The sequence below is a fragment of the Pandoraea sp. XJJ-1 genome (assembly GCF_026802345.1).
GTDB classification, from domain to species: domain Bacteria; phylum Pseudomonadota; class Gammaproteobacteria; order Burkholderiales; family Burkholderiaceae; genus Pandoraea; species Pandoraea cepalis.
The window spans coordinates 4,119,213-4,176,883 of the sequence record NZ_CP113827.1 but is presented as its reverse complement, the minus strand read 5'-3'; the positions used below and the strand labels follow the sequence as shown (position 1 = coordinate 4,176,883).

General features: G+C 64.5%; 38 protein-coding genes and 1 riboswitch (1 of these 39 only partly in view). Of the genes, 21 read left to right on the top strand and 17 right to left on the bottom strand.

The features are described from left to right. Positions 1-334: the 5' portion of a tautomerase family protein gene (locus OYT13_RS19205; protein WP_268566829.1), read on the bottom strand. The gene continues 68 nt to the left of window position 1, outside the view; the window shows 334 of its 402 coding nt (coding positions 1-334); its start codon is at positions 332-334; its stop codon lies off the left edge, out of view. Positions 335-463: 129 nt separating this feature from the next. Here OYT13_RS19205 and OYT13_RS19200 point away from each other — a divergent pair, with 129 nt between their 5' ends. After that, positions 464-1,351 carry a LysR family transcriptional regulator gene (locus tag OYT13_RS19200; RefSeq protein ID WP_039830025.1) on the top strand — a complete coding sequence of 296 codons (888 nt, stop codon included), beginning with the start codon at positions 464-466 and terminating at the stop codon, positions 1,349-1,351. On the opposite strand, the gene OYT13_RS19195 is transcribed toward OYT13_RS19200, so the two are convergent. Next, the gene (locus tag OYT13_RS19195) at positions 1,338-2,207 is read right to left on the bottom strand and encodes an MBL fold metallo-hydrolase (protein WP_268566828.1); all 870 of its coding nucleotides are present in this window, start codon (positions 2,205-2,207) and stop codon (positions 1,338-1,340) included. The two genes, OYT13_RS19200 and OYT13_RS19195, sit on opposite strands and share 14 nt — an antisense overlap. Positions 2,208-2,316: 109 nt before the next feature. Between OYT13_RS19195 and OYT13_RS19190 the strand changes: the two genes are divergently transcribed. Genes OYT13_RS19190 through OYT13_RS19180 form a run of 3 tightly spaced genes read left to right on the top strand, consistent with a single transcriptional unit; the run spans position 2,317 to position 3,568 of the window. Continuing rightward, positions 2,317-2,679 carry an ArsR/SmtB family transcription factor gene (locus tag OYT13_RS19190; RefSeq protein WP_268566827.1) on the top strand — a complete coding sequence of 121 codons (363 nt, stop codon included), beginning with the start codon at positions 2,317-2,319 and terminating at the stop codon, positions 2,677-2,679. A 23-nt stretch (positions 2,680-2,702) separates the two neighbouring features. Then, positions 2,703-3,149, top strand: coding sequence for a YeeE/YedE family protein (locus OYT13_RS19185; protein WP_017232818.1), 447 nt, complete (start codon positions 2,703-2,705; stop codon positions 3,147-3,149). Next, positions 3,146-3,568 (top strand): DUF6691 family protein, encoded by a 423-nt coding sequence (locus OYT13_RS19180; RefSeq protein ID WP_017232819.1) that lies wholly within the window; start codon positions 3,146-3,148, stop codon positions 3,566-3,568. The genes OYT13_RS19185 and OYT13_RS19180 overlap by 4 nt, the downstream gene beginning before the upstream one ends. 10 nt (positions 3,569-3,578) lie before the next feature. Here the strand turns inward: OYT13_RS19180 and OYT13_RS19175 are convergent, their stop codons facing one another. After that, positions 3,579-4,913, bottom strand: coding sequence for an MFS transporter (locus OYT13_RS19175; RefSeq protein WP_268567903.1), 1,335 nt, complete (start codon positions 4,911-4,913; stop codon positions 3,579-3,581). Between the two features lie 123 nt (positions 4,914-5,036). Further along, a complete protein-coding gene (locus OYT13_RS19170) occupies positions 5,037-5,645 on the bottom strand; it encodes a GNAT family N-acetyltransferase (protein WP_268566826.1) in 609 nt (202 codons plus the stop codon). A 774-nt stretch (positions 5,646-6,419) separates the two neighbouring features. On the opposite strand from OYT13_RS19170, the gene OYT13_RS19165 reads away from it, so the two are divergent. Then, positions 6,420-6,710 (top strand): H-NS histone family protein, encoded by a 291-nt coding sequence (locus tag OYT13_RS19165; protein WP_017232823.1) that lies wholly within the window; start codon positions 6,420-6,422, stop codon positions 6,708-6,710. Between the two features lie 285 nt (positions 6,711-6,995). Here OYT13_RS19165 and OYT13_RS19160 read toward each other — a convergent pair whose 3' ends face one another. Both OYT13_RS19160 and OYT13_RS19155 read right to left on the bottom strand, forming a co-directional pair. Then, on the bottom strand, positions 6,996-8,270 hold the full coding sequence (locus OYT13_RS19160; RefSeq protein ID WP_017232824.1) for an ATP-binding protein: 1,275 nt from the start codon (positions 8,268-8,270) through the stop codon (positions 6,996-6,998). Positions 8,271-8,391: 121 nt separating this feature from the next. Next, positions 8,392-9,111, bottom strand: a complete 720-nt coding sequence (locus OYT13_RS19155) for a response regulator (RefSeq protein ID WP_017232825.1) — start codon at positions 9,109-9,111, stop codon at positions 8,392-8,394. 529 nt (positions 9,112-9,640) lie between these two features. On the opposite strand from OYT13_RS19155, the gene OYT13_RS19150 reads away from it, so the two are divergent. From OYT13_RS19150 to OYT13_RS19130, 5 genes are all read left to right on the top strand, one after another. Further along, positions 9,641-10,993 carry an MdtA/MuxA family multidrug efflux RND transporter periplasmic adaptor subunit gene (locus tag OYT13_RS19150; protein ID WP_268566825.1) on the top strand — a complete coding sequence of 451 codons (1,353 nt, stop codon included), beginning with the start codon at positions 9,641-9,643 and terminating at the stop codon, positions 10,991-10,993. Between the two features lie 92 nt (positions 10,994-11,085). Beyond that, complete coding sequence (locus tag OYT13_RS19145) at positions 11,086-14,268, top strand: MdtB/MuxB family multidrug efflux RND transporter permease subunit (RefSeq protein WP_261938069.1); 3,183 nt, start codon at positions 11,086-11,088, stop codon at positions 14,266-14,268. Next, positions 14,265-17,405 (top strand): multidrug efflux RND transporter permease subunit, encoded by a 3,141-nt coding sequence (locus OYT13_RS19140; protein WP_268566824.1) that lies wholly within the window; start codon positions 14,265-14,267, stop codon positions 17,403-17,405. The genes OYT13_RS19145 and OYT13_RS19140 overlap by 4 nt, the downstream gene beginning before the upstream one ends. Before the next feature lie 199 nt (positions 17,406-17,604). Next, the gene (locus OYT13_RS19135) at positions 17,605-19,104 is read left to right on the top strand and encodes an efflux transporter outer membrane subunit (RefSeq protein WP_268566823.1); all 1,500 of its coding nucleotides are present in this window, start codon (positions 17,605-17,607) and stop codon (positions 19,102-19,104) included. Positions 19,105-19,646: 542 nt separating this feature from the next. After that, positions 19,647-20,285: a response regulator gene (locus tag OYT13_RS19130; RefSeq protein ID WP_017232830.1), complete on the top strand. Its 639-nt coding sequence runs from the start codon at positions 19,647-19,649 to the stop codon at positions 20,283-20,285. Positions 20,286-20,342: 57 nt separating this feature from the next. Here the strand turns inward: OYT13_RS19130 and OYT13_RS19125 are convergent, their stop codons facing one another. Next, on the bottom strand, positions 20,343-22,565 hold the full coding sequence (locus OYT13_RS19125; RefSeq protein ID WP_017232831.1) for an FUSC family protein: 2,223 nt from the start codon (positions 22,563-22,565) through the stop codon (positions 20,343-20,345). Between the two features lie 256 nt (positions 22,566-22,821). On the opposite strand from OYT13_RS19125, the gene recC reads away from it, so the two are divergent. Genes recC through recD form a run of 3 tightly spaced genes read left to right on the top strand, consistent with a single transcriptional unit; the run spans position 22,822 to position 32,191 of the window. Then, complete coding sequence (recC, locus tag OYT13_RS19120) at positions 22,822-26,238, top strand: exodeoxyribonuclease V subunit gamma (RefSeq protein WP_268566822.1); 3,417 nt, start codon at positions 22,822-22,824, stop codon at positions 26,236-26,238. Beyond that, positions 26,235-30,056 (top strand): exodeoxyribonuclease V subunit beta, encoded by a 3,822-nt coding sequence (gene recB / locus OYT13_RS19115; RefSeq protein ID WP_268566821.1) that lies wholly within the window; start codon positions 26,235-26,237, stop codon positions 30,054-30,056. Before recC ends, recB begins: the two co-directional genes overlap by 4 nt. Beyond that, entirely contained in the window at positions 30,053-32,191 is a 2,139-nt protein-coding gene (gene recD / locus OYT13_RS19110; RefSeq protein WP_261938073.1) for an exodeoxyribonuclease V subunit alpha, read from the top strand. Before recB ends, recD begins: the two co-directional genes overlap by 4 nt. Here recD and OYT13_RS19105 read toward each other — a convergent pair. Further along, the gene (locus OYT13_RS19105) at positions 32,148-33,500 is read right to left on the bottom strand and encodes a hemolysin family protein (protein ID WP_017232835.1); all 1,353 of its coding nucleotides are present in this window, start codon (positions 33,498-33,500) and stop codon (positions 32,148-32,150) included. The two genes, recD and OYT13_RS19105, sit on opposite strands and share 44 nt — an antisense overlap. Positions 33,501-33,969: 469 nt before the next feature. Here OYT13_RS19105 and OYT13_RS19100 point away from each other — a divergent pair, with 469 nt between their 5' ends. Further along, positions 33,970-35,073: a hypothetical protein gene (locus tag OYT13_RS19100; protein ID WP_261938074.1), complete on the top strand. Its 1,104-nt coding sequence runs from the start codon at positions 33,970-33,972 to the stop codon at positions 35,071-35,073. A 139-nt stretch (positions 35,074-35,212) separates the two neighbouring features. On the opposite strand, the gene thiC is transcribed toward OYT13_RS19100, so the two are convergent. Next, a complete protein-coding gene (gene thiC, locus OYT13_RS19095; protein WP_017232837.1) occupies positions 35,213-37,129 on the bottom strand; it encodes a phosphomethylpyrimidine synthase ThiC in 1,917 nt (638 codons plus the stop codon). A 73-nt stretch (positions 37,130-37,202) separates the two neighbouring features. Further along, a riboswitch (TPP riboswitch) is annotated at positions 37,203-37,301 on the bottom strand. Between the two features lie 392 nt (positions 37,302-37,693). On the opposite strand from thiC, the gene OYT13_RS19090 reads away from it, so the two are divergent. Beyond that, positions 37,694-38,149, top strand: coding sequence for a carboxymuconolactone decarboxylase family protein (locus OYT13_RS19090; RefSeq protein ID WP_017232838.1), 456 nt, complete (start codon positions 37,694-37,696; stop codon positions 38,147-38,149). A 37-nt stretch (positions 38,150-38,186) separates the two neighbouring features. Here the strand turns inward: OYT13_RS19090 and OYT13_RS19085 are convergent, their stop codons facing one another. Beyond that, positions 38,187-39,872, bottom strand: a complete 1,686-nt coding sequence (locus OYT13_RS19085; RefSeq protein WP_017232839.1) for a hypothetical protein — start codon at positions 39,870-39,872, stop codon at positions 38,187-38,189. A 233-nt stretch (positions 39,873-40,105) separates the two neighbouring features. Between OYT13_RS19085 and blaOXA the strand changes: the two genes are divergently transcribed. Next, positions 40,106-40,978, top strand: a complete 873-nt coding sequence (gene blaOXA, locus OYT13_RS19080) for a class D beta-lactamase (protein ID WP_017232840.1) — start codon at positions 40,106-40,108, stop codon at positions 40,976-40,978. Positions 40,979-41,051: 73 nt separating this feature from the next. Here the strand turns inward: blaOXA and wrbA are convergent, their stop codons facing one another. From wrbA to OYT13_RS19065, 3 genes are all read right to left on the bottom strand, one after another. Next, complete coding sequence (wrbA, locus tag OYT13_RS19075) at positions 41,052-41,684, bottom strand: NAD(P)H:quinone oxidoreductase (protein WP_017232841.1); 633 nt, start codon at positions 41,682-41,684, stop codon at positions 41,052-41,054. Positions 41,685-41,805: 121 nt separating this feature from the next. Continuing rightward, positions 41,806-42,099, bottom strand: a complete 294-nt coding sequence (locus OYT13_RS19070; RefSeq protein ID WP_017232842.1) for a hypothetical protein — start codon at positions 42,097-42,099, stop codon at positions 41,806-41,808. Positions 42,100-42,338: 239 nt separating this feature from the next. After that, positions 42,339-43,301, bottom strand: coding sequence for a LysR family transcriptional regulator (locus tag OYT13_RS19065; protein ID WP_017232843.1), 963 nt, complete (start codon positions 43,299-43,301; stop codon positions 42,339-42,341). A gap of 213 nt (positions 43,302-43,514) precedes the next feature. On the opposite strand from OYT13_RS19065, the gene OYT13_RS19060 reads away from it, so the two are divergent. Beyond that, positions 43,515-44,582, top strand: coding sequence for a bile acid:sodium symporter family protein (locus OYT13_RS19060; RefSeq protein WP_017232844.1), 1,068 nt, complete (start codon positions 43,515-43,517; stop codon positions 44,580-44,582). Positions 44,583-44,842: 260 nt separating this feature from the next. Next, a complete protein-coding gene (locus tag OYT13_RS19055; protein WP_017232845.1) occupies positions 44,843-46,354 on the top strand; it encodes a DEAD/DEAH box helicase in 1,512 nt (503 codons plus the stop codon). A gap of 112 nt (positions 46,355-46,466) precedes the next feature. Here OYT13_RS19055 and gluQRS read toward each other — a convergent pair whose 3' ends face one another. Next, on the bottom strand, positions 46,467-47,312 hold the full coding sequence (gene gluQRS / locus OYT13_RS19050) for a tRNA glutamyl-Q(34) synthetase GluQRS (protein WP_268567902.1): 846 nt from the start codon (positions 47,310-47,312) through the stop codon (positions 46,467-46,469). A gap of 113 nt (positions 47,313-47,425) precedes the next feature. Beyond that, positions 47,426-48,325 carry a sulfurtransferase gene (locus OYT13_RS19045; protein WP_051060100.1) on the bottom strand — a complete coding sequence of 300 codons (900 nt, stop codon included), beginning with the start codon at positions 48,323-48,325 and terminating at the stop codon, positions 47,426-47,428. Between the two features lie 217 nt (positions 48,326-48,542). On the opposite strand from OYT13_RS19045, the gene dnaE reads away from it, so the two are divergent. Continuing rightward, the gene (gene dnaE, locus OYT13_RS19040) at positions 48,543-52,136 is read left to right on the top strand and encodes a DNA polymerase III subunit alpha (protein WP_026131748.1); all 3,594 of its coding nucleotides are present in this window, start codon (positions 48,543-48,545) and stop codon (positions 52,134-52,136) included. Between the two features lie 74 nt (positions 52,137-52,210). Beyond that, positions 52,211-53,062, top strand: coding sequence for a glycosyltransferase family 2 protein (locus OYT13_RS19035; protein WP_017232849.1), 852 nt, complete (start codon positions 52,211-52,213; stop codon positions 53,060-53,062). 16 nt (positions 53,063-53,078) lie between these two features. On the opposite strand, the gene OYT13_RS19030 is transcribed toward OYT13_RS19035, so the two are convergent. Both OYT13_RS19030 and recQ read right to left on the bottom strand, forming a co-directional pair. Next, entirely contained in the window at positions 53,079-53,879 is an 801-nt protein-coding gene (locus OYT13_RS19030) for a glycosyltransferase family 2 protein (RefSeq protein ID WP_442796422.1), read from the bottom strand. A gap of 47 nt (positions 53,880-53,926) precedes the next feature. Beyond that, on the bottom strand, positions 53,927-55,747 hold the full coding sequence (gene recQ / locus OYT13_RS19025) for a DNA helicase RecQ (RefSeq protein WP_261938076.1): 1,821 nt from the start codon (positions 55,745-55,747) through the stop codon (positions 53,927-53,929). Between the two features lie 161 nt (positions 55,748-55,908). Between recQ and msbA the strand changes: the two genes are divergently transcribed. After that, a complete protein-coding gene (gene msbA / locus OYT13_RS19020; protein ID WP_017232852.1) occupies positions 55,909-57,660 on the top strand; it encodes a lipid A export permease/ATP-binding protein MsbA in 1,752 nt (583 codons plus the stop codon). The last annotated feature ends 11 nt before the right edge of the window (positions 57,661-57,671 follow it).

The window sequence follows — 57,671 nt, the reverse complement described above, 5'->3', positions numbered from 1 at the left end:
GGGCATCGATCACGTGGATGTACGAGCACTCGTGCACGTTGCCGAGCAGGCCCGACAACGTTTCGAACACCTGAGCAATGAATTGCGCCTTTTCGGCCTTTGTATTCGTCTCGTCGGTCACGCTGATGTCCAGATGGAAGGCGTTTTTCCCTTGCTCCGAGAGGGGCGCTCCGCCGATGAACCAGCGCGTGTGCGGAATATAGTCGACGGTCACGGCGACGACCTCCGGCGCCTTGTGCAGCGTGTCGACGGTCAGTTGCGAGACCGCGCGAACGGCGTTGCGGGTGAGGGCGTCGTCGGGCGTGCCCGAGAGTTGCAGAACGATGTGCGGCATGGTGCGGCTCCCAAAGATTAAGCGGTGTTGAGTGATGTGAAGACAACGCCCTAAGTCTAGGGAGAGGATTGACATCGGAAAAGCGGGAATTTACGATTTGATCCATCGTTTTTGTCAATGGATAAATGCATGACGCCCGGTTTCGATTTCGATCAGTTGCGCACCTTCGTGGCGGTGGCCGAGGCGGGCAGTCTGTCGGCCGCCGCGCCGCGCGTGTTCCTGTCGCAGTCGTCAGTGAGCGAGCAGATTCGCAAGCTCGAAGTGCGCATCGGCGTGACGTTGTTCACGCGCGGCAAATTTGGCGTAAGCGCGACGCCGGCGGGCGAGCGGCTGCTCGGACACGCGCGGCAGTTGCTCGCGCAGTCCGAACGGGCGTGGCATGACGTGCGCGGATTCTCCCTCGCCGGCGAATTGCGGCTGGCGATCACAGACTACTTCCGTCCGGCCGAAGTCGCGCGCATGCTGCGGCATCTCGGCATGGCGTATCCGTCGCTGCGCATTCACGTCACGATTCTGAAAAGCGGGGAGATCGAGGCGGGCTATGACACGGGCGACTTCGACATCGGTCTGTCGATGCGCGTGCTCGGCAAGGCGCTCGCTCGCGAGGCGGTGGCCGGCACGCGCACGCTGGGGCGCGAGTCGCTCGAGTGGGTGGCATCGCCGGACCTCGTTCTGGCGGCCGGCGCGCCGCTACCGCTGCTGGTGCTGCCCGATAGCTGTGCGCTGCATCGCTTCACCACGCAATGGCTTGACGACCACCGTGTGCCCTTCACGATTGCGCACGTGGCCTCGGGCGTGGCGGGGCTGCAATTAGCGTTGAGCGCGGGGCTCGGGGTGGCGTGCCTGAATGCGTCGGCGTCGGGGCCGTCGCTTGCGCGTATCGAAACGTTGATGCCCGGGCGGCGCCTGCCCGCACTGCCGGACGCCGAATTTCATTTGCTTCCCGCGCGCCGTGGCGAGCCTGAGTGGGTCACGCACGCGCGCGATGCGTTGGCCGAGCAGCTTACAGCGCGTTGAGGGGGATCTTCAGATAGCGCGTGCCGTTGGCTTCCGGCGCCGGCATGTCGCCTGCACGGATGTTGACCTGTACGGCGGGCAGAATCAGCGTCGGCATCTCGAGCGTCTTGTCGCGGGCCTCACGCATGGCGACGAAGGTGTGCTCTTCGATGCCGTCGTGCACGTGGATGTTGGCGCGCCGTTGCTCGTCCACGGTCGTTTGCCAGTTCGCCGTGCGTCCGGCGGGCGGATAGTCGTGGCACATGAACAGACGCGTCGACGCCGGCAGCGCCAGCAGGCGGCGGATCGAGCGGAAGAGCGTGTGGGCATTGCCGCCGGGGAAGTCGCAGCGTGCCGTGCCGACATCGGGCATGAAGAGGGTGTCGCCGACAAACACGGCGTCGCCCACGCGATAGGCCATGTCCGCCGGCGTATGGCCGGGGACGAACATCGCTTCGGCCTGCAGCGCGCCAATGGCGAACGTCTCGCCGTCTTCGAACAAATGGTCGAATTGCGAGCCGTCGGGCGGCACGTCGGCGCCCAGATGGAACAGCGTCTTGAAGACGTGCTGCACCTCCCGGATGTGCGCGCCGATGGCAATGCGTCCGCCGACGCGTTCCTTGAGCCAGTGCGCTGCGGACAGGTGATCGGCGTGCGCATGCGTCTCAAGAATCCAGTCGACCGTGAGCTTGTGTGCGGCCACGAAGTCGAGCACGCGCTCAGCCGATTCCGTATGCGTTCGGCCGGCCTTGGGGTCGTAGTCGAGCACCGGATCGATGATGGCCGCGCGTGAGCCCGGCGCATCGAACACCACATAGGTCACCGTGGAGGTGGTGGTGTCGAAGAAGGCTTCGATGTTGGCGGGCGTGGCTGGCATGATCGGCTCCTGCATTAATTTATTAATTGATATATTATAGTCTAGTATAATGTTTATGGCGACGTGACCTCTCACCGCGCCGCAATGCTCTGAATGGTTCGATCCTGCCATGCCAAATGTGACTGCGCTATCCCCTGTCGAACGGGCCACGGCCTCCGCGGACACCGCGCCGCTGGATGTCGCACGGTTGCGCGCCGCCGCGTGCGATGCCACCGCGCTGCTGCGTGCGCTGGCCAACGAAGACCGTCTGCTGATCCTGTGCCAGCTCACACAGGGCGAACTGTCTGTGGGGGAACTGGAGGCGCAGCTCGACATTCGGCAACCGACACTCTCCCAGCAGCTCGCCGTGCTGCGTACCGAGTCGCTGGTGACGACCCGGCGTGACGGCAAACGTATCTACTATTCGGTCGCCGATGGCGCAGTGCTTGCCTTACTGGCATGCCTCTACGACCAGTTTTGTCCGAAATTCTGATTAATTGACGGGACGCTCCGCACATGACCCTCGATACCCTTCACTTCACCCCATGGACCGCGTTGGCCGGCGGTTTGCTCATTGGCGTTGCCGCCGTCTGGCTGATGCTGGCGACCGGGCGCATTGCAGGCATCTCCGGCATTGCCGGAGGCCTGTTGCGTCCTCGCGCCGGCGATGTGGGCTGGCGCATCGCCTTCGTCGTCGGGTTGATGGCAGCCCCTTGGGCGTACCGCGCCGTGGCCGTCGTGCCCGCGGCGCAGATCGACGCCAGTGCCGCGATGCTCGTGGCGGCGGGTGTGCTGGTCGGCTTCGGCACGCGACTCGGGTCGGGCTGTACGAGCGGCCACGGCGTGTGCGGCTTGTCGCGGCTGTCGTGGCGCTCGCTCGTCGCCACGCTGTGTTTCATGGCGATGGGTTTCCTGACCGTGTTCGTCGTGCGCCACGTACTCAATCTGGGAGGTGCGGCATGAAGAAGCTGCTTTTTGCGTTCATTGGCGGGCTCGTCTTCGGGCTGGGGCTGATACTTGCCGGGATGGCGAATCCGGCGAAAGTGCTGGGCTTTCTCGATTTGGCCGGCCGGTGGGATCCGTCGCTGGCGTTCGTGATGGGCGGGGCCATCGCGGTGGGGCTGGTCGGGTTCCGGCTGGCACGCTCGCAGGCACTGGCCTGGACGGGCGAGCCGCGTGCCTGGCCGGGGGCGAAAGGTTTGGACAAACGGTTGGTGCTCGGGGCGCTGACGTTCGGTGTCGGCTGGGGAATTGCCGGGATTTGCCCGGGACCTGCGTTGGTGCTGCTCGGCGCTGGTTCGGGCAAGGGACTGCTGTTCGTCGTCGCCATGATCGCCGGCATGGCGCTGCACGCGGTCATGACACGGGCCGACGCGAAGTAACGCGCGCGGCTCAGTGTTTTCTCGCCAACTCCGTGCCCGCGTCGGCAGCCAGTTGGCGGGTGACCGGAATCGATAGCCAGGAGAACAGGCCGATCACGAGGAACGCCGGCAGGAAATCGCGGGTGGTCAGGTGTTCGTGGCCGGCCAGCCGGCTGCTCGCCTGCAGCACCATTCCCGAAATCGTCACGCCCAGCCCCAGCGACAACTGCTGAACCACGCTCGCAAGACTGGTGGCTCGGCTGGCGTCGGCGCTGGCAATGTCGGCGTACACGATCGAATTGAGGCAAGTGAACTGCAGCGACGGGAAGAAGCCGCCGAACGCCACGACGGCAAGCATCACGATCACCGGCGTGTCATGCGAGAAGAATCCGTAAGACGACAGCGCCAGACCGGCCAACGCCGCATTGACGATCAGCACGCGGCGAAAACCGAATCGCGCGAGTACGCGCTGTGCAATCGCCTTCATGAAAATCGCCCCGAATGCCGACGCGCAGGTAATCATGCCGGATTCGAACGGATCCATGTGGAGCCCCTCCTGCAGCGCCAACGGCAGCAGAAACGGCACGGCCCCCAACCCGATGCGAAAGAGCGATCCGCCGACGACACTGGCGTGGAACGTCGGGATGCGCAGCAACCTGAGGTCGAGCAGAGGCGCTTGCACACGATTGGCATGGCGCCAGTAGGCATAGACAAAGAGGGCCCCCACGGCGCACAGGGTGACGACGAGGCTGCCGTCGATGTGGGGTTCGCCGATCATGGCCAGCCCGAGCATGAGCAGGCCGCTGCCGAGCGCGGAGAGGACGAAGCCCAGCGTGTCGAGGCGTCCGGCGTCGCCGCCGCGCTCGTTGTCGATGTATTTGCCCGCGAGGTAGATGCCGAGCAGGCTCACCGGAATGTTGACGAAGAAGATCCAGCGCCAGTGCAGATAGGCCGTGATCGCGCCGCCCAATGGCGGGCCGATGACCGGGCCGAGCAGCGCTGGCATCGTCAGGTAGCCGATGGCCTTGACCAGATCGTGCTTGGGCACCGCACGAAAGATGACGAGACGGCCGACCGGCACCATCATCGCGCCGCCCACGCCCTGCAGAAAGCGCGCGAACACGAACGTCGGCAGCGAAAACGACAGCGCGCAGAGAATCGAGCCGGCCATGAAGATGCCGATCGCCGTGCGGAAGACGTTGCGCGCGCCAAAGCGATCGGAGACCCAGCCGCAGATCGGAATGAAGATGCCGAGCCCGACCACGTAGGCGGTGAGCGCCATCTTCAGCGAAATCGGGTCTTGATGAAGATCTCGCGCCATGGCGGGCAGCGAGGTGGTGATCACCGTGGCGTCGATGTTCTCCATGAACAGGGCGCAAGCGATGATGAGCGGAATGATGACGGCGCGCGACACAATGGGGGAATGGCTGGCGCAAAGATTCGGATTGTCCCACGATTTAAGCGACTGCTTCAATCGCCGAGGCGACGCCTAGCGCTGGTTGGCCGCCAATTCGTCGGCGTTGAGCCGGTACAGCACGTGACGGCGCATTCGGTGGCCGGCCGGAATCAGCGGATGCAGAAAGTCTTCGTCGGGGCAATGGCGCATGCCGATGCGCGCCATGACCGCGCGCGAGCGAACGTTCGCGGGAACGGTGAACGACACCAGTGCTTCGAGGCCGAGCGTGTCGAACGCGAAATGTGCGGCGGCGAAGGCCGCCTCGGTCGCGTACCCTTTCGACCACCAGGCACGCGCCAGCCGCCAGCCGATCTCCACGGCCGGCGCGAAAGGGGCGTCGAAACCCACGCGCATCAGGCCGACGAATCCCGCGAACGGCGTCACGCCAGGGATTTCCAGCACCCAGGGACCATAGCCATGCGTCTCGATATGTTGGGCCAGCCGGTGCGCGACGGCGTCGCTCTGGGGCCGGTCGAGTGTCGTCGGAAAGTGGCGCATGACATCTCGATCGGCATTGAGCGCAGCGAAAAGTGGCAAATCCTCTGGTCGCCACTGACGCAAGACCGTGCGCTCGGTAGTGAGCGCGCGCGCGGGGGTACCGAACGGCGAATGCGAATCCTCAGCCAGCGTCGACGTGCTCATGCGCTCAAAATTCCGTTGAATTCGCCCGAATCCGAATGGCAAATCGCCGATTGTGACAATTCTGGATTGACTTAATTCGATTTGCGCGAACATTGTGTTCGTGCCCGTCAATATTGCCATACCTACCGTGATGCGCAGTAGCGTCAGGCGCGACGGTTCTATTGTACGAAAATGCGATCGACTCGGGAGATGGCATCGACGCACGCGTTTGGTGGCTACGATTCGAAAATCGAGGGTGACACCAATGGCACGTCCGAGACGACGTCCGGCGAATCGCATGGATCCGGGGGCCACTCGGGTTATCCGTGAATTACGGCGCTGGGATGCGAATAATCCGAATGAGTGAAGTCTTTCGAATCGCGGAACGATCGGATAGCGATTGAATGTTTGGGGAGCACCTATTGTCTGAGGCATCGAGCGATGATGCCATCTGCGTCGTCGGCGCCAAACATGGCCCGGCAAAAAAGCCTTACGAAAACTTGCAGGAGAAAGTGTGAACTTATCACGCCGCCTCGCGTCCACATCGCACGATGGCGGGAATGCTTTTGCGATTGCCGGCAATGGGGCACGCTAATGCCTCGATATCGACGAGGCCGATCTGATGATATTCCCGGAATCGCGCTCCGATTCTGTGCTTTGTCGGAAGCATCGATCGGACGATTCAATGCGATTTTGGCGTTTCCAGACTCATTCTCTGGAAATGCGGTTTTCAAATTATTAAAACTCGTGCTATTTTAAGTGGCGATCCATTTTAACAACCCAAGGACAGGCCAGATGGCAAGCTATAAAGAACTCGTCGCGCAGCGCGAAAAGATTGAAAAGCAAATCGAAGAGGCTCGGGCCCGTGAAGTCGCTCAGGTCATCGCTGAAGTCAAACAGAAGATTCAGGAATATGAACTGTCCGCCAAGGATCTGGGGCTTGTCGCAACCGATGGCCGTCGCCGTGCCGCGCGCGCCCAGATTGCGCCGAAGTACATGAATCCGGCCACGGGCGAAACGTGGTCGGGCCGTGGCCGCGCCCCGAAGTGGGTCGGCAAGAACAAAGAGAAATTCCTGATCAAGTAATTCGCTGACCCAATCCGAACCGGTACTGCCGGTCACATGTCACGGTGGTCGGGGAGCCACCATCGCTGCGCCGCGGTCACGTCCGCGGCGGCGAGCGTTGGCCGCCGTGTCCCTGTGCGCACTAGCGCAGCCATCCAGTCGTCGCATTGCCCCCAACCCGGATCGTCTGGCTGTGGCTTGATGTGATGCCGTGCCGTAAAGGACAGAACCCGCCGTTCGTACACCGACGGCGGGTTTTTTATGGTGTGTGCCGTGTATCCGGCACGCGTCGTACGCAGAGTCCGCTTATTCCGAGCCCGGATTTTCCGGCGGAAACATCAGCGTGACCTGTAAGCCGCCGGTAGGCCGATTGCTGAACGATACGCGTCCGCCCAGTTGCTGGGTGAGCTTATCGACAATGGCGAGACCGAGCCCGCAATGCGCATTGCCGCCGCGAGCCGGGTCAAGCCGGACGAACGGCCGCACGATGCGATTGATGTCTTCATTGGCAATGCCCGGGCCGCTGTCTTCGATCACGAGACGCCATCCGCTCGCGTCGTGTGACGTGCGAATCGCGAGCGGCGCCTGTCCGTACGTCACCGCGTTATCGAGCAGGTTGTTTACGATGCGCTCGAGATAGGTCTGCCTGAGCTTGAAGCCCGGACCGGCCTGAAGATCCAGTTCGATGGCATAACCTTGATCGAGGAACGGGGCGACCAGTGCGGGAATGCGGGCTTCCACCGGCGACGTCGCACTTTCCATTTCGATCCCCCGGGCAAACAGCAGGAACTGATCGACGATGCGAGTCATCGATTCGGCGTCGCGTGTAATGCCCTCGCTCATCTGGGCGTCGTCGAGCATTTCGGCACGCAGACGTAACCGTGCAAGCGGCGTTTTCAGATCGTGGGCAATGCCGGCAAGCATGGTGTTGCGCTCCCGGTCGGTTTGCACGATGTCGTGGCTCATGCGATTGAAGCGCTCGGTCAGTTGACGCAACTCCAACGGGCCGCGCTCCTTGACCTGGGTGCGAATGCGATGGGTGGCGAGTTGCTCGGCGGCGGCGGCCATGTCCCGCACCGGCCGCTGCAATTGCCACGCCGCGAACAACGCAAAGATGACGGTAATGCCGAGGACTGCGGCCAGACCCGGCAAAATCATGGCCGTGCCTGGCGGATTACGCACGGACAGCACCGGCGTGGCGATCCAGTAGTCGCGGCCCGGCAGGCGGGCCCAGATGCGAGGCGGTGGCGTGCGCTCCACGCGCAACTGCGTGCCCGCGGGAAGGCGCCGGGCGAGTTCGGTCGTCAGGCGGGCGGTCTTGCTGGCGGCCTCGAAGACGTCGCCATGCGCGAACGAGACCGGCACGACCTGCACGAGATCCGGCAATGTGAGCGTCGAGCTGCCGTCGTGCACTTCGGCCGCCGCCTTGATGATGAAGGCCATTTGCTCAGCGGCATTTTGCACACGCGTCTCATCGTGATCGCTGCGCAGGATCGTGAGATATGAGAAATGGCTGATGACCAGCGCTGCGATGATGAGTAGCGCGAGCCGGCCAAATAAAGTGTCGAAACGGCCTTTCATGCAGGGCTCTGCCTGTGGGCTGGGGTAAGCAGTATCGGCAGCATGCCGGCGTCCTTGTCAGACGGGGAGGTGACGTCGTCGAACAGGGCGACGACGCAGCGTTGTGTCCGGCGCCGGGCCATCAACCGGTGGCCATGTCGGCGCGTTGACCGTCGGGAACGAAGATGTAACCGCGCCCGCGCACGGTCTGGATGAAGCGCGGGCTCTGCGCGTCTTCGTCGAGCAGTCGGCGCAGGCGCCAGATCTGCACGTCGATGCCGCGATCGTTGACATCGCTGTCCGCGCCGTAGAGCAGTTCGATGATGCGCTCGCGCGAGAGCACCTGCATCGCGTGGTTTACCAGCAGGCGCAACAAGCCGTATTCGCCGTCCGAGAGCGTGAGCAACTGCGCATCGCGGGTGAGCGTGCGGCTGCGGAAGTCGAGCACGAACGGGCCGAATGTATAGTTCTCGCGCTGCTCGGGCACCGCGGCATCGGGCTGCTTGCGACGGCGCAACACGGCATTGATCCGGGCGAGCAGCTCGCGCGGACTGAACGGCTTGCCGAGATAGTCGTCGGCACCGATTTCCAGTCCGACGATGCGGTCGATCTCGTCGCTGCGCGCGGTGAGCAGGATCACCGGCACATCGTCGTTGCGCGCGCGCAGGTCCCGCAGGGCGGTGAGGCCATCGACCTTGGGCATCATCAGGTCAAGCACGATCAGCGACGGACGCTCACGCTCCAGGCGTGCGGCCAATCCGTCGCCGTCATGCATCACCGCCACCGAGAAGCCGTGGCGGCTCAGGTATTCGCGCAGCAGATCACGCAGATCGGGATCGTCGTCGACAACAAGAATCTTCATATTCGTTCGGACAGGGAGTGTTGTCATGATAGTGGCCTCCCCGCGCGCCTTGACGCGGGTATTGTTTCCAGACATTACAGCATTGGTCACCCGTAACGTTGCGTAATAATAGAGCCAGCGCCGGTGATACACGAAATTCGTCCCCATCGCATAAGGTTCGATCTAACCGGCAAGCCACCCTGCCGGTGGCCGATTCCGCACACCCAGTCGTACGTCTCGCGTTGCGAGAGCGCTGCGATAAGGCAATGCAGCGCATCGCGACGCGCGGTGCCAACGCTGTCATGCGAACCATCGCGCGCGCGGCCGGTCTTTCCTTTGCCGCGCCAAGCGCGATTCCCCTTGGGGAAAGCGGGTGTAATCAGCCGTCCTATCGGGCTTCGACAACGGTCTGCTATGCTGATTGGCCGGATCTGGCGTGAGGCAAGGCCCCCGGGGTTGACGGACGCTTTGCTGCGCCGCGGCACTCGATCGCAAGACCATCGTCCACACGGGACGAATCCACCTACCACTGCGCTGTAATGAGGAAGTCATGACCGAGCACGGTCCCCACGGTTCCGAACCACCGAACGGTTCTGATCGGCCCGCACCCGCCACTGCCGGCACGCAACGCGACACCGGGCCAGCCCCTGTGGCTTCTGGCACGCGCCGCTGGCTCGTGCCCGCCGTGATCGGACTGATCGTCGTGCTCATCGCCGGAGGTGTTTATTACCGCCTGCATTCCCAAAGTGCGCAAGGTCCTGCTCAAGCGGGCGGGCGTCGCGGCGCAGCGCCGGGCGGCATGGCGGGTGCGGGTGCACCCGCCACGCCGGTGACGGCGGTCGAGGCGAAGACGGGCGACCTGCCGGTCTTCCTCAACGGGCTGGGCACCGTCACGCCCACGCGCAGTGTGACCGTGCATTCGCGTGTCGACGGACAGCTCATGAAGGTGCACTTCAAGGAAGGCGACATCGTCAAGGAAGGCCAGTTGCTCGCCGAAATCGATCCGCGTGCGTTCCAGGTACAGGTCACCCAGATGGAGGGCCAACTCGCCCGCGACCAGGCGTTGCTCAAAAATGCGCAACTCGACCTCGCCCGTTACGAGACACTGCTCAAGCAGGATTCGATCGCCGCGCAGACCGTGGACACTCAGCGTGCGCTCGTCAAGCAGTACGAAGGAACCGTCAAATCCGACGAGGGGCAGCTCGGCAACGCCCGCCTGCAACTGAACTATGCCAGCGTGATCGCGCCGGTGTCGGGGCTCGCGGGGCTGCGCCAGGTCGATCCGGGCAACATCATTCACGCGTCGGACACCAACGGCATCGTCATCATCAACGAGGTGACGCCGATTACCGTCGTCTACACGATTCCCGAGGACAACCTGTCGAAGGTCCTCAAACGCTCGCGAGACGGGGAGACGCTGCCCGTGGAAGCCTTCGACCGCGCCGGCAAGGTGAAGCTGGCCACCGGCAGGCTCGCCTCCATCGACAACCAGATCGACACGACAACCGGCACCGTCAAGCTCAAGGCCGAATTCGCCAATCGCGATGGCTTGTTGTTTCCGAACCAGTTCGTCAACGTGAAGATGCTCGTCGACACGCTCAAGGGCGCCACGCTGATTCCGAGCGCCGCGGTACAGCGCGGCACGCAGGGCAGTTTCGTCTACACGGTGCAGCCGGATCAGACGGTCAAGCTCAAGACCGTGAAGCTCGGACCGACCGACGGCACCAACGTCGCGGTGGAGTCTGGCATCGCGCCCGGCGAGAAGCTCGTGATCGACGGCATGGACAAGCTGCGCGACGGCGCCAAGGTCGAGGTGATCACGGCCGCGAGCCGTGCGGCGGCCGTTGCGCCGCCCGCGCCGGGGGACAAGCGCAACGGCGGTCATCGCCGTCCGGCGCAATAGGGCGGTCTCGCGTGACGTCGCACGACCTCCCGCGTCCACGCCTCGCCCACGTTTGGCCCACGGCCCCCCAGAGACGCCCTTCGACGTAGCCAATGAATCCGTCCCGCCCGTTTATTCTCCGACCGGTCGCCACCTCGTTGCTGATGGTGGCGATCCTGCTTGCCGGTTTCGTCGCGTACCGGCTGTTGCCGCTCTCGGCATTGCCGGAAGTCGACTATCCGACCATTCAGGTGGTCACGCTCTACCCGGGCGCCAGCCCGGATGTGATGACCTCGTCGGTGACGGCCCCGCTGGAGCGTCAGTTCGGCCAGATGCCGGGCCTGAACCAGATGTCGTCGACCAGTTCGGGCGGCGCGTCGGTGATCACGCTGCAGTTCTCGCTCAATCTCGGGCTCGACGTTGCCGAGCAGGAAGTGCAGGCCGCGATCAACAGCGCCAGCAATCTGCTGCCCACCGATCTGCCGATGCCGCCGATCTACAGCAAGGTCAATCCGGCCGATACGCCGATCCTGACGCTGGCGATCATGTCGAAGACCCTGCCGCTGCCCAAGCTCGAAGATCTGGTCGACACACGTGTGGCGCAGAAGATTTCGCAATTGCCCGGCATCGGTCTGGTGAGCCTCTCGGGTGGCCAACGCCCGGCGGTGCGCATTCAGGTCAATCCCCGCGCGATTACGTCGTACGGGCTGAGTATCGAGGACGTTCGCACGTCCATCGCGGCGGCCAACGTCAACCAGGCGAAGGGCAGTTTCGACGGTCCGCTGCGTGCCTCGACCATCGACGCCAACGACCAGCTCGCGTCGGCCGACGAGTACCGCAACCTGGTCATCGCGTACAAGAACGGTGGCCCGATCCGTCTTTCCGATGTCGCCGACGTCATCGATGGCGCCGAGAACACCAAGCTTGCCGCATGGGCGGATACCACGCCGGCCATCGTGCTCAACGTGCAGCGTCAGCCGGGCGCCAATGTGATCGAGACAGTCAACCGGGTCAAGGCGTTGCTGCCGCAGTTGCAGGCCTCGCTGCCCGGCAGCATCGACGTGAAGTTGCTGACCGACCGCACAACGACGATCCGCGCCTCGGTCTCCGACGTGCAGTTCGAACTCCTGCTCGCGGTGGCCCTGGTGGTCATGGTGATTTTCCTGTTCCTGCGCAACGTCTCGGCGACGATCATCCCAAGCGTGGCCGTCCCGCTCTCGCTCGTCGGCACGTTCGGCGTGATGTACCTGGCCGGCTTCTCGATCAACAACCTCACGCTCATGGCGCTTACCATCGCGACCGGCTTCGTGGTCGACGACGCGATCGTGATGATCGAGAACATCGCGCGTTACATGGAGCAGGGGGAAAAGCCGCTGCAGGCGGCGCTCAAGGGCGCGGAACAGATCGGCTTCACCATCATTTCGCTCACGTTCTCGCTGATCGCCGTGCTCATTCCGCTGCTGTTCATGGGCGACGTTGTCGGCCGCCTGTTCCGCGAGTTCGCGATCACGCTGGCGGTGTCGATCCTGATCTCGGCTGTGGTGTCGCTCACCCTCACGCCGATGATGTGCGCGAAGCTGCTGCGTCACGTGCCCGAAGAGAAGCAGGGCAAGTTCTACCGCAAGACCGGCGAGATATTCGACCGCATCATCGCGAAGTACGGCGAGTGGCTCTCATGGGTGCTCGATCGTCAAACGGCCACGCTGCTCGTTGCGCTCGGCACGCTTGTGCTCACGGTGCTGCTGTATCTGTGGGTGCCGAAGGGCTTCTTCCCGGTGCAGGACACGGGGGTGATCCAGGGGATTTCCGAAGCGCCGCAGTCGATCTCGTTCGCGGCAATGGGCGAGCGCCAGCAGGCATTGGTCGCCGCCGTGCTCAAGGACCCGGCCGTCGAATCGGTGTCGTCGTTCATCGGCGTGGATGGGGTGAACACCACGCTCAACAGCGGGCGGCTGCTCATCAATCTGAAGGACAAGGCCGTGCGCGGACTCGACGCCTCGGCGGTGATCCGCCGCATCCAGCCCGAGGTGGCGAACGTGCCCGGCATCGCGCTCTATATGCAGCCGGTGCAGGATCTGACCATCGAAGACCGCATCAGCCGAACGCAATATCAGTTCACGCTGCAGGATCCGAGTCTCGATACGCTCGGCATCTGGGTGCCAAAGCTCGTCGACAAGCTGCAACACGTACCGCAACTGGCCGACGTGACGAGCGACCTGCAAGTCAATGGCTTGCAGGCTTACGTGGACATCGATCGCGACACGGCGAGCCGCCTGGGCGTGACGCCGGCGGCCGTCGACCAGACGCTCTACAGCGCGTTCGGCCAGCGACTGATTTCGACGATCTACACGCAGGCGTCGCAGTACCGCGTGGTGCTCGAAGTGGGTAACGATTTCCAGCGCGGCCCCGACGCGCTGAAGGGCATTTACGTTGCGTCGACCTCGGGGGTGCAAGTGCCGCTGACATCGTTCGCGAAGATCGTGGAGAAGCCCACCCCGCTGGCCATCAACCACCAGGCCCAGTTCCCGGCCGCCACGATCTCGTTCAACCTCGCCAAGGGCGCGTCGCTCGGCGATGCCGTGAAGGCGATTACCGCGGCCGAGGCGTCCATCGGTCTGCCGGTGAGCACGCAGACGACCTTCCAGGGCGCGGCGCAGGCGTTCCAGGCGTCGCTCTCGAACACGCTGTGGCTGATTCTCGCGGCGGTCGTGACGATGTACATCGTGCTGGGGGTGCTCTACGAGAGCTACATCCATCCGATCACGATCCTGTCGACGCTGCCCTCGGCCGGTGTCGGCGCGCTGCTCGCCCTGATGGTCTCGGGCAACGACATCAGCATCATCGCGATCATCGGCATCATCCTGCTGATCGGCATCGTGAAGAAGAACGCCATTATGATGATCGACTTCGCGCTCGAGGCGGAGCGTGAACGCGGCATGGCGCCGCGCGAGGCGATCTATCAGGCCTGTCTGCTGCGTTTTCGGCCAATCCTGATGACGACGATGGCCGCTGTGCTGGGGGCGCTGCCGCTCATGCTTGGCTCGGGCGTGGGGTCCGAGTTGCGCCAGCCGCTCGGGATCACCATGGTGGGCGGGCTGATGGTCAGTCAGGTGCTCACCCTCTTTACCACGCCCGTGATCTATCTGTGGTTCGACCGCTTGGCCGCACGGGCGCGCGCCTGGCGCGATCGGCGTTTCGGTACCTCGGGGCCGCCGGACGATCCGGGGCACGGCGATCATGGCACGCCGGGCGGCGGCAGTGACGGCCCGGCCACCACAGGCGGCCCAGCGCGATGAACCTGTCGGCTGTCTTCATCAAGCGCTCGGTCGCGACCGTTCTGCTCACCATCGGGGTGACGCTGGCGGGCATCGTCGCGTTCGGGTTGCTGCCCGTCTCGCCGCTGCCGCAGGTCGATTTTCCGACGATCTCCGTTACGGCGTCGCTACCCGGCGCGAGTCCCGAGACGATGGCCGCGAGCGTGGCCACGCCGCTGGAGCGCTCGCTCGGCCGGATTGCCGGGGTGACGGAAATGACGTCGAACAGCACGCTGGGCTCGACCCGCATCACGCTGCAGTTCGATCTCTCGCGCGATATCAACGGCGCGGCGCGCGACGTGCAGGCGGCGATCAACGCCGCGCGCAGTCTGCTGCCGTCGGGCCTGCCGAGCAATCCGACCTATCGCAAGGTGAATCCCGCGAGCGCACCGGTGATGATTCTTGCGCTGACGTCGGACAGCATGACGCGCGGGCAGATGTACGACTCCGCGTCGACCATCCTCGCGCAGAAGATCTCTCAGCTCGACGGCGTAGGCGATGTCACCGTGGGCGGCAGTTCGCTGCCGGCGGTGCGGGTCGAACTCAACCCGACGGCACTCAACAAGTACCAGATTCCGCTCGAGACGGTGCGCACGACGATTCAGGCCGCCAACGCAAACCGCCCGAAGGGTGCGCTCGAAGACGGCGATCAGCGCTGGCAGATTCTCGCCAACGATCAGGCGAAGACGGCCAAGGACTATCTGCCGGTCGTCGTCAGCTATCGGGACGGCCGTCCGGTGCGCCTGTCCGATGTCGCCGACGTGGTCGATTCGGTGCAGGACTTGCGCAACGCCGGGTCGGCCAATGGCAAGCCGTCGGTGGTGCTCATCATCACGACGCAGCCCGGCGCGAACATCATCAAGACGGTCGACGGCATCAACAAGATCCTGCCGGTGCTGCGCGCCTCGATCCCGGCAGCCATCAATCTCGACGTGGTGATGGACCGCACGCCGACGATCCGGGCATCCCTCAAGGAAGTCGAGCGCACGCTGCTGATTTCGATTGCGCTCGTCATCATGGTGGTGTTCCTCTTCCTGCGGAACTGGCGGGCGACGCTCATCCCGAGCGTCGCGGTGCCCGTGTCGCTGATTGGCACGTTCGGCGTGATGTACCTGTGCGGCTTCAGTCTCGACAACCTGTCGCTCATGGCGCTCACCATTGCGACGGGCTTCGTGGTCGACGACGCCATCGTGGTGCTCGAGAACATTGCCCGCCATATCGAAGATGGCCTGAGTCCGTTCGCCGCCGCGCTCAAGGGCACACGCGAAGTCGGCTTCACGGTGCTCTCGATGAGCATTTCGCTGGTGGCGGTTTTCATCCCGCTGCTGCTCATGGGCGGCATCGTGGGGCGCCTGTTCCGCGAGTTCGCCGTCACGCTCTCGGCCGCTATCCTGGTCTCGTTGGTCGTCTCGCTCACAGCGACGCCGATGATGTGCGCGCGTCTGCTCAAGGGCAAGTCTGCGCCGGGCGCTTCCGCGCCGCCGCCGCGACCATCCGTCTGGACGCGGATCGGCGGATGGACCGAGCGTATGTTCGACGGCATGCTGCGCGAATATGAGCGCTCGCTCTCGTGGGCGTTGCGCCACGGGCCGCTCATGCTGGGGATTCTGTTTGCCACGATCTGCCTGAACGTCTGGCTGTATACCGTCGTGCCGAAGGGCTTCTTCCCGCAGCAGGACACGGGGCGGATGATCGGCTTCATTCAGGCCGATCAGGCGATCTCGTTCCAGGCGATGGAAAAGAAGCTGGCCGACTTCATCAAGATCGTGCAGGCCGATCCGGACGTGTCGACCGTCACGGGCTTTACCGGCGGATCGAACCGAAACGGGGGCTTGATGTTCGTTACGCTCAAACCGTTGGGCGAGCGCAAAATCTCGGCCGATCAGGTGATTGCGCGATTGCGGGGCAAGCTGGCCAAGGAGCCTGGCGCAATGCTTTATCTGCAGTCCGTGCAGGACATTCGCGTCGGCGGGCGGGCGAGTAACGCGCAGTACCAGTACACGCTGCAGGCAGATGATCTACAGCAGTTGCGCGAGTGGGAGCCGAAGGTGCGCAATGCGCTCTCGCATCTGCCGAATCTCGTCGACGTCAACACGGACCAGCAGGACAAAGGCTTGCAGACGACGCTCGACGTCGATCGCGATCAGGCGTCCCGCCTCGGTCTGACGATGAGTCAGATCGATGGCGTGCTCAATGATGCGTTCGGGCAGCGGCAGGTCTCCACGATCTACAATCCGCTCAATCAGTACAAGGTTGTAATGGAAGTTGCGCCGCAATGGTGGCAAAGCCCCGAGTCGCTCAAGGACATTTATGTGGTGACCTCGGCGGGGGCGCAGGTGCCGCTCTCGGCATTCGCGCGGTATCGGCCGACGAATACGGCGCTGGGGGTCTCGCACCAGGGGCAATTCGCGGCGAGTACGATTTCGTTCAACCTCCCGCCGGGGGTATCGCTGTCGCAGGCGCAAGCCTCGGTCCAGGACGCCGTCGGCCGGCTGGGCATGCCGACGTCGGTGCACGGCAGCTTCCAGGGCACGGCGCAGGCGTTCCAGTCGGCCTTGTCGTCGCAGCCGATACTCATCCTGACCGCGCTGCTCACGGTATATATCGTGCTCGGCGTGCTCTACGAGAGCTACATCCATCCGCTCACCATTCTGTCGACGCTGCCGTCGGCGGGGGTCGGGGCGTTGCTCGCGTTGCTGCTCTTCAATACCGAGTTCAGCATCATCGCGCTGATCGGGGTGATTCTGCTGATCGGTATCGTAAAAAAGAACGCGATCATGATGATCGACTTCGCGCTCGATGCCGAACGGCGCCAGAACATGCCGCCGCGCGAGGCCATCTACCACGCGTGCGTGCTGCGCTTTCGCCCGATCATGATGACGACGATGGCCGCCATGCTCGGTGCGATTCCGCTTGCGTTGGGCACGGGTGATGGGGCGGAGCTGCGTCAGCCGTTGGGGATTTCCATCGTGGGCGGCCTGCTCGTGAGCCAGGTGCTCACGCTTTATACGACGCCGGTGGTGTACCTCTATCTCGATCGCTTGCGGCTGCGCTGGGCGCGATGGCGTGCGCGTGGTCAACGCGGCCAGGGCGACGTCGGGGAGGTGGGGCATGGCTGATGCCGCGCGCTGCCTGCACCGTGCGCGTCCGTGGGCGTCGCGTCCCGGAGCGTCTTTTGAAACTTCTGTTCTGGCCGAAGGGCCGATGCGTGCCATGTCCCGTAACCTGAATCGTCAAGTCGCCACCGCTGGATCTCATCCGCCCGCTGCAGCCGCCGCGGTTGCGCTGCAAGGGCGAGGCGCGAGGACGCCGCCGCGCATGCGTCGCGCTGCCACGTGGCTTGCGGCAAGCGCCGTACTGTGGCTCGCGGGCTGCGCGGTGGGGCCGGACTATGTGCGTCCAGCCATCGACACGCCGGCCGCGTTCAAGGAGACGGGGGACTGGAAGCTCGCCGAGCCCAGCGATGCGGCGTCCAAGGGCGAGTGGTGGGCGATCTATCAGGACCCGGTGCTCGCCGACCTGATGGCGCAGGTCAACGTCGACAATCAGAACATCAAGGTTGCCGAGGCCAACTATCGGCAAGCGCTGGCCGTGGCCTCGCAGGCGCGCTCTGCCTTCTTTCCGACGATCGGCGCCGACGCCGGTCTCACACGCGCCAGCTCGCGCGTGAGCAGCTCGGCGGTGAGCGGATCGGGGGCGGGCGGGATCTCGAACAGCTACAGCCTGTCGGGCACGGCGAGCTGGGAACCGGACATCTGGGGTAGCGTGCGCCGCTCGGTCGAGGCCGGCAACGCAAGCGCCGAGGCGAGCGAGGCTGATCTGGCCAATGCACGTCTGTCGGCGCAGGCGCTGCTCGCCCAGAACTACTTCGACCTGCGGGTAACGGACGCTCAAAAGGCGTTGCTCGACCGTACGGTCGCGGCATACGAGCAAACGCTCAAGCTCACGCAGAATCAATACGCCGTCGGTGTGGCGCAGCGCTCCGACGTGATTCAGGCGCAGACGCAATTGCAATCGGCGCAGGCCTCGGCGCTCGATATCGAGGTGACGCGCGCTCAACTGGAGCATGCGATCGCGCTGCTTGTCGGCAAGGCGCCGGCGGCGTTCTCGCTTACGCCAACGCCGCTGCGCGCCGCGTTGCCGATGGCGCCGGTGAGCCTGCCGTCGACCTTGCTGGAACGGCGACCCGATATTGCGGCGGCCGAGCGCTCGGTGGCGGCGGCGAACGCGAAGATCGGCGTCGCCAAGGCGGCCTTCTTCCCGACCCTTACGCTTTCGGCGACGGGCGGTTTCCAAAGCAGCAGCTTCGCCGACTGGCTGACGCTGCCGAGCCGCTTCTGGTCGGTCGGTCCGGCGTTGGCGGCCACGCTCTTCGACGGCGGCCTGCGTCGCGCGCAGACCGACGCGGCCATCGCGGCGTACGACGCACAGGTCGCGACCTACCGTCAGACGGTGCTCACGGCGTTCCAGTCGGTCGAAGACAACCTCGCCGCGCTGAACTATCTGGGCCGTGAGGCTGCCGTGCAGAACCAGGCGGTGCAGTCGTCGCGCGAGGCGCTGCAACTCATCCTCAATCAGTACAAGGCGGGCACTGTCGGGTTCCAGAACGTGTTGACTGCGCAGACGACGGCGTACACCACGGAGCGTACGGCGCTGACGATCCTCGGCCGTCAGTTCACGGCCAACGTGCTGCTCGTGACCGCACTCGGCGGCGGCTGGCATGGTTTGTCTTCCGCGGGCGAGAACCCTGGCGCGTCGCCGGCGGTGAAGGCGTCCGCGAACGCCAGCTCCGCCGATGGCCGCGACGGGCAGAAGTAACGCGCCTAATGTGCGTAACGTGCGTTACGCACATTAGGCGCCGTCCGAACCGCCTCGTCAGCGCCCGGTCGAGGTGTTCGCGACCGGGGCACACCCTCGGCATGTCCCCCTGTGCCAACTACGCATATTCCGACGCGCACAACGAGCCGATCACTAAATCGGGCGTTGGTGTTTAAGGTAATTCCGAACTTCGAGATTGGAATGCCGGAAGCGCTCACCGCGAATCGTCCGAATACCGGTAACGCGAGTAGCACAGACTGTGCTGCCGGACGTCTGAGCAATTTCACCTCCGGGCGAGTCCCGTCAAGCAGTTAGGCCGCAGTACCCGCTCTATCGGGCAGCATGCGGGCCGCGCGCGCATTGACCACACCGCGTGGCAAGGCGGCCCATGCGCATCGTCTATGTGACGTTTCCCAGCCGGTCGGGAGGATCCCTTTTTGCCAGAATGGACTCGCTTCGCGGCAATGGCAGGCGCGAAGCACCGTACGTGTCGTGCGGCGATGACGGTGCTGCCAGATGACGAATAAGGGGAGGGGGCAACGATGACGATCAATGTCGTGGTCGCGGACGACCATCCGATTGTGCGCTATGGAATACGACGTCTGCTCGAAGAGCGGGAAATGATTCATCTGGTCGGCGAGGCGGCCAATTCGTCAGAACTCGTGAATTTGCTGGCCAAGGCGCCATGCGACATTCTCGTGACCGATTTTTCAATGCCAGGGGGAAATTTCAAGGACGGCCTGTTTCTGATCGGCTATGTGCGCCGATATTTCCCGAACATCAAGATCATCGTCGTCACGATGCTGGAAAACCTGGCGATTCTTCGCGGCATGCTCAAGCTCGGTGTGCATTCGATTCTCTCCAAGCTCGACGAGCAGAGTTCGATCGCCGATATCGTGTGCGTGGTCGCGGACGGCAGCCGCTATATTCCGGCGGGACTGGCGACGCGCCTGCACGACTCGGTGGTCGACGACACCGAGATCGATGCGTCGAAGCTCTCGGGTCGCGAAGTGGAAGTGGTGCGGCTGTTCGTTTCCGGGCTCACTATCAGCGAAATCGCATTCCAGCTCAGTCGCAGCGTCAAGACGGTCAGCTCGCAGAAGACCAACGCCATGCGCAAACTCGGGCTGGACCGCGACGTCGACCTCTATCACTACGCCACGCGCACGGGCATCGCCTGACGGAATCGTTCAACACGCCGGCGAGGGGGCGGCGGGGCAGCGATGCCCCGCGCGCGGTCAGGCCGGCAGGCGAATGGCTCGCATATCGCGCAGGATCAACTCGCCCGCCCGGAGCATCTGTTTGAGCTGATGCACCACCTGCTTGATTTCCTGGACGTGGGCCTCCGGCGTGTCGGATTGCTGCTCCTGGGCGACGACGAGCGCGTCGAGGCGCCGCGTGTAGTCGCGCATCGCTTCGCTCGCGGCCTGCGCATCCGTCGGCACCGAGGCGGCCGGGGCCGCCACGGCCTGAGAAAGCAGATCGCTGATCGCGGAGACGACCTGCGCCAGCTCGCCGCTCTTGTCCGCTGCAATCTGACGCGGCAGCACGTCCGACATCCCCGTGATGTACGACGCCATCACATGGTTCTGCACCAGCAGATCGTTGAGCTCCCCGACCGAGACCTGTTTGGACTTGGGCTCGAGCATCATGCGCCTGAAGGCCGCGCCGAAATTTCCGAACGCAATGTGCATGTCCTTGCGCGCCATGCGATAGGCGAGCTCGTCGCGCTTGCCGTCGCGGCCGGTGCACGATTCCAGGTACGCGCGCGTCGACTGCACCGCCTGCCGGATGAGAGGCCCCATCAGGCGGTATTCCCAGTACGGGAAAAGATAGGAGCACACCAGCGCCACGGCGGAGCCGATCAGCGTGTCGATCGCGCGCTCCCCGATCACCGACAGCGACCCGGGGAGCAGGAAGTGGAACAGCAACAGCACGTAGGACGACATGAATACGACCGACAGGCCGTAATTGAACAGCGACAGGCTGTTGCCCATGACCATGCAGAAGAACATGAGGGCGAGCAGCACCCACGCCTTGTGCACGAAGGCCAGAATGATCAGCACGCTTACGCATCCCACCAGCGTGCCGGTCAGACGTTGCGCGTTCTTCTGTTTGGTCAGGCTGAAACCGGGCTTCAGAATCACGATGATCGTGAGCAACACCCAGTAACTGTGGGCCTGCCCGGCGAGCAGCGACCAGTTCTCGCAAATGATCATTCCGGCCGTGATGGCGATCGTCACCCGCAAGGCATGGCGAAAGCTCGGTGACGAAAAAGTCAGATTCTTCCAGAGCAATTTCGGAGAATAGCTCTGTCGTGAGGTGAAGCGCACGAGCGCCTGATCGATCTGGACTTCGGTGGCCGACCCTGCCGTGGCGAGATTCGTGTTGCGGTGCATGCGTTCCACGACACGTGTGCTGCTCCAGACGCGGCGGAAGGTGCTCGTCAGCGCCTGATAGGCTTCGGGCGCGCGCTGCGGCAAAGACTGCTTGCGCATCAGTTCGATCTCGTACTCGATGGCCCGCAATTCCGCGCGCCAACTGCGCTGCGCCCGCGATGGTTCGTTGGTGGCGATGGCGTAGCCGATGGCATCGACTTCGTTGGCGATCTTTCGGATCATGTCGCGGAAGAACAGGAGCACGTCATGGTCGGCGAACTCCCGGCGCAGCATCGGGTAATCGGTGTGCACCGACACCACGACCTCATGCAGGTCGACGATGTTGATGAACAGGTTGAACAGCATCGTGCGGCGCGGCTCCAGCGTGCCGGTGCGCAGGCGGGGCAGGTTGCGCAGAATGATCTCGCGCGCCGCCTGCTGCTTTTCCACGACGTTGACCTGCGCGGCGATCAGTCGCCGGTAGCATTCGTCGATGTCGGTCGACGTGTCGTAGAACGCCGCCTTGGCTTCGAGATACTGCGCCGTGACGAAGAAACACTCGGCCAGCGTCTGCTGTTCGATGCGAAACCACCAGACGCGGCAGACGACGAGGCTGAAGTAGGTGTACCAGAGGCCGCCCGCGAGCACGGCGCCGGCATCGAGCACGGCCTGATGCCGGGTGAGATCGCCCTCGACGTTGAGCACCATCATCATCAGGCAGGCGAAGCTCACGAGCGACGCGCGATAGCCGTAGATCACGAGCATCGACAGGCCGAACGTCAGGGTCAGCGACGTGATCCAGAGCTGCCACGGTTGCGCGGCGGTGGCCATGCCGGTGATCAGTACCGTAAGGGCGCCGAGCAGCGTGCAACTGAGCAGCTCCGCGTGCTTGTGACGCAGCGGTCCGTTGATGTCGACCACGCTCGCGCACAGCGCCCCCGAGGCGACCTCGATGCCGAGCAGGTGCTGGTCCATCCCCCAGAACAGCACGAGCGCCGGCAACACGACCCCCAACGCCTGACGGGTGCCGGTGAAAAAGTAATGGCTGAAGAGGAATTTCTTGATATCGGTCTGGTAGTCCATGCGTCGGGTGCGAGGGTTCCGCAGCAAAGCCGGCCGCGCGGCGGGGGGAGGGCGCGGTGCAGACAGAGTCTAGCCGAAGCCCCGCGTGGCGCGAAGAGGGGATGCCGCCGGTGACGGCCCACATGCCGACGGACCGGTAACGGCGCCTGACGCTGCCGTCACTCATGTCGGGGCAAGTTTTCGGATCTGCCCGATGGGCTTCGCGAGGAGGCTTTTGTTATGCTTGCGAACAGACTCGCTCAGCCGCCACGCCCGCATGCTCCACCTATTCTTTTCCAACCGGTTCACCACCCTTGAAGCCGCCCTGTTGCGCGATCTCGCACAGGCGCCCGGCAGCACGGGGAAAGCCGGTAATCCGTTCGAGACGGAAACCATCGTCGTGCCAAGTGTGGCCGTGCGGCGCCGGCTCGAACTGGACTATGCCGATGTGTTCGGCGTGTGTGCCAACGTTCGTCTGACCTATCTCGCCCAGTGGCTGTGGGACATGGCGGGGCAACTGGTCACGGTGCCCGAGAGTTCGCCGTTTGCGCCGGACCGGCTTGTCTGGCCGCTGTATCAGTGCCTCGCCCAGCCGTGGGGGGACGCCTCGCCGCGACTGGCGGGTTATCTGACGGGCGCGGACGATGTCATGCGCTTCGAATTGGCCGACCGACTGGCGCATCTCTACGACCAATATCTGACCTATCGGCCGAACTGGCTTGAGCGGTGGCAATCCGGGGAGACGATCGCGCCGGGCGCCGCCACGGGCTGGGGTGAGACGCAGCGTGCCGACGAAGTGTGGCAGAGCGCCTTGTGGCGGCAGGTGTTGGCGCATCTGGAGATTCGCGAGCGTCACCCAACGTTGCGGGCCATCGACCGGATCGAGGCGTTGACGCCGCAGACGGTGCCTGCCGGATGGCCGTCACGCGTGTCGGTGTTCGCGCTGTCGTCGATGCCGCCGCTTTCGATGGCGTTGCTCAAGGCGATGTCTCGTCTGATCGAGGTGCACCTGTATGTCCTGAATCCGTGTGAGAGCTATTGGTTTGACATCGTGTCGCCGTCACGACTGTCGTATCTGGCGCGGCGCGATGGGGGGGCGCACCGGGAAGTGGGGCATCCGTTGCTCGCCGAATGGGGGCGCCAGACGCAGTCGCATATCGATGCTCTGTATGCCGACCTCGCACCGCAGGCGGTGGAGGACCGGGCGCTGTTCCAGCCCAATCCCGCACCGACGCTGCTCGCCGCCCTGCAAAACGGCATTCTCACGTTGGACGATGGCCGTCACGGCGCGCCCGATGGCGTGAGCGTCGACGGGTCGGTGCAGGTGCATGTGTGCCACAGCCTGGCGCGTCAGATCGAAGTGCTGCATGACCGGTTGTTGGCGTGCTTCGACGAGATTCCCGATTTGCGTCCCGATGATGTGCTCGTGACCGTGCCGGATCTGGGGCGCGCGGCCCCGCTGATCGACGCCGTGTTTGGTACCGCGACACCTCGCATTCCTTATCTGGTGACGGGGTTGCCGCCGACGCGGACCAACCCCGTCGCGCGGGCGTTCGCCGCCATCCTGGCCTTGGCGCAGCAGCGGGTGGCGGTGTCGAGTCTGGTGGAACTGGCACGCACGGAGGCCATCGCACAACGCTACGATCTCGGCGGCAATGCGCTCGACACCGTTCAAAACTGGTTGCATGCCGCCGGTGCACGACGCGGCTGGCGCGGTGATGCCCTGCTGCGGCTCGACGCGCCGCAGGCGTGCGCGCCGACCGGGGCCGATGTCTCGCCGGCGTTGGAGCGGCACACCCTGGGCGATGCGATGATGCGGCTGTTTCTCGGCTACGCCTTGCCTGATGACGCCTTGCCGGTCGACGATTGGCTACCGGTTGGGGGAATCGAGGGCGGCCGTGCCGAATGGCTCGGGCAGCTGGCGCGGCTCGTCGACGATCTCGATGCCACCGCCGTCACGCTGCAAACGATGCGCACGGGGCTCGCGTGGCGCGATCAGCTGCTGGCGATGCTGGAACAGTTCTTTTCCGACGAGCCTCGTTTTGCCGACGATGTTGCCGAGGTGCGCGTGGCCATCGAACAGATCGGCTCGGCTATCGCTGATGGAGCGCCCGAAGTGCGGGTACCGGTTGACGTGGTGGCGCGCGTGCTGGCCAATGCCCTCGACGATCCGACGCGTGGCGGCGTGCCATCGGGGCGTGTGACGTTTGCGGCGATCCCCAGCCTGCGCCTGCTGCCGTACCGCGTGGTGTGCATGATCGGCATGGACGACGGGGTGCTGCCGGGACGCGTGCGCGCCGACGAATTCGACCTCATGCGCGCGTTGCCGCAACGTGGCGATCGCCAGCGGCGCGACGACGAGCGCAATCTTTTCCTCGATCTGATGTTGAGTGCGCAGGACCGGTTCCTGATCACCTACACGGGCCGAAGCGTGCGCGATAATGCGCCGCTGCCGCCATCGACGGCTGTGGACGAATTGCTTGACTTCGCCGGGCAGTTGCTCGCACCGGTGTCCCAGGGGTACTGCCTCGACGATCAGCGCGAAGCCCGCGAGCGGCTTGCGGTGTCGCATCCGCTTCAACCGTTTTCTCCTGCGTATTTCGATGGGCACGACCCGTCGCTCTACAGCTACGACGTGGCCAATGCCGAGGCGGCGCAGCAATTGGCGGATCAACTGGCGTCCCCCACACCGAATGCCCGCGCCGCGCCATTCGTGCGTGAACCGTTGCCCGCTGTCGTACAAACCCATTTGACGTTGGACGACCTGCTGCGTTTCTGGCGTCATCCCGGCAGAGCGTGGGCGCGTGACCGGCTGGGACTCTCGCTCGGCGAACTGCTCACGGAGGTCGACGACGAAGAGCCGTTCATGCTCGACTGGGCCGGACGCGATGCGCTGGCGGCGCGTCTGCTGCCGCGCCTGATGCGCCACGACGCACGCGACGCCCGCGCGCATGCCGACGCCATTGAGCGTATTGCGAAGGTCAGTCACGAGTTGCCGGGCGGGGCGACCGGTGCCGTCTGGCGCCGCAGAGCGTTGGGCGGCCTGCGCGCGCTGGCGTCGCAGGTGCGAGACGCGCAGGCGGAAGGCACGCAGGAGCTGCTGGTGACGCTGCCTTTGACGCCGGCGCTGCCGCCGTCATGGCGCGAATCGACGCAGGCCGCCTGGCATGGCGATGCCACGTTGCGCGCAGCCTGCCTGTTGCAGGGACGCTTGGCCCCGGTGTCGCGCTATGGACTGGTCATGTATCGATTCGGCAGCCAGCGTCCGAGCGATCTGCTTGCCGCATGGCTGGCCCATCTGGCGCTTTGTGCGCATCTCCAGCAGCCCGAGCACGCAGGACTGGACGTAGCCGCCAGAACGCTCTGGTACGGCGTAGACGAGACATTCGCGTTGCGGCCGGTGGAAGACGCGGCGACGCTGTTGGGGCAATGGGTGGCGCTGTACCGCCTCGGGCAGACGCGGCCGTTGCCATTCTTTACGCGAAGCGCGTGGAAGTTGGCGAGTACCGGCAAGCCGGGCGAGGCGCAAGGTGCGTGGCTCGGTTCGGCATTCGCTCGGGGCGACGCGGACGACCCGTACACGCGACTGATCTGGCGCGGCGTGGACGATCCGCTGGCGCCGCCGTTCGATGCGCTCGCCAATCTACTGCTCGGCCCTCTGGTGCAACACCTTGACGTGGCGGAGGGCGCATGACGCAGCTCATCGACCTCGACGTCTTCAGTTGCGATCTCGACGGCGTTTGCCTGATCGAAGCGTCGGCTGGCACTGGCAAGACCTGGAACATCTGCGCGCTGTACGTGCGGTTGCTGCTCGAGAAGCGATTGACGGTCGAGCAGATTCTTGTCGTCACCTTCACCAACGCGGCCACGGCCGAGCTGCGTGAGCGGATTCGCGCGCGGCTGGCTGCGTTGGTGGCTGCGATGGCGCCGGTCTTCGAGGAGGAGGACGAGAACGACGATATCGTCGACTTCGATCCGGACGCCAGCGACGATCCGTTGTTCAACGTCATGATCGCGGGGTTGATCGAGCGCGGTGACATGACACCGAAGGCCATTCGCGATTGCTTGCAAACGGCATTGCGCGGCTTCGATCAGGCCTCGATTCACACCATTCACGGGTTTTGCCAACGTGCTCTGGCGGAGGTGCCGTTTGCGGCCGGATTGCCGTTCGCCTACGAGCTGGTGCCGGACGACAATGGCGTGCGTCACGATCTGGCGGTCGAATTCTGGCGGCGTGTGGTCGAACCGCTGGCTGCGCAGGACGACGGCTTCGCCGCGTGGCTGGTCGATGCTAAACGCTCGCCCGGCACGCTCACCGACCAGTTGGCGCGTCGGCTGAAGAAACCCATGTCGGAATTGCGCTGGCCGTCGGCGGTCGAGGCAGACGCACAAGCGTCGTCGGACCCGGGATGGTTCGCGACCTACGCAGCGGCCTGCGAGTGCTGGGACGCCGAGGCCGCGGCAATTACCGATCTGATGCGCGCGGCGTTGCCGTCGTACAGGAAAAACATTTACGACGCGGTATCGCTTGCGCAAGCCGTATCGGCCTGGGCACGCTATCTTGGCGCGCGCGATGCCGGGGCGCCGTTGAGTTCGAAGGCGGAATTGCTGACCACCACGCGCCTCGCCAAGGACATCAAAAAGGGCGAAACGCCGCCCGATCACCGGTTTTTCGGCATGGCCGATGCGCTGGTGCAAGCGCGCGCCGACGCGCACGAGCGTTACGCGATGCAGTGGCTGCGGATGCTGCGCGAGTGGCTGATGCAAGCCCCGGACCAGTTGGCGCTTCGCAAGCGCGAGTTGCGGGTGGTGTCGTTCGACGACCTGCTTGGCAATATTGCACGGGCACTGAACCAGCACCCCGATCTGGCCGAGGCCCTGCGCGAGCGATACCCCTGCGCACTGATCGACGAGTTCCAGGACACGGATCCGCTGCAGTTCGACATTTTCAGTGCCGTGTACGGTCGGCGGGAGACGGCCGCATCGAACGTCGGGCGGGGGCCGATGTTCATGGTGGGTGACCCGAAGCAGGCGATCTACAGCTTCCGGGCGGCGGATCTGCATACGTATCTGGCCGCGCGCGAGAACGCCGACGCGGCGTACACACTGGCGGTGAATCAACGCTCGACACCGGCCATCATCGAGGCGGGCAATCGCCTGTTCGGGGCCAACGACCGGGCGTTCGTGCTCGACGGGCTCGAGTACCCGCCGGTGCGCCCGGGGGCGCGGCAGCGAGCGCCGTTCACCGACGCTCGCGAAGTGGCCGACTTCACTGTCTGGTGGCTTCCGGACGATGACGAGCCGCTGTCGAAGGACGACGCGCAGCAGGCGTGTGCGCGGGCGACGGCGGCCGAGGTGGCGCGCTTGCTCGCGGGCGCGGCGCGCGGTGACGTGCGCGTGGGCGAGCGACCGCTCGCGCCGGGCGATATTGCCGTGATCGTGCAGACGCACCGGCAGGGCGCGCTGATGAAATCGATGCTTGCCGAGCACGCGGTGGGCAGCGTGGAGCTGACGCAGGACTCGGTGTTTGCCAGTGACGAGGCACAAACGCTGTTGCGGGTGTTGCGTGCAGTGGAGTCTCCCGGCGACGTGCGGGCGCTGCGCGCTGCGCTGGCGACCGAGCTGTTCGGGCTCGATGCCACGGCGTTGTATCGCATGCAGACCAGCGAAGCCTCCGATGCCGAGGCGATCGCGTGGATCGAGCGACTACAACGCTATCGTCAGTTATGGATCGACCGGGGCTTCTCGGCGATGTGGCGCACGTTGATGCGCGAGTTGGGCCTCGCGGCACGTCTGGTCGCTCAGGCCGGCGGCGAGCGGCGTCTGACGAACTTCATGCACTTGGCAGAGCTTGCACAGGCCCGCTGGGCCGAGCAGCCCGGCATGCCGGCGCTGCTGCGCTGGCTGGCCTCGCAGCGCAATGCGAGCGGCGGTGAAGACGCGCAGTTGCGTCTCGAGTCGGATCAGAATCTGGTGCAGATCGTGACCGTTCACAAGTCGAAGGGGCTTGAGTATGGCGTGGTGTTCTGTCCGTTTCTTTGGGACGGCGCAGTGCGCGACGGTGGGCGTCTCGACGGACTCGAGTATCACGATGGGTCCACGGCCGTCATCGACTTCACCGATGCGGCGGGCAAGGGGTCGCCCGCCGCCGCCGCGCTGCGGCAGGAGCAATCGGCAGAGCAGGCACGACTGCTGTACGTAGCGCTGACGCGCGCGGTCTACCGTTGCTACCTGGCGGCCGGCATTTATGCGTCGCGACGCAGCGTGAAGGAAGCGTGCGGCGGCATGCTCAACTGGCTCGCGGCAGGGCAAGGGAATACGTTCGATACGTGGGTTTCGCCGACGCTCGATACCGACGAGCGGGTGGCCACGATCCGGTCGGCATGGAAGGCGCTGGTCGGTGGCCCACTGGCGGTGGTGCCGTTGCCAATGGGCGATGCGTTGGATGCCGACATGCGTGTCGTCCACGACGCGGCGCCGCAACTCACCCCGCGCGCGAGTGCTCGCGCGTTGCGCGAAGTCTGGCGGATCGGGAGCTTCTCGGGGCTGTTGGCGGGGATGCACGCCGGTCCGCAACTGGGCGGCGGTCAACTCAGTGCGCCGGAGCGTACGCGTCCCGATTACGACGCGCAGGCCAATGCCGGGCCGACGTTCGCCCTGCCGCCGGAGGGGGACGATGCCTGGCCGCCCGCCGATGACATTCTTCGTTTTCCGCGCGGACCGGCGGCCGGCGAGAGTTTGCACCGTGTGTTCGAACTGGCTGATTTTCAGGCGCGTGCGCAATGGCCACATGCGGTCGCTAGAGCCTTGCGCGAACGACCGCCCGGGCGCGGAGCCGAGCACAACGATACGTGGCGCGCCATGATGATGAGCATGCTGGCCGATACGCTCGCTACACCGTTGCGACCGGGTATGCAACTGGCTGACGTGGCGATGACCGAACGGCTCACCGAAATGGAATTCACGTATCCGGCCGATGCCGTGTCGCTCGAGGCGCTGCGCGGCGTGTTGCGCCAGTTCGGTTACCCGGACTTGCCGCTCGACGCCACGGTGCTGCGCGGCTACCTCAAGGGGTTCATCGATCTGGTGTTCCGGCACGGCGGCCAGTGGTGGATCCTCGACTGGAAGTCGAACTACCTCGGCACTGCCCCGGAAAACTACGGCGCCGACGGCCTGCGCGAAGCGATGGCCGAGCACGGCTATCACCTCCAATACCTCCTCTACACATTGGCGTTGCATCGCTACTTGCAACGCCGATTACCCGACTACCGATACGACCGCGATATGGGCGGCAGCCTCTACTTGTTTGTCCGGGGCGTTCGGCCCGACTGGGCGCGTGCGCATCTGGCCGGTGACGATGTGCCGGGTGTCTTCTTCGACAAGCCGTCGCGTGAGATGGTCGACGCGCTCGATCGGCTCTTCGCCTCGGGCGACAACGCTGCGCTGGCGCAAGCGTTGTCGCCGGACGTTCAAGGTGACGACGCGGGCGCTGCCGACCGGGAGGGCGCATGAGCGATCGACGAGATCGGGGGGACGTGGCCGGGGCACCGTTGGCCGACAGCGGCGTGGTGCGATTGGCGCAGGGGTTCGCGCGTCGAATGGCACTGCTCGCGCGCGGTCACGGGGCGGACGAGCCGACGTGCCGCTATGTGTGGCGTGCCGCCCTCGCGGTGAGCCTCGCCACGGCCGAGGGGCACGTCTGCGTGCCGCTCGATAACCTGCTCGACGGGCAAGCCAGCGGCGAACTGTTTCCGGGTGACGCCCCCGCCTTGTCCGTCTGGCGCGAGGCACTCTTTGCCAGCGGCTTGTGTGCCCCCGCCAGCTTGGCGCTGGCGCGCACCGACGACGTCCAGGCCGACGCCTTCCCGCTTTTGCTCGACGACCACGATCGCCTCTATCTCGCACGTTATTACAGCTATGAGGCGCGGTTGGCGACGGCGCTCGGACGTAAGTTGTCGCTGACCGAACGCACACCGGTCACCGCGGCGGATCGCGCTCGTCTGCATCGTTACTTTGGCGAAGGCGCGCTTGTGTCGTCCGACGGGCAGCAGGAACCGAACTGGCAGATGGCGGCGGCGGCGCTGGCGCTGCAACGCTCGTTGGTTGTGCTCAGCGGCGGTCCCGGCACCGGCAAGACGACCACCGTGGTGGGCTTGCTCGCCTGTCTTCTCGAGCGAGACGCCAACCTGCGCGTGGCGCTGGCCGCGCCCACGGGGAAGGCGGCGCAGCGCATGCAGGAGGCGTTGACGGCCCGTCGGGATCTCCCGGAAACGGTGCGCAGGGCATTGCCCGAGGCGGCGGTCACGTTGCATCGCCTGCTGGGTGTCTTGCCGGAGTCGGCCGAGCAAGCGGGGCGGCGTTTTCGACATCACGCGGCCAACCCGCTGCCCTACGATCTGATCGTCGTGGACGAGGCGTCGATGATCGATCTGTCGATGGCGACACAATTGCTCGAAGCCGTGCCGGAAAGCGCCCGCCTGATCCTGTTGGGCGACAAGGATCAGTTGGCGGCGGTTGAAGCGGGGGCCGTCTTCGGAGAGTTGAGCGCGCACCGCAGGTTCTCACCGGACATGCGTAGGCGATTATTGTCCGCGCTCGAATGGCCCGTCGATGCGCTGCCCCGGTCGGGACCGTTGGCGGCCGTCGTAGGGAACGGCGCGCCGGATGCGGCCGCAGGAAGCGCCCGAGTGTCGCAAGGGCTGGAAGACACCGTCGTCTGGTTGGAGCGAACTTATCGCTTTGGAGAGAATTCTGCGATTGGTCGCCTTGCAACCGCCATCAAGTCGGGCAAAGTGATTGAGGCGCGCAAGGCCTGCACCCTTGCGGACGACGGGGCGTTCGCCGGCATCGGTTCGACTTCAGCACCAGCGGCAAGCGACGCCGACCGCGTGATGTTCAGTGAGGACGGCGGCGTGCAGTTGTCGCCCGCCAGTCTGCACGCGCTGGCGGACGGGTATTCGGCCTATCTCGCCGCGCTGGCCGAAGCGGTCGCGACGATCGAGCAACTGGGCGATCCGGCGACGGTAACCGCCGCCGATGTCGCCATGGTCGCGCAGCCGGTATTTGCGGCGTTCGGTCAGTTTCGCGTGCTGTGCGCGACACGTGGCGGGCGACGCGGCGTCGAGTTGCTCGGCGCGCAACTGACGGCGGTACTCGGGCGTCGAGCCGGTATGGCGCTCGGGGCTGGCGGGGGCGCCTGGTTTGCCGGGCGCCCAGTGTTGGTCACGCAGAACGAATACGCGCTGAACCTGTTCAACGGCGACATTGGCATCGCGTTGCCGCTCGGGCCGTCCGGCACACTACGTGTCGCGTTTGCCACGCCGGATGGGGGATACCGCCTTTATTCCCCGGCCAGTCTGCCGGCGCACGAGACCGCATTTGCCATGACGATCCACAAGTCGCAGGGATCGGAATTCGAACGCGTGGCGATGGTGCTGCCAGAACAGGCGAGCCGGGTGCTGTCGAGGGAGCTGATCTATACGGGGGTGACGCGAGCGCGCCGTCAGGTATGGCTTTACGCGCCGTGGCAGGTCGTCGCGTCGGCCATCGCGCGGCCCACGCAGCGCGACGGCGGCTTGACCGACCGGTTGATGGAGGTGCTGGCTACGATGCCTCCTTCGGTGCCTGCGCCGCCGCTGCCGCGATAGCAGCCTCGGCCACCGAGCCCAGCCGCGTGACGAGCAACTGGTCGATCTTGTAGTTGTCGATGTCGACCACTTCGAACTTGTAGCCCGCGGCCTCGGTGGCTTCCGATTTCTTCGGAATGCGCTTGAGCTGATAGATCATGAATCCCGCAATGGTCTCGAACTCGCCTTCACCAGGAAGCTCGTCGATATCGAGTGCTTTCTTCACGTCTTCGACGGACGTGACACCGTCCACGAGCCATGAGTGCTCGTCGCGCTGCACGATCTGATCTTCGTCCGCCGGGTGAATCACGTTGCCCATGAGCGCGCCCACAATGTCGTTGAGCGTCACCACACCGACCACCAGACCGTATTCGTTGATGATGACGGCAAAGCCTTCGCGGGTTTCCTTGAAGCGGGCCAGCGCTTCCGAAAGATTCAGGGTGTCGGGGATCACCAGCAGCTTCTTCGCATACAGGCGGTCGAGATTGCGAATCACGCTCGACAGGTCTTCGCTCGCAATGCGCTGGAGCAAATCCTTCGAGTCGACGTAGCCGAGCACGTTGTCGATTTCGTCCCGGCACACGAGATACTTCGAATGCGGGCTTTGGATGATCTTTTCGCGAATACTGCGCTCGTCCTCGGCGATGGTGAAGTACACCACGTCGTCGCGAAAGGTCATGACCGAGCCGACGGTGCGCGATTCCAGCTCGAAAACGTTCTCGATCAAATGGAGTTCCTGCTTGCGCACCACGCCGGCTTGCGCGCCCGCGCCGACCATCGCCGCGACATCTTCGGACGTAATGTTCTCGATGGCATGCGTCGGCAGCTTGAACAGACGCAGAAACAGGTTCGCCACGCCGTTGAAGAGGTAGACGAGGGGCCGAAGCACCTTCAGGCACAGCAACATCGGATCAATGATGCCCATGGCAACGCGCTCGGGGTTGACCATTGCGAGACGCTTGGGAATCAGGTCGGCGAACTGAATGAAAGCGATCGTGATGAACAGGAACGAGCCAATGCCTGCCAGGCGCAACGCCAGCGCCTGATCGGTGAGCGGCGAGAGCCACGCGAACAGATAGCCGGTCAGGAAACTCTCGCCAAGCACGCCGCCGAGCACGGCGACCGCGTTCACGCCGATCTGCACAACGGTGAAGAAATTGCCTGGCTGCCCCTTGAGGGCGAGCACCTTGATTGCCTGCGGGTTTCCCTTTTCCATGAGCACGTGCAGCTTGGTGCGCTTGGCGGCGGTCAACGAGATTTCGGCGGCGGAGAAGAATGCGCTGGCCAGAACCAGCACGAAGATACTGAAAAGAAAGCCGTAACCACTCATGTTGTCATCCCTGTAAATGCGAAGGCGGGTACACAGCCGCAACGCTGGCCGGACCGATGAGCAAGGGAGCGGGTCCGGTGGGCAGGGAGACATTTCAAAACAAGCCCGGCGGGCCGTCATTTTGAGATGCCTTCAGGCGGGTGCGCGGAAGGCGCGTACCCGGTGCGGTGTCGTCTGCGAGCCAAAAATGCCGCCGACGCCATTTTTGCGGGCCGCGTCAGCCGCGTAGGCTGTGCCGCTGTCCGATAGCATGCCATAAGTTCGGGGCTTGCCGACACCCATGCCCCAACGATTGGGCGAGCGCTGGGGCGCCGCTGTCTACTTTCGGACGGTGGCTTGCGCGAGCTGCGCGACACCGTGTTCAGAACCGACAATGGGCGCACGCCGCCTCGGGCATCGTGAACTTCGCCGCGACACCTTGTCGAGGCCGTGGCGACCGGCCACGTATCTCCCTACTGAGGATCTCACGATGATGAACGGCATCCAGGCATTCCACTATTCGCCGGGGTTGGGCAACGTTGCGGCAGCAGCCCCCATTGCGCTGACGCCAGGAGCAGGGCTCGCCAACGCCGCCGGCATTCCGCTGGTGCGCATCGCCAACGCTCGCGCCGACAGCCTGACGCACCCTTGGACCGCGAGCGCGGTGCGTGCCGTGCCAGTATCCCGCGGCATGGACAAGGCCTTCGGCAGCGATTTCCTGGGCGCATCGGCGGAAATCGAGGCGTCGGGCGAAGTCGCTGCCGGACGGTTCATACCCGAGGGGGGCGGCATTGACAGCGGCGAACTGGCCGCACTTGCGCTCGACGTTCCCGCGAATGGTGCAACGCGTGGCGCGCAACCGGTCCTGAGCGCTTCCGCCGTGCAAACGCTTCATGTGTGCGCCAGTGCGCAGGACACCGGCACACGAGGCGTATCGCCGGACGGTCGCAATCATCCTGTGGTCATGCCAGACGGGCGCAGCGAGCGGGCACAGATCTGCCGGGAGATTGTGAGCGGCTCGCTGCTCGGCACGGGCGGTCGCAACGGAACGGTGGCGTTCGATACCCGTCGCGACAACGTGGCGACGATCGTCGCGGATACCGCGCGCCGATGGACGGGCAAGCCGGCGCTGGCAGGGAGAAAGGAGTGGTCGAAGGCGTGCGAGGAACTGGAGTCGCCCGCCACGTTCATCGGGAAAGTGAACGATCGGCTGCACCAGGGATCGCGGGTCCTGCCGTCGCGCGAGAGCACCGAATGGATGCTTCGCGTGGGGTTCGCCGACGGCTTGCCGATGCACCAGGCCATGGTGCGCGCCGATCTGCCGCCGTCCGTCGGACTGGGCACGGACGAGTGGGTCAAACTCGCCCTCGGGGTAGAGCAACTGGGCGAGCGCCACTGGGCGCTTCGTCACACGGAGGTGATGAACGCGGCGGCGCTGCCCGCGACGAACACGAAGGCCTTCACGGCACTGGCGACGACGCTGTCGTCGCGGCCGCCGCATATCGCGACGCAGCGCCTGCGCAATCAACTGACGATGCGCGGTGTGCCGACGGTTCCGGCCAGCACCACGATCGACCCGTCTGCGCACGGCTAAGCGCGTTCGCCGCCTGATGGCCAGGCGTCATCCATGATAAAACGCGCCCGGTTTGACCCGGGCGCGTTAGCGGCCATCGTTGACGACGGGCAACCGTGCGACGGCGCGAGGCGAAACCCTCGCCGCCGCGTGCGTATCGTCAGGTACGACGATAGATCTCGGCGCCGTTCTTGACGAACTCCACGGCCTTGACTTCCATGCCCTGCTTGAGCGCCGCTTCGTCGGAAATGCCTTGCTTGGCGGCGTAATCGCGCACGTCCTGCGTGATCTTCATCGAGCAGAAGTGCGGTCCGCACATCGAGCAGAAGTGGGCAACCTTGGCGGAGTCCTTCGGCAGCGTTTCGTCGTGGAATTCGCGCGCCTTGTCCGGATCGAGACCCAGATTGAACTGGTCTTCCCAACGGAACTCGAAACGCGCCTTCGACAACGCATTGTCGCGAATCTGCGCGCCGGGGTGGCCCTTGGCGAGATCGGCGGCGTGCGCGGCGAGCTTGTACGTGATGATGCCTTCCTTCACGTCGTCCTTGTTCGGCAAACCGAGGTGTTCCTTCGGCGTGACGTAGCACAGCATGGCGGTGCCGTACCAGCCGATGGTCGCCGCCCCGATGCCCGACGTAATGTGGTCGTAGCCGGGGGCGATGTCCGTCGTCAGCGGTCCGAGCGTGTAGAACGGGGCTTCGTCGCAGTACTCGAGCTGGAGATCCATGTTCTCCTTGATGAGCTGCATCGGCACGTGGCCCGGGCCTTCGATCATCACCTGCACGTCGTGCTTCCACGCGATCTGTGTCAACTCACCCAGCGTCTTCAGCTCCGAGAGTTGTGCTTCGTCGTTGGCGTCATAGATCGAGCCCGGACGCAGGCCGTCGCCCAGCGAGAACGCGACGTCATAGGCCTTCATGATTTCGCAGATCTCTTCGAAGTGCGTGTACAGGAAGCTTTCCTTATGGTGCGCGAGGCACCACTTGGCCATGATCGAGCCGCCGCGGCTCACGATGCCAGTCATGCGGTTGGCGGTCATCGGTACGTACGCGAGGCGCACGCCGGCGTGAATCGTGAAGTAGTCGACGCCTTGCTCGGCCTGCTCGATGAGCGTGTCGCGGAACATTTCCCACGTCAGGTCTTCGGCCTTGCCATTCACCTTCTCGAGCGCCTGATAGATCGGCACCGTGCCGATGGGTACCGGGCTGTTGCGCAGGATCCATTCACGCGTCTCGTGGATGTGCTTGCCGGTCGACAGATCCATCACCGTGTCGCCGCCCCAGCGGATCGCCCACGTCATCTTGTCCACTTCCTCGCCGATCGACGAGGTCACGGCCGAGTTGCCGATGTTCGCGTTGATCTTCACGAGGAAGTTGCGGCCGATGATCATCGGCTCCGATTCCGGGTGGTTGATGTTGTTCGGGATGATGGCGCGACCGCGTGCGATTTCGCTGCGCACGAATTCCGGCGTGATTTCGGCGGGGAGGCTCGCGCCGAAATGCTGACCCGGATGCTGGCGCGAGAGCAGCTTGGCCAGACGCTCGCCCTGCGGGCCGGCGTTGCGCACGCTCTCGATGTATTCCTGACGGCGCAGGTTTTCGCGAATGGCGATGTATTCCATCTCGGGCGTGATGATGCCCTGACGCGCGTAGTGCATCTGCGTCACGTTCTTGCCGGCCTTGGCGCGGCGAGGCGTGCGATGCAGGCCCGGGAAACGCAGCTCGGCGGTGGCGTCGTCGGCGGCGCGCTCGCGGCCGTAGGCGGACGTCATGCCCGGCAGCGCTTCGGTGTCGCCGCGCTCCTCGATCCATGCCGCGCGCAGGGCGGGCAGGCCGGAGCGGATGTCGATCTGGGCGTCCGGATCGGTGTACGGACCGGAGGTGTCGTATACGAAGATCGGCGGATTCTTTTCACCGCCAAAGCTTGTCGGCGTGTCGGCTTGCGAGATTTCGCGCATCGGGACACGGAGGTCGGGGCGCGAGCCTTCGACGTAGATCTTGCGGGAATTCGGCAGCGGTGCGATCGCGGCTTCATCCACGCGCGCATTGGCTGAGAGGAACTTCGGATTGGCGTTCATGCAATGTCTCCTGGCGGGGCACGTGTTGACGCCGACAATTTCGGCGAAAAGCGGCTCAGGAGCATGAACGGGGGCGAGGAATTTCTACGCTCCCTGCGCTGGCATTATCCAGATCAGGTTCTAAGGGTATTTCTCACCCACAACTCACGTTGCAGGACCCCTGCGCTAGCTTTGCGGCAACAATACACTGACATGCCCGGCAAACACAAGCACGATACGTCCCGAAAAACGTGAACGGCCAATGCTGCGATGCGGCATAACACATGCGGGCGGACGCAAACGCTGGTTGGGCGGCGGCGTCAGGCGAGGGCGCGCGCGCTGACGTCACCGAGCGTGCGCGCCAGTCGTAGTGCGATGTCACCGGCCGGCGCCTTGGGCACCGCATTCCCGGATGTGCGGCTTGGCTCACTTTGGCCTGACAATTTTCGCCGGTCTTGGCCCTTCCGGGGGCGACAAGAGCTGCGTATCGTCGAAGGCGTGGAGGCATGGCAAGCGTGACAACGGCATGCCACCGGTGGGTGAAGCCTATTCTGAACGGAATTGAACGGAACGGAGAATCGATTCATGCTACGACTGAACTACATCAAGGCCGCGCCGCGCCCCTACGAACAAATGAGCGTGCTGAGCCAGTATTTCCATGACTGCGGCCTGCCGGGCGGCCTGGTCGAGCTGGTTTGGCTGCGAGCCTCGCAACTCAACGGCTGCGCATTCTGCATCGACATGCACGTGGTCGACGCCCTGAAAACGGGCATCGAACCGCGCCGTCTGCATTTGCTCGACGCCTGGCGTGAAACCGAGCTGTACTCGCCGGCCGAGCGTGCGGCGCTGGCATGGACGGAAGCCGTCACCAACGTCCAGGACGGGCATGTGCCGGACCCCCTGTTCGCCGAGCTGCGTGCGCATTACGACGACAAGCAGATCGCCGATCTGACGTTCGCCGTCGCCACCATCAATGCGTGGAACCGTATGGCGATCGCGTTTCGCGCGCCGCTGCCCAAGACGCCGCACGGCGTGCGGTGAGGGCAGGCCCGGCGCCACGTACGTCCTGACGCCATCGCTACTGCGCCAGGCGCACTTCGCGCTGAAACTCGCGCGGCATCAGCCGTAACGCGTCGCGGAAGAACCGCCGGTCGGGCGGGGGCAGGAGTGGCAGCACGCGGCCCAGCGACTGGGCGGCATGCACCGCCTGCGGCGAGTCGCCGTCCTGGTGCAGCGCGAACCACAACATCTCGAACCACAAGTTGGCCAGCTGCAACGGCTCGAAGCAGACGCGTCCCTCTTCATGGTCGGCGAGCGTCGTCGCCAGGACATCGGTCCAGCGCTGGAAACCCTTCGCCCGCGAGAAGGGCGCGCCGAATGGCTGCACGGCGTCGAGAAAGGCGTCGACAGTCAACGGCGTGCTCGCGCGCAGCGTCGCCAGATCGGGGTCGCGCCGCGCCGGCACGGCACCGCGCGCAATGCGTAACAGGAAGACTGTGTTCCAGACGGAATTGCCACCGACACCGAACCGGTCGCAGATCCACTCCGAGAGTCCGATCCAGCGCAGCGCCTGCCGCTGAACGTCCGTGGCGGCGAGCCGTCGGCCGGGATCGATGAGCGCGCCTTGCCAAAACAGCCACAACGACAGCCCGATGTTGGCCGCGACATGCTGCGCGAGTTCAATGGAGTCGGCTTCGAACGCGGCTTGCAGGGCGTCGGAAAAGGCGGCCAGCGCGTTCGCCGCCGACTGCTCCCGCGCGGGCATCGGGCCGCCGCGCGCGGCGTGCGACTTGTGCAGCAACGCCTGCAGGTTGCGGCTCTCGAAGCGAATGCGCGGGTTATAGACGAGACAGGGGGCGAGCGAGGCATCGTCGGCGATGCGTTGCAGGTGGGCGAACGCGCCGGCCTCGTCGCGTGACCCGTAGGCTTGCCAAGCCTGCACGATCCAGTGCATGGCGCGCAACGTGGGCGAGCCCGGCGGGTTCGCGCCAAAGGTCGCGGCGAGCGTTGCCAGCGTTCGATTCGTGCGTGCCGCGTCGCCCATGCGACGCCAGGCGATCGTCTCGGCAAGCAGGGCGATGCCGCGTTGCACGTCGTCCACGGCACACACCTGCGCTGCATGAAACGATGGAATCGCGCCGGTGCGCGGCTGGCGGCGTACCTCGCTCTGCGATGGCGCTTGGGGCGGCGCGAAGAACACGCCATCCTGCATATCGCGCTTGCCCAGCGTCAGGTGATGCCAGAACGCAATGTCCTGCATGACGTAATCGAGCGCCGGCGATGGGGTATCCGACGCCGCATCCTGTGCAAGCCCGAGAAACGAGGCGATCGCGCGACGCGGGTCGGCGGGCGTCGAGTCCTCGATCGTCACGGCGATGCGCGACATCTCATCGCGGGCGAGCCAGAATGGCCCTTTGCCCCGTCCGCGCGTCGGCAGCAGACGCGCATCGGCGAGTACATCGTCGCCCCAGCCCACGGCAACGCCCCAACGTGCAAAGTCGGAGAACGCGCGGCTGACCAGCATACGCAGATCGCCCGCCGCGCCGGCTTGACTGAACCGGATCTTCAACGAGGCAAGCGAGACCGACGACATCTCGTAATGCGCCGCATAGTAGACCCGCATCAACAACCAGAGGCTCTGATATCGCACCGGTTGGCCGTCGATGTGCTGGGGGGCGTCGAGGCGGACGACGAGCGTAGGTGCGCCCGTGGCGGAGGCCGACGTGACGGGCGTTGTGCTGCGCGAGGGAGGGGTGTCGGACATGGCGTCGAGGCGAGTCGAGTGGCGTCGGGCCACGGACGACGGCCGCACACGCGACGGAATCTACGAATGGGGTGCACCGATGATACGGCGGTTACGACGGTTACGGTAGCGTTGCTTTGTGCCTGCCGAAACGCAGACTATGCTGCAAACGCTCCCGGAAGCGGGCGCCTGGCCGGCGCCACCGACGTTCTTCCTGCCACCCCGATGGCACGAATTTAAATCAGGATAACGAAATGAAAATGAAGATCTCTCGCTGGGGACGCGGTGTTGTTGCCCTACCGGCGGCTGCGGCTGCGGCTGCCGCACTCGTCTCGGCGACTTTGTTCACCCCGCCGGCACAGGCAGAGGAAACCAAGGCATCGACGCAGGCGGCACCGGTGCGCATTATCGAGCGTGCCGACTGGGGCGAACGTTTCGCGGCGGAAGGGGTGAAGGGCACGATCATCGTGCTCGACGGTCACACGCGAACGTATCAGGCGTTCGATACCGCGCGTGCCGAGCGACGGGTATCGCCCGCATCAACTTACAAGGTCTTCAACAGTCTGCTCGCGCTGGAGTCGGGCGCGCTCGAGAACGAGCGCGAGATCATTCCCTGGGATGGCAAGCCGCGTCAGGTGAAGGCCTGGAATGCCGCGATGGATCTGCGCAGTGCGTTCCGGGTGTCGTGTCTGCCGTGCTATCAGGTCGTCTCGCACAAGATCGCGCGTGAATACGCGCAGGCAATGCTGGACGAAACCGGTTACGGCAATCGCACCATCGGCCGCGCCGCCGACGCCTACTGGGTCGACGACAGCCTGCGGATCTCGGCCCGCGAACAGGTCGACTTCTTGCAACGGCTCGCACGCGGCACACTGCCGTTTTCGGCGCACACGCAGGACATCGTGCGTCAGATCTCGATTGTCGAAGCCACGCCGGACTATGTGCTGCACGCCAAGACGGGCTGGTTCGACGAGAAGACGCCCAATATCGGCTGGTGGGTCGGCTGGATCGAGCGCGAAGGCAATATCACGAGCGTGGCGCTGCACATCGATATGGCGGGGGCCGCGGATGCGCCGAAGCGCGCGCGCATCGTGCGGGCCGTGTTGCAGGATCTGAAGCTGATCTGAGGACGGCGGGCGCCGTGGTAAGCCTCGCGCGGTGCGTAAGCCAACCGGCGGCGCGCCGCTCGACGAAAGCGGGCTACAGCGCGCGTCCGTGCTTAAGTGCGGACGCGATTTCCGCCACGTGACGGCCTTGCGTCCTCGCGATCTTCAACTCGTTCTCGCTGGGTTTGCGAGACCCATCGGCCGCGGCGAGCGTGGTCGCCCCGTAAGGCGTGCCGCCGGTGATTTCGCCCATGTTGGTGAGGCCAGGCTCGGTGTAGGGCACGCCGACGATGACCATGCCGTGGTGGAGCAGCGTGGTGTGAAAGCTCGTGATCGTCGTTTCCTGTCCGCCATGCTGCGTGCCTGTGCTGGCGAACACGCTGCCGACCTTGCCGACGAGCGCGCCCTTGGCCCATAGGCCACCGGTCTGATCCAGGAAGTTGCGCATCTGTGCGGTCATGTTGCCGAAGCGGGTCGGGGTGCCGAACAGGATCGCGTCGTAGTCGGCCAGTTGGTCGACGCGGGCGACGGGCACGTTCGCGAAGGCGGCGCGCGCCGCTTTCGCGCCGCTCTTTTCGAGCACTTCGTCGGGTACCAGCTCAGGGACTTGCATGACGGTGACATCGGTGCCGGCGACGCTGCGTGCGCCGTCGGCGACAGCTTCGGCCATCGTGTGGATATGCCCGAACATGCTGTAGAACACCACCAGGATCTTGGCGTTGGCCATGTGAATCTCCTTAGGGGTCGAGAGAGGCCGGCGTCACGGGCAATTCGCCGCGCGAGGCGAGCCGTTCCATGATAGTCGACGCTCGGGACGAAACACCGAATTCGTTGGGGGCCAGCCGCGCTTAACGCAGGCGCGCACCGATGAGGCAACCGAGCGCGAGTGCCGCGATGAGCACGGTCACGCTCGCCGATACCCCGCCCGCCAGCGCGAGCCCAGTGGCCGCCATGCCATGCGCCATGACTGCGGCCGGCACGAGCAACATGGCGCTCACGACACACCAACGCATCACATATCGCCACATGAAGCGACTGATGACATGCATGCGCGCGTCGAGTTGATGCCGTTGCCAGAATGACAGATCGGCCGCCGCGTGGAAGAGCCACAGCGGACTGAAGTATTTGATGAACAAGTCCATGACGCCATACCGGAAACATAATGCCCGCAGGGCGCGGGCATGTCGTCGAGGCACGATGGCGGGGCAAACGCCCGATGGCACAGTCATGCGCTTTGTAGGAGTCGACGCTCGATAATTGTAGCAGGCACTCACTTACATAGTGGTGCTGGCGTGCGGTGGGACAAGAGAAAATTTCACCGAAGTTCGCGCAATTCTGCTCGAAATTTCGACATCATGTCGCATCTCCCATCATGTCAGGGTCAGGTTGGGCTGTCGTGTGCCTCCCCACGTTTTCCCGGCGGGGCAGTCAGCGCGTGCGACGTCTTGGCCGTGATTTCCTGGATCAATGCCCAGACCGACTGTGCGGCGGGCGAGAGCGTGCGGTTCTTGCGGCGCACGAGCATGATGGTGCGGTCGAGTTGCGGCACGAGCGGCAGGGCGACAAGGCGGTCCCCATGCGCCGGTAGTCCCGGCATCGCGGGAAGTGCCAGAGCCGGCATGATGCTGATGCCGATGCCCGCTTCGATCATTCGGAAGACCGTGATCGCATGCCCGACTTCCTGCGCCACCTGGCAATAGGCGCCATGTTCGGCCAACGCCCGGTCGATCAGCGGTCGGCTACCCGACGCGTAGTCGAGCAGTACGAGCTTTTCGCCGTTGAGTTCCTCCCACGTCACCTGTGTCTGTGTCGCAAAACGATGTGAGCGGTCGCACACGACGAGAAACGGTTCCACCATGATGGGCTCGCCGACCAGATCCTCGGTTCCTTCCGACGCGACGATGACGCCGAAATCCACTTCACCGTGTCGCACGCTGTCGCTCGCGAGCGTCTGCACCTGATCGCGCAGCAAGAGCGTGATGTCCGGGTAGCGGGCCGCACAGGCGGAGATGCATTCGGGCATCAGATTGGCGGAAATCGTGGGCGCGCTGGCGACACGTACCCGGCCTCGCCGCTCTTCGGCCAAACCATGGGTGTCGCGCAGGGCACTCTCCAGCTCGTCGAGCACCCGGGCGAGCGTTGCCGAGAGGCTAGCGCCCACTTCGGTCAGGGTGACCTCCCGCGTGGTCCGGTCCACCAACTTGAGTCCGAGTTCTTGCTCCAATTCACGGATACATCGGCTGACGGCAGGCTGGGTCAGGCCGATGTCCTCGCCGGCACGGCTGAAACTCCCGTGGTTGGCCACTGCGAGGAACACTTTGAGCTGGCGCAGCGAAATATTCATGCGTGTTTGGTATGAATAATTTTTTTAAATGAATTTGTATTTTAACTGCCCTTGCGCTCTAATACGTAAAAACCCGTATCGCGAGCGCACACTTCCGGTCATCCTCGATCGTTTGTCGATCGGCTGACCGACGATCGCTGGCGGCCGCCGCGCCGTCGCGTCCTGTGTGCTGGCGGACGGGCTTTGTCTTTTCCGACGGATTCGAGATCGACGATGGCCAGACCGCGTTACCTTCCCGACAATTTCACGCTGATGCTTGTGGCGACTGTCGCGCTTGCCAGCTTCCTGCCAGCGCACGGCGAAGGGCGAGTCGCTTTCAACCTGCTCACCAACGTGGCGATTGCCGCCCTGTTCTTCCTGCACGGCGCCAAGCTCTCGCGCGAGGCGGTGCTCGCCGGTGCGACGCACTGGCGTCTGCACCTGCTGGTGTTCGCCAGCACGTTCGCCGTCTTCCCGATCGTCGGCCTGGCGCTCAAGCCGATGCTCTCGTGGATGGTGACGCCGGATCTGTATCTGGGCATCCTCTTTCTGTGTACGCTGCCGGCAACGGTGCAGTCCGCCATCGCATTCACCTCGATCGCCCGGGGCAATGTACCGGCGGCGGTGTGCAGCGCGTCGGCGTCGAGCCTGTTCGGTATATTCATCACGCCAGTGCTCGTCGGCCTGGTGGTCATCCATCACAACGGTGCGAACGGCGCGTCGCCGTTCGCCTCCATCGGCAATATCATGTTGCAACTGCTCGCGCCATTCATCGCGGGGCAAGTGTCGCGCAAGGCCATCGGCAAGTGGGTCGAGCGCAATCGCGGATTGCTCAAGATCGTCGATCAGGGCTCGATTCTGCTGGTGGTCTACACGGCGTTCAGCGAAGCGGTGAACACGGGCTTGTGGCACCAGGTTTCGCCGCTGGCGTTGCTCGGCCTGCTGGGTTGCTGCGCGGTGATTCTGGCGATCATGCTCGCCTTCACCACCTATTCCGCCCGCTGGCTCGGGTTCTCCCGCGAGGACGAGATCACTATTGTCTTCTGCGGATCGAAGAAGAGCCTTGCGAGCGGTATTCCGATGGCAAAGGTGCTGTTTGCGACCGGGCCGCTCGGCGCCATCGTGTTGCCGCTGATGCTGTTTCACCAGATGCAGCTGATGGTGTGCGCCGTACTCGCGCAGCGCTACGCCAATCGCCAGCGCGCGGCCCAGGCGGGCAGGACGATCAAGGCGGGCGCGGCGAAGCCGGCCTTGCGTGACGGCAAGCCCGACAATAGCGCCAACGCCGGCGCGGGCCGCTGAGCGCGGAATCCGGGCAGAACACAGCCCGTCAACGGCGACTGTCACACGTTGGTCGTGCGCAAGTGCTAGAATTGCGCTTGTTTTGCTTCTTCATGACCTCCCTGGTCCGGCGGCGCCCGACGCATCTGTCCCTCGACAGGCCCCTCTCGCGCCAGCCCCGAGCATGGCGCGCAGCGCCCCTTGAATCTTCGCGAGTGAGCTTTGATGCGGAATCCTTCCGCGTGGCGGCCCCCGTTTTTTAAAAGAGATGTCCCTCCACCATGGCTGATGTAAATGCTGTTCCGACCCCCGGCTTCGATAGCTTTGGGCTGCATGCGGACATCTTGCGGGCCATCGCCGAGCAGGGCTACACCCAGCCGACGCCGATCCAGGCGCAGGCCATCCCGGTGGTGCTGTCCGGACGTGACGTCATGGGCGCCGCGCAAACGGGAACGGGCAAGACCGCCAGCTTTTCGCTGCCGATCATCCAGCGCTTGCTGCCCGAAGCCAACACGAGTGCATCGCCTGCCCGTCACCCGGTGCGTGCGCTGATTCTTACGCCGACGCGCGAACTTGCCGATCAGGTTGCCGAGAACGTGCGCGCCTACGCGGGGCACACGCCGTTGCGCAATACGGTGGTGTTCGGCGGCGTCGACATGAATCCGCAGAAGGATGCGTTGCGACGCGGCGTTGAGATCCTGATCGCCACGCCAGGTCGCTTGCTCGATCACGTCGAACAAAAGACGGTGAATCTGAGCCAGGTGAAGATGCTCGTGCTCGACGAGGCCGACCGCATGCTGGACATGGGCTTCCTGCCCGACCTTCAGCGCATTCTGAATTTGCTGCCGAAGCAGCGCCAGACGCTTCTGTTTTCGGCCACGTTCTCGAACGAGATCAAAAAACTCGCGTCGAGCTATCTCACGAATCCGCTCACGATCGAAGTCGCCCGCCGCAATGCCACGGCCGACAATGTCGAGCAGGTTGTCTATCAAGTGGATGAAGACGACAAGCGCGCCGCCGTGGTGCAGATTCTGAAGGAGCGCGATCTCAAGCAGGTCATCGTGTTCGTCAACAGCAAGGTCGGTGCGAGCCGACTGGCGCGCCAGTTGGAGCGCGAGGGCATCGTAACGGCCGCGATTCACGGCGACAAGTCGCAGAACGAGCGTATGCAAGCGCTCGAAGCGTTCAAGCAAGGCGGTATTCAGGCGCTTGTGGCCACCGACGTTGCAGCGCGCGGGCTGGACATCTCGGATCTGCCGGGCGTGATCAACTACGATCTGCCGTACAACCCGGAAGACTATGTGCACCGTATCGGTCGCACGGGCCGCGCGGGTGCGTCGGGTGAGGCAATCTCGCTGTGCGCCCCCGACGAACGCAAGCAAATCGTGGAAATCGAAAAGCTGATCAAGCACGAACTCAAGCGTGGAGAGTTGGTGCTGGAGCGTCGTAGCCGGTCGCGCGACGACCGCAGCGAGCGCGTTGTTGACCGCGGCGATCGCGGTGACCGTAGTGAGCGCGGTGAGCGTAGTGACCGTAGCGAGCGCCACAGTCGCCACGACGGCCTGCGGGCCAGCCGTAGCGGCGGCAGTGCCGCACCGCGCCGTGTTCGTCCGGAAGACGAGTTCTTCTACAAGCCGTACGAGCCGTCGCCGTCGGCGAGTGAGCCGCAGCATGATGCTCGTTCGTCGCAGGAGTCCGCTGTGCCGACGTCGTTTGGTGGGTTGCCTGACAAGGCGCCGAAGCGTCAGGTGGCGGCGTTGCTTGCCGGCTTCCCGCGCAAGGCGAGCCACTGAGTCGATGATGGATGGCGGCGCGCATTGAAGATGCGTGTTGAAGTTGAAAAGCCAGCGTAGTTGCGCTGGCTTTTTTCATGTTGGGGAACGGTAACGAAGGCAGGTGCGGGCTTCATTGCCTGTGCTGAGCCCGCCAAGCCTGTATCGCTGCGGCGTAGAAGTCTTCACGATGGGAGACGTGGGTGAGCGTCGCCGGTAATCCGAGATGTGCCGCGGCGTCCTTGAGCGCGCAGAGCGTCGCGTTTGCCGTGTCGAGGACAAGCGGGGCCGCGCCATTCTGTTTGCTCAGCTTTTCGCCGTCGTCGGCCATGACCAACGGTACGTGCAGATAGCGTGGCGTGGGGGCATCGAGACACGCCTGCAGATAGATCTGGCGCGCCGTCGAATCCAGCAAATCCGCGCCGCGCACGATATCGGTCATGCCTTGTGTCTGATCGTCGACGACCACGGCCAACTGATAGGCCCATTGGCCGTCGGCACGTTTGAGCACGAAGTCGCCGACCTCGGTCGCCAGATCCTGCGTCTGCGGGCCCATCCAGCGATCCTCGAAACGGATGCGAGCGGCCTCGCCGTCCGGGACTCGCAAGCGCCAGGCGCGAGGTGTTTTGCCGTGAAGGCCGTGGCGGCACGTGCCCGGATACGCGAGCGTGCGGTGGCGCGCGTGCACGCGGGTGAGCGAATCGGCGATTTCGCGTCGCGTGCAGCCACAGGGGTAAACGAGGCCGCGCGCGATGAGCGAGGCGAGCGCCTGTTCATACTGCGCGTGTCGCTGACTTTGCCAGACGACCGGCTCGTCCGAATGCAGGCCCAGACGCGTCAGCGTCGCGAGAATGGCGTCGGCCGCCCCCGGCTCACACCGCGGTTCGTCAAGATCTTCCATACGGACGATCCAGACGCCGTCGTGCGCGCGGGCATCAAGCCAACTGGCCAGGGCGGTGACGAGCGAGCCACGGTGCAGCGGCCCAGTCGGGGAGGGCGCGAAGCGGCCCCGGTAACGCGTACCCCGGTAGCACGCATCAGGGCTGGCGGGCGGCGCGGCGTCGTGCGGGCGGGCGTGAGCCACCGGCGCGCTCAGGCAGACGGGGCAGATGGCGCTGACGGGGCGGCAGTGATGGCCTTCTCAAGCGTGTTGGCCGCCGTGCGGCTGCCCACACACGCAGGACAATGCTCGCCTTCGACGTAAGCCGGGCTGCGCTGATCCTCGGCGGTGACCACGGCGCGACAGGCGAAGCACTGCTGGGTCGTCGACGGCGTGAGGTCTGGCGTGAGCGCCGTACGGTAATCGAACACGAAGCAGTCGCCTTGATAGTGCGCGCCGCCAACGTCCTCGAAGTATTTGAGAATGCCGCCGTCGAGCTGATACGTATGCTCGAGGCCGATGTCGCGCATGTAGATCGCGGCCTTTTCGCACCGAATGCCACCGGTGCAGAACGACACGATGGTCTTGCCTTCGAAGTCATCGCGGTGAGCGGCAACGACGTCGGGGAATTCCGAGAATTTGGTCAGACGATAGTCGACGGCGTTGTCGAACGTACCGACATCGACTTCGAAGTCGTTGCGCGTGTCGAGCATTACCACCGGGCGGCCTTCATCGTCCTGGCCGGCGTCGAGCCAGCGCTTGAGCGTGACCGGATCGATGCCGGGCGCCCGTCCGTCCGCCGGCTTGATGACCGGCATTTTCATCGTGATGATCTCTTTCTTCGGGCGCACCAGCATCCGGCGGAACGGCTGCGCCTCGGAGAGACTTTCCTTGACGGCCAGATCGGCGAACCGGGCGTCGGCGCGCAGTTCGGCGAGGAAGGCGTCGACGGCTTCGCGCGAGCCGGCCAGAAACAGGTTGATGCCCTCCGGCGCGAGCAGGATGGTGCCCTTCAGGTCGAGCGCCTGGCAGCGTGCCTGCAGGGCGGGACGGAGGGTCGCGATGTCGTCGAGCGTGACGAACTTGTACGCAGCGATGTTGACGATAGACATGGCAACGGGATTTCGCAAAAGCGTGAAGCAATAAAGCGCCATTATCGCCGATTCGGCGCGAACGCACTTTGATTTCACCCCGGATTTCGCCGAATCGGACAGCATCCCGGTCACGGCGGGGAGGAATTCCGAGTGCCCGCCCGGTCTCATCCGAAAAGCGCGCCAAAGTGGGACGTTTCGCGACGCGGGGCGCTGCATCCGGGGGCGGCGCGTTACAATACGGCCCATGTCAGAACCTCGCTTCGTCCACCTCCGTCTCCATTCCGAATACTCGATCGCCGATGGCATCGTGCGGCTCGACGACGTCGTCAAGGCCGCCGCCAAGGATGGTCAGGGCGCGCTCGCGCTGACCGACCTCGCGAACATGTTCGGCGCCATCCGTTTTTACAAGGAAGCCCGCGGCAAGGGCGTCAAGCCGATCATTGGCTGCGATGCCTGGATCACGAATCCGGTCGACCGCGACAAGCCGTCGCGGCTGTTGCTGCTCGCACGCGACAGAGAGGGCTATCTGAACCTGTGCCAGTTGCTCTCCAAGGCGTGGCTCGGCAACCAGTGGCGCGGGCGGGCGGAGATCGAATCGTCATGGCTCCAGGCCGACGGTCTGGCGCGCGGTCTGCTGGCACTCTCCGGGGCCCAGATGGGCGATGTCGGTGCGGCGCTGGCGGCCGGCAACCCCGAGCAGGCGCTGCAATGCGCGCAGCACTGGGCGAGCGTTTTCCCCGGGGCGTTTTATATCGAGTTGCAGCGCACCGGCCAGGCGGGCATGGAGATGTACGTGCAGCAGGCGGTGCAGCTGGCGGCGAAAGCGGGCCTGCCGGTCGTTGCCACGCATCCGATTCAGTTCATGACGTCGGACGACTTCACCGCGCACGAGGCGCGCGTGTGTATTTCCGAAGGCGAGATGCTGGGCAACGCGCGCCGTGTGCGGCGGTTCACGCAGGATCAGAGTTTCCGCACGCAGGACGACATGATCGCCGCGTTTGAAGACGTGCCCTCTGCAGTGGCGAATACCGTCGAGATTGCCAAGCGCTGCAACGTGACACTCGAGCTCGGCAAGCCGAAGCTGCCGCTGTTCCCCACGCCGGACGGCATGTCGCTCGACGACTATCTCGTGCACCTGTCCAAGGAAGGGCTGGAGACGCGTCTCGCCCAACTGTTCCCCGACGAGGCCGAGCGCGACGCGCAGCGTCCCGAGTATTACAAGCGGCTCGACTTCGAGACCGGCACGATCATCAAGATGGGCTTCCCCGGCTACTTCCTGATCGTGGCGGACTTTATCCAGTGGGCGAAGAACAATGGTGTCCCGGTAGGGCCGGGGCGCGGGTCGGGGGCGGGTTCGCTCGTGGCTTATGCGCTGGGCATCACCGACCTCGACCCGCTCAAGTACAACCTGCTGTTCGAGCGCTTCCTGAATCCGGAACGCGTTTCGATGCCCGACTTCGACATCGACTTCTGTCAGGACGGGCGCGATCGCGTCATTCAGTATGTGAAGGACAAATACGGCGCCGACGCCGTCTCGCAGATCGCAACGTTCGGCTCGATGGCCGCGAAGGCGGCGGTGCGCGACGTTGGCCGCGTGCTCGATCTGGGCTACAACTTCGTCGACGGTATCTCCAAGCTGATTCCGTTCAAGCCGGGCAAGCACGTCACCATCGACGACGCGCTCAAAGAAGAGCCGCAACTTGCCGAGCGCTTCCAGACCGAGGACGAAGTCAAGCAGTTGATCGAGCTGGCGCAGCGCGTTGAAGGCCTCACGCGTAACGTCGGCATGCACGCGGGCGGCGTGTTGATCGCACCGGGCAAGCTGACGGATTTCTGTCCCCTGTACACGCAGGGCAGCGGCGAAGATGCCAGCGGCGTGGTGAGCCAGTACGACAAGGACGACGTGGAAGCCGTCGGCTTGGTGAAGTTCGACTTTTTGGGTCTGACCACGCTGACGATCCTGAATTGGGCCGAGCGCTACATCAAGCGGCTGCATCCGGAGATGGCGGACTGGTCGCTCGACCAGGTTTCGCTCACAGATCCGGCCGCCTTCAGCATCCTGAAGAAAGCCAATACGGTGGCGGTGTTCCAGCTGGAAAGCCGCGGCATGCAGGGCATGTTGAAGGACGCCCAGCCGGACCGGTTCGAGGACATTATCGCGCTGGTGGCGTTGTATCGTCCGGGCCCGATGGACCTGATCCCGAGCTTCTGCGCCCGTAAGCACGGCCGCGAGAAGGTAGAGTACCCGGACCCGCGCGTCGAGCCGGTGCTCCAGGAGACCTACGGCATCATGGTCTACCAGGAGCAGGTGATGCAGATGGCGCAGATCATCGGCGGCTACTCGCTAGGTGGCGCCGATTTGTTGCGTCGCGCGATGGGCAAGAAGAAGGCTGAGGAGATGGCTCAGCACCGCGAGATTTTCGCGCAGGGTGCGGCGGCGAACGGCCTCACACGCGAAAAGTCGGACGAGATCTTCGACTTGATGGAGAAATTCGCGGGCTACGGTTTCAACAAGTCGCACGCCGCGGCGTACGCACTGCTGGCCTATTACACCGCGTGGCTGAAAGCACACCATCCCGCCGAATTCATGGCCGCCAATATGAGCTTGGCCATGGACGACACGGACAAGGTCAAGATTCTCTACGAAGACTGCCTGACCAGCGCCAATGGCCTGGGCGTGCTGCCCCCGGATGTGAACGTCTCCGCCTATCGATTCGAGCCGGCCGACGCGAAGACGGTGCGTTACGGCCTGGGCGCGATCAAGGGGAGCGGTCAGTCGGCCATCGAGGAAATTCTGCGGGCGCGCGAAGGGAAACCGTTCACCGATCTGTTTGACTTCTGCGCCCGCATCGATCGTCGTGTGGTGAACCGTCGCACGATCGAAGCGCTCATTCGTGCCGGTGCCTTCGACAGCATTCATGCCAATCGTGCGCAGTTGATGGCGTCGGTGCCGTTGGCGATGGAAGCCGCGGAGCAGGCGAGTGCGGCGGCCAATCAGGTCAGCCTGTTCGATCTTGGTGACGAAAGCCTGCAGGCGCCGCTCGAGCTGGCCGACGAGCCGGCCTGGACCGACAAGCGCAAGTTGCAGGAAGAGAAGCAGGCGCTCGGCTTCTATCTGTCGGGCCACATGTTCGATTCCTACGCCGAGGAAGTGCGGCGCTTCGTCCGGACCCGCATTCGAGACCTGACAGAGGGCCGCGACAGGCTGGTCGCCGGCGTGATTGCCAGCATGCGCACGATGATGACCCAGCGCGGCAAGATGCTGATCGTACAGCTCGACGACGGCACGGCAACGCTCGAAGTCACGATCTTCAACGAGCAGTTCGAAGCGAACAAGCACCTCTTCAAGGAAGACGAACTACTCATCGTGCAGGGCAACGCACGCCCGGACAGCTTCACCGGCGGCCTGCGCTTCACCGTGGAGAGCTTGATGGATCTCGGCCGTGCGCGGGCGCGTTTCGCGCGTGCGCTCAAGTTGTCGTTCAACGGCAATGCCGATTGGACGCGCCTGCGCGCCACGCTGCAACCGCACTGCACGATGTACCGCGTCGCGGCAATGGCAGGCGCGGGCGGCGGTTCCCGTGGGGGCGGCGGCGGCTTCAACGGCGGCGGAGGCGGCGGTGGCGGTGGCCGGAGCGGTGCCTTCGGACGTCGCAATGACGACGACAACGACAAGCAGAACGGCTTGCCGGTGCACATCGTGTATCGCCGTCCTGATGCCGAATGCGAGTCGCGACTGGGTGACGACTGGAAGGTCCAGCCGGGCGACGAATTGCTCGGCGAGCTTCGCCAGTGGCTCACGACCGATTCGGTGCAAATCATCTATTGAGGCAGGCGAGGCGGTGCGGCGTTGCATGACGCCGCGAGATGCCGTGCGTCTTTCGATACAACAAGGAAATCCGGATGTTCTCCATCATCGTTCCGACGTGGAACAATCTCGCCTTGCTGCAACTTTGCGTGCGCAGCATTCGCGAGAATTCGAGTCATCCGCATCAGATCATCGTCCACATCAACGACGGCTCAGACGGCTCGCTCGACTGGGTGCGGGCCGAGGGGATCGAGCATACGGCGTCGCCGGACAACATCGGTATCTGCTACGCCGTGAATCAGGCGGCAGCGCTTGCCCGTGAAAAGTACATCGTCTACCTGAACGACGACATGTATTGCTGCCCGGGCTGGGATCGTGCGCTGATCGAGCGTGCCGAAGCCATGCCCGACAAGGCCTTCATGCTCTCGGGCACTATGATCGAGCCGGTCGACACCGGCAATCCCTGCGTGCTTGTGCAGGACTTCGGCCGCGACGTCGATACGTTCGATGAGGCGGGGCTGCTCGCTGCCGTGCCGACCTACCGCAAGCCGGACTGGTTCGGCGCCACTTGGCCGCCGACGCTCGTGCACCGCGATTGGTGGTTTCTCGTCGGCGGTTACAGCACCGAGCTTAGCCCTGGCATGAGCAGCGACAATGACTTCTCGATGAAGATGTGGGCAGCGGGCGCACGCCGTTTCGTTGGCGTTGGCGCGAGCCTTGTGTACCACTTTCAGTGCAAGAGTACGGGCAAGGTGGTGAAGAACGACGGTCGCACGCAGTTTCTGCGCAAGTGGGGCATGACACAGTCCATTTTCGACCGCTATTACCTGCGCCGTGGCAAGCCGGTGCCGGCAGGTAACGACGGACGGCTGCCCGAGCCGGTCAATGACGGCAAGCTGCGCTGGGAATTGTTCCGCTCGCGTGTGAAGCGGGCGCTCGCCAAGTAATTGGGCCGAGGGTGCGTCAGGCGTCTGCGCGCCGCAGCAGCGCGTACTTCAGAAACGCGCTGCGGGCATTCATCCGCGCAATCGCGGCGCCCGTGGCGCCGTCGAGAAATCCTCTGCGCAGTAAATACGTGCGCACGAACGCCCATCCGCCATTGATCCAAGGTTTCAGCGGCGAGACGCGTTTGCCGCGCAACGCCATCTCCGTCGCCCCCGCGCGCGCATACCGCTGAACCTTGTCTTCGACCTGACGAACCTCGGTATAGCTGTAATGCAGCAGGTGATGCGCAAGGGTGCCGACCTCGCCGTCGACGATCACCCGCTCATGCACGAGATTGTCGGAGAAGCGTCCGGCCTCGCGCCGAAACAGTCGCAACACGTAGTCCGGGTACCAGCCGCAATGCCGCACCCAGTGTCCGAGGAACTGCGACAGGCGAGGCATGCGGAAGCCCGCGTAGCCGCCGCGGTCACTGCTGGCAATCGCCGCCGCAATCTCGGCCGCCAGTTCTGGCGTGACGCGTTCATCGGCGTCGAGTGACAGCACCCAGGGCTGTGTCGCAAGCGACAGCGCGCGATTCTTCTGGGGGCCGAAGCCGGGCCAGTCGGCGGTGACGTGCACCTCGGCGCCTGCGGCGCGAGCGATGTCCGTCGTGCCGTCCGTGCTCGCGTTATCGAGCACGACGATCTGCGACGCCAACGACTGCACCGACGTGATGCAATCGGCAATGTTGTGACGCTCGTTGCGCGTGAGAATCGTTACCGTGAGCGGCAGACGCGGCGAACATTCGAGCGAGGTGGCAGGCGATGAAGCTTCAATCATGACAACTCACGAAATGGCGGCGTCCGATTGCCGGACCCGCGCGGTGATCAAGCGTTGGCAACGTCGTTGAGCAACTCGACAAGCGCTTCACCGTAGCGTTCGATCTTGGCTTCGCCGAGTCCGGTGATATCGGCCAACCCCTCGCGATGGCGGGGGCGACGCTGGGCGAGTTCGCGCAGTGTCCGGTCGTGCAGGATAACGTAGGCGGGCACCTGCTGCGTCTTGGCGATCTCCTGCCGCCAGGCCCGCAGCTTTTCGAACAGTTGCTGATCGGCAGTATCCAGCTCGATCGCCTGCGACGACGCATACCCGGCAAAACGGCTCTTCTTTCCGACGGAGGCCCGCTGGCGCCGCAACGACAGTGTCGTTTCCCCCTTGAGCACCGGGCGTGCCGCCGCGTTGAGCGTCAGCGCGCCGTATTGGCTGCTGTCGGGCTCGATGATGCCATGCGCGATCAACTGCCGGAACACCGCGCGCCAGCCTTGATCGTCGAGTTCACCGCCAACGCCGAACGTCGGCAGGGCTTCGTGCCCGAACTGACGAATCTTGTCGGTGCTGCGCCCGCGCAGCAGATCGACCAGATGCCCGGCGCCAAAACGCTGGCCCGTACGCAGTATGGCCGAGAGGGCCTTCTGGGCGGCGATGGTCCCGTCGAAGACTTCGGGCGGACTCAGGCAGACATCGCAGTTGCCGCACGGCGCGCTCGATTCGCCAAAATACGACAGCAGCACGGTGCGGCGGCAGCGCGGCGCTTCACAATAGCCGAGCAGGGCGTCGAGTTTCTGGCGTTCGATGCGCTTTTGCTGGTCGGGAGCGTTCGACTCGTCGATGCGGCTGCGATGCACCACGACGTCGTTCAGCCCATACGTCATCCAGGCTTCGGCGGGTTCGCCGTCGCGCCCCGCGCGCCCCGTCTCCTGATAGTAGGCTTCGAGGCTCTTGGGCAAATCCAGGTGGGCGACGAAACGCACGTCGGGCTTGTCGATGCCCATGCCGAAGGCGACCGTGGCCGACATCACCAGCCCTTCCTCGCGCAGGAAGCGCTGTTGGTGCGTGCGGCGCACGTCCGCGTCCAGCCCGGCGTGATAGGGCAGGGCCGGAATGCCCTGCGTCTCGAGCCAGGCGGCGGTTTCTTCCACCTTCTTGCGCGACAGGCAATAGACGATGCCCGCCTCGCCCCGGTGCCGCCCTAGAAACGCGAGCAACTGCTTGCGGGGATTGTCGCGATCGACGATCTCGTAGCGAATGTTCGGCCGGTCGAAGCTCGAGACGAACAACCGCGCCTCGGTCAGGCCAAGCCGCGTCTGGATGTCCTCGCGCGTCGCGGCGTCCGCCGTGGCGGTCAGCGCGATGCGCGGTACGCGCGGATAACGTTCGTGAAGTGCCGAGAGCTGAATGTATTCGGGACGGAAGTCATGCCCCCATTGCGAGACGCAATGCGCCTCGTCGATGGCGAACAGCGCCAGTTGCCCGCGCGCGTCGAGTCGGTCGAGCAGGTCGAGAAAACGATCGGTCAGCAAGCGCTCGGGCGCCACGTAGAGCAGATCGAGTTCGCCGCGGGCGGCGCGGCGCTCGGTATCGAGCGCTTCGTCGAAGCCGAGACTGGAGTTCAGATAGGCCGCGCGCACCCCGGCTTGCAGCAGCGCATCGACTTGGTCCTGCATGAGCGCGATGAGCGGCGAGACGACGATGCCGATGCCGGGGCGCAGCAACGCGGGGATCTGATAACACAGGGACTTGCCGCCGCCGGTCGGCATCAGCACAAGCGCGTCGCCCCCGTCGGCCACGTGGTCGACGATGGCGGCCTGATCGCCACGGAATGCGTTATAGCCGAATACGGTACGGAGGACTTCGAGTGCGCTTGCCATGGGCGGGAGTATACCGGTTCCCCCCCGGCTGCGGCGCGCATCGGCCCCGAGCGCGGCCATTGTGATGAATTTTGCGGTGATGTCCGAGTCAGGCTCGGACGTGTCCCGGCAAGACCGGCCGGTACGATAGAATAGCGGTTTTTCCGCCGTCCCCCACCTACATGAGCGCACCGCACAAGCCCGTCGGACCGATTCTTCGGCGTCTGCTGGGCTATCTTCAGCCGTATTGGCACATGGGCCTGCTGGCCGTTCTCGCCATGGCGCTCGTGGCCGCGACCGAAGCGGCCATTCCGGCCGTCCTCAAGCCGGTGCTCGACAAGGGGTTCTCGGGCCAGGATCCATGGAATCTGTGGTACGTGCCTGCCGCCGTGATCGGTCTGGCTGTCATCCGGGGGGTAGCGCAATATTCGGCCAACTACATGCTCTCGTGGGTGTCCAACCGCGTGCTGCTCGACCTGCGGGTGCGCATGTTCGACCGCCTGCTGCATGCACCGGCCGTCTTCTATCAACGCGAGACGACGAGCACGCTCATCAATGCGCTCGTCTATGAAGTCAACCAGGTGCTCGGCGTACTGACCACGGTGCTCATCACGCTCGTGCGCGATTCGCTCACTGTCGTCGGCCTGCTGGGCTACCTGTTCTATCTGAACTGGCGTCTTACGCTCGTCGTGGCTGTGATTCTGCCGTTCATCGGCTGGCTCGTCGGCAAGATCAACCGGCGCCTGCGTCGTTTGAACCGCGAACAGCAAACGCTGACCAATGCGCTGTCATACGTGGTCGAAGAAGCCGTGGGTGGCTACAAGGTGGTGAAGATTCACAACGGCGAAGCGTACGAAAAGTCGCGCTTCGACAAGATGACGAGCACGCTGCGCGGTTATGCCATGCGCGTGACCGTCTCAGGCGGTCTGGCGCAGCCGGTGACGCAGGCCCTGGCCTCGCTGGCACTGGCCATCGTCATTACGGTGGCGATGATCGAGTCGTCGTCGGGCGAGATGACCGTGGGCGGCTTCACGGCCTTCGTCACGGCGCTGCTGCTGGTCGTCTCCCCGCTCAAGCATCTGATGGATGTCAACCAGCCGCTGCAGCGTGGCGTGACGGCCGCGGAGCTGATTTTCGAAGTCATGGACGTCGAAGTCGAGCCGACCGGCGGCGAGCGCACGCTCGAGCGCGCCAAGGGGCGCGTGACGTTCGATCAGGTGAGCTTCCACTATGGTGCCAGCGAGCGTCCGACGCTCGATCGGATCTCGCTCGAGGTGGCGCCCGGTGAGATGGTGGCGCTGGTGGGGCCCTCCGGCAGCGGCAAGACCACGCTGGTCAATCTGGTGCCGCGCTTCTACGATCCGACCGGTGGCCGGATTCTGCTCGACGACATTGCGCTGACGGACCTGCGCCTGGCCGATCTGCGTCGTCAAATTGCGTTCGTGAGCCAGGACGTCGTGCTGTTCAACGACACCATCGCCGCAAACGTGGCCTACGGCCAAGAGATCGACGCCGAGCGCGTGCAGGCAGCGCTGCGGGCGGCCAATCTGGCCGATGCGGTCGCGGCCATGCCCGAAGGCGTCGAAACGCTCGTGGGCGACAACGGCATGCGCCTGTCGGGCGGTCAGCGTCAACGTCTGGCCATCGCACGCGCGATTTACAAGGATGCCCCGATCCTGATCCTGGACGAAGCAACGTCCGCGCTGGATTCGGAGTCCGAGCGCCACGTGCAGGCCGCGCTGGAAGTCTTGATGGAAGGGCGAACCACGCTGGTGATCGCGCACCGCCTCTCGACCATTGAGCGCGCCGACCGGATCGTCGTGCTTGAACACGGCCGCATCGTGGAGCAGGGCTCGCACCAGGCGCTGGTGGCGCATAATGGCCTCTACGCGCATCTGCACCGTATTCAGTACGCGCAGCAGCAGGACGCCTGACGTCGCCGTCG

What these genes read in the sequence shown, in the direction of transcription:
- OYT13_RS19200 (WP_039830025.1), top strand. Translation starts at nt 464, where the DNA reads ATGACGCCCGGTTTCGATTTCGATCAGTTGCGCACCTTCGTGGCGGTG.
- OYT13_RS19195 (WP_268566828.1), bottom strand. Translation starts at nt 2,207, where the DNA reads ATGCCAGCCACGCCCGCCAACATCGAAGCCTTCTTCGACACCACCACC.
- OYT13_RS19190 (WP_268566827.1), top strand. Translation starts at nt 2,317, where the DNA reads ATGCCAAATGTGACTGCGCTATCCCCTGTCGAACGGGCCACGGCCTCC.
- OYT13_RS19185 (WP_017232818.1), top strand. Translation starts at nt 2,703, where the DNA reads ATGACCCTCGATACCCTTCACTTCACCCCATGGACCGCGTTGGCCGGC.
- OYT13_RS19180 (WP_017232819.1), top strand. Translation starts at nt 3,146, where the DNA reads ATGAAGAAGCTGCTTTTTGCGTTCATTGGCGGGCTCGTCTTCGGGCTG.
- OYT13_RS19175 (WP_268567903.1), bottom strand. Translation starts at nt 4,913, where the DNA reads ATGGAGAACATCGACGCCACGGTGATCACCACCTCGCTGCCCGCCATG.
- OYT13_RS19170 (WP_268566826.1), bottom strand. Translation starts at nt 5,645, where the DNA reads ATGAGCACGTCGACGCTGGCTGAGGATTCGCATTCGCCGTTCGGTACC.
- OYT13_RS19165 (WP_017232823.1), top strand. Translation starts at nt 6,420, where the DNA reads ATGGCAAGCTATAAAGAACTCGTCGCGCAGCGCGAAAAGATTGAAAAG.
- OYT13_RS19160 (WP_017232824.1), bottom strand. Translation starts at nt 8,270, where the DNA reads ATGAAAGGCCGTTTCGACACTTTATTTGGCCGGCTCGCGCTACTCATC.
- OYT13_RS19155 (WP_017232825.1), bottom strand. Translation starts at nt 9,111, where the DNA reads ATGAAGATTCTTGTTGTCGACGACGATCCCGATCTGCGTGATCTGCTG.
- OYT13_RS19150 (WP_268566825.1), top strand. Translation starts at nt 9,641, where the DNA reads ATGACCGAGCACGGTCCCCACGGTTCCGAACCACCGAACGGTTCTGAT.
- OYT13_RS19145 (WP_261938069.1), top strand. Translation starts at nt 11,086, where the DNA reads ATGAATCCGTCCCGCCCGTTTATTCTCCGACCGGTCGCCACCTCGTTG.
- OYT13_RS19140 (WP_268566824.1), top strand. Translation starts at nt 14,265, where the DNA reads ATGAACCTGTCGGCTGTCTTCATCAAGCGCTCGGTCGCGACCGTTCTG.
- OYT13_RS19135 (WP_268566823.1), top strand. Translation starts at nt 17,605, where the DNA reads ATGCGTCGCGCTGCCACGTGGCTTGCGGCAAGCGCCGTACTGTGGCTC.
- OYT13_RS19130 (WP_017232830.1), top strand. Translation starts at nt 19,647, where the DNA reads ATGACGATCAATGTCGTGGTCGCGGACGACCATCCGATTGTGCGCTAT.
- OYT13_RS19125 (WP_017232831.1), bottom strand. Translation starts at nt 22,565, where the DNA reads ATGGACTACCAGACCGATATCAAGAAATTCCTCTTCAGCCATTACTTT.
- recC (WP_268566822.1), top strand. Translation starts at nt 22,822, where the DNA reads ATGCTCCACCTATTCTTTTCCAACCGGTTCACCACCCTTGAAGCCGCC.
- recB (WP_268566821.1), top strand. Translation starts at nt 26,235, where the DNA reads ATGACGCAGCTCATCGACCTCGACGTCTTCAGTTGCGATCTCGACGGC.
- recD (WP_261938073.1), top strand. Translation starts at nt 30,053, where the DNA reads ATGAGCGATCGACGAGATCGGGGGGACGTGGCCGGGGCACCGTTGGCC.
- OYT13_RS19105 (WP_017232835.1), bottom strand. Translation starts at nt 33,500, where the DNA reads ATGAGTGGTTACGGCTTTCTTTTCAGTATCTTCGTGCTGGTTCTGGCC.
- OYT13_RS19100 (WP_261938074.1), top strand. Translation starts at nt 33,970, where the DNA reads ATGATGAACGGCATCCAGGCATTCCACTATTCGCCGGGGTTGGGCAAC.
- thiC (WP_017232837.1), bottom strand. Translation starts at nt 37,129, where the DNA reads ATGAACGCCAATCCGAAGTTCCTCTCAGCCAATGCGCGCGTGGATGAA.
- OYT13_RS19090 (WP_017232838.1), top strand. Translation starts at nt 37,694, where the DNA reads ATGCTACGACTGAACTACATCAAGGCCGCGCCGCGCCCCTACGAACAA.
- OYT13_RS19085 (WP_017232839.1), bottom strand. Translation starts at nt 39,872, where the DNA reads ATGTCCGACACCCCTCCCTCGCGCAGCACAACGCCCGTCACGTCGGCC.
- blaOXA (WP_017232840.1), top strand. Translation starts at nt 40,106, where the DNA reads ATGAAAATGAAGATCTCTCGCTGGGGACGCGGTGTTGTTGCCCTACCG.
- wrbA (WP_017232841.1), bottom strand. Translation starts at nt 41,684, where the DNA reads ATGGCCAACGCCAAGATCCTGGTGGTGTTCTACAGCATGTTCGGGCAT.
- OYT13_RS19070 (WP_017232842.1), bottom strand. Translation starts at nt 42,099, where the DNA reads ATGGACTTGTTCATCAAATACTTCAGTCCGCTGTGGCTCTTCCACGCG.
- OYT13_RS19065 (WP_017232843.1), bottom strand. Translation starts at nt 43,301, where the DNA reads ATGAATATTTCGCTGCGCCAGCTCAAAGTGTTCCTCGCAGTGGCCAAC.
- OYT13_RS19060 (WP_017232844.1), top strand. Translation starts at nt 43,515, where the DNA reads ATGGCCAGACCGCGTTACCTTCCCGACAATTTCACGCTGATGCTTGTG.
- OYT13_RS19055 (WP_017232845.1), top strand. Translation starts at nt 44,843, where the DNA reads ATGGCTGATGTAAATGCTGTTCCGACCCCCGGCTTCGATAGCTTTGGG.
- OYT13_RS19045 (WP_051060100.1), bottom strand. Translation starts at nt 48,325, where the DNA reads ATGTCTATCGTCAACATCGCTGCGTACAAGTTCGTCACGCTCGACGAC.
- OYT13_RS19035 (WP_017232849.1), top strand. Translation starts at nt 52,211, where the DNA reads ATGTTCTCCATCATCGTTCCGACGTGGAACAATCTCGCCTTGCTGCAA.
- OYT13_RS19030 (WP_442796422.1), bottom strand. Translation starts at nt 53,879, where the DNA reads ATGATTGAAGCTTCATCGCCTGCCACCTCGCTCGAATGTTCGCCGCGT.
- recQ (WP_261938076.1), bottom strand. Translation starts at nt 55,747, where the DNA reads ATGGCAAGCGCACTCGAAGTCCTCCGTACCGTATTCGGCTATAACGCA.
- msbA (WP_017232852.1), top strand. Translation starts at nt 55,909, where the DNA reads ATGAGCGCACCGCACAAGCCCGTCGGACCGATTCTTCGGCGTCTGCTG.